General features: G+C 48.4%; 45 protein-coding genes, 1 tRNA gene and 1 pseudogene (1 of these 47 running past the window's edge). 26 read left to right on the top strand and 21 right to left on the bottom strand.

Annotation, left to right across the window (positions count from 1 at the left end; translation table 11 throughout):
• Positions 1-532 precede the first annotated feature (532 nt).
• The 8 genes from ACTTKA_RS01310 to ACTTKA_RS01345 all read left to right on the top strand — a co-directional run bounded on the left by ACTTKA_RS01310 (position 533) and on the right by ACTTKA_RS01345 (position 7040).
• The gene (locus ACTTKA_RS01310; RefSeq protein ID WP_442723677.1) at positions 533-1690 is read left to right on the top strand and encodes an HlyD family secretion protein; all 1158 of its coding nucleotides are present in this window, start codon (positions 533-535) and stop codon (positions 1688-1690) included.
• A 12-nt stretch (positions 1691-1702) separates the two neighbouring features.
• A complete protein-coding gene (locus tag ACTTKA_RS01315) occupies positions 1703-3862 on the top strand; it encodes a peptidase domain-containing ABC transporter (protein WP_442723678.1) in 2160 nt (719 codons plus the stop codon).
• Complete coding sequence (locus tag ACTTKA_RS01320) at positions 3859-5166, top strand: TolC family protein (RefSeq protein WP_442723679.1); 1308 nt, start codon at positions 3859-3861, stop codon at positions 5164-5166. Before ACTTKA_RS01315 ends, ACTTKA_RS01320 begins: the two co-directional genes overlap by 4 nt.
• Before the next feature lie 23 nt (positions 5167-5189).
• A complete protein-coding gene (locus tag ACTTKA_RS01325; RefSeq protein ID WP_442713020.1) occupies positions 5190-5528 on the top strand; it encodes a helix-turn-helix domain-containing protein in 339 nt (112 codons plus the stop codon).
• Between the two features lie 67 nt (positions 5529-5595).
• Positions 5596-5790 carry a class IIb bacteriocin, lactobin A/cerein 7B family gene (locus ACTTKA_RS01330; RefSeq protein WP_442713021.1) on the top strand — a complete coding sequence of 65 codons (195 nt, stop codon included), beginning with the start codon at positions 5596-5598 and terminating at the stop codon, positions 5788-5790.
• A gap of 17 nt (positions 5791-5807) precedes the next feature.
• Positions 5808-5978, top strand: a complete 171-nt coding sequence (locus tag ACTTKA_RS01335; RefSeq protein WP_442713022.1) for a class IIb bacteriocin, lactobin A/cerein 7B family — start codon at positions 5808-5810, stop codon at positions 5976-5978.
• A gap of 596 nt (positions 5979-6574) precedes the next feature.
• Positions 6575-6784, top strand: coding sequence for a carboxypeptidase-like regulatory domain-containing protein (locus ACTTKA_RS01340; protein WP_442713023.1), 210 nt, complete (start codon positions 6575-6577; stop codon positions 6782-6784).
• A gap of 22 nt (positions 6785-6806) precedes the next feature.
• Entirely contained in the window at positions 6807-7040 is a 234-nt protein-coding gene (locus tag ACTTKA_RS01345) for a hypothetical protein (RefSeq protein ID WP_442713024.1), read from the top strand.
• A gap of 168 nt (positions 7041-7208) precedes the next feature.
• On the opposite strand, the gene ACTTKA_RS01350 is transcribed toward ACTTKA_RS01345, so the two are convergent.
• Together ACTTKA_RS01350 and ACTTKA_RS01355 are read right to left on the bottom strand one after the other, a co-directional pair.
• The gene (locus ACTTKA_RS01350) at positions 7209-8411 is read right to left on the bottom strand and encodes an META domain-containing protein (RefSeq protein ID WP_442723680.1); all 1203 of its coding nucleotides are present in this window, start codon (positions 8409-8411) and stop codon (positions 7209-7211) included.
• Between the two features lie 323 nt (positions 8412-8734).
• Positions 8735-11692: a PEP/pyruvate-binding domain-containing protein gene (locus ACTTKA_RS01355; RefSeq protein WP_442723681.1), complete on the bottom strand. Its 2958-nt coding sequence runs from the start codon at positions 11690-11692 to the stop codon at positions 8735-8737.
• 110 nt (positions 11693-11802) lie between these two features.
• Here ACTTKA_RS01355 and gdhA point away from each other — a divergent pair, with 110 nt between their 5' ends.
• On the top strand, positions 11803-13137 hold the full coding sequence (gene gdhA, locus ACTTKA_RS01360; protein ID WP_442723682.1) for an NADP-specific glutamate dehydrogenase: 1335 nt from the start codon (positions 11803-11805) through the stop codon (positions 13135-13137).
• Positions 13138-13178: 41 nt separating this feature from the next.
• On the opposite strand, the gene ruvC is transcribed toward gdhA, so the two are convergent.
• Both ruvC and ACTTKA_RS01370 read right to left on the bottom strand, forming a co-directional pair.
• The gene (gene ruvC / locus ACTTKA_RS01365) at positions 13179-13760 is read right to left on the bottom strand and encodes a crossover junction endodeoxyribonuclease RuvC (protein ID WP_442723683.1); all 582 of its coding nucleotides are present in this window, start codon (positions 13758-13760) and stop codon (positions 13179-13181) included.
• Positions 13757-14071 carry a DUF4286 family protein gene (locus ACTTKA_RS01370; RefSeq protein WP_442723684.1) on the bottom strand — a complete coding sequence of 105 codons (315 nt, stop codon included), beginning with the start codon at positions 14069-14071 and terminating at the stop codon, positions 13757-13759. Before ACTTKA_RS01370 ends, ruvC begins: the two co-directional genes overlap by 4 nt.
• A gap of 73 nt (positions 14072-14144) precedes the next feature.
• Here ACTTKA_RS01370 and ACTTKA_RS01375 point away from each other — a divergent pair.
• Positions 14145-14218, top strand: a tRNA-Ala gene (locus ACTTKA_RS01375).
• 33 nt (positions 14219-14251) lie between these two features.
• Here the strand turns inward: ACTTKA_RS01375 and ACTTKA_RS01380 are convergent.
• Positions 14252-15907: a phospholipase D-like domain-containing protein gene (locus ACTTKA_RS01380; RefSeq protein ID WP_442723685.1), complete on the bottom strand. Its 1656-nt coding sequence runs from the start codon at positions 15905-15907 to the stop codon at positions 14252-14254.
• Between the two features lie 402 nt (positions 15908-16309).
• Here ACTTKA_RS01380 and ACTTKA_RS01385 point away from each other — a divergent pair, with 402 nt between their 5' ends.
• From ACTTKA_RS01385 to ACTTKA_RS01405, 5 genes and pseudogenes are all read left to right on the top strand, one after another.
• Positions 16310-20074, top strand: a complete 3765-nt coding sequence (locus ACTTKA_RS01385) for a hypothetical protein (RefSeq protein ID WP_442723686.1) — start codon at positions 16310-16312, stop codon at positions 20072-20074.
• An 82-nt stretch (positions 20075-20156) separates the two neighbouring features.
• Positions 20157-21065 carry an alpha/beta fold hydrolase gene (locus ACTTKA_RS01390; RefSeq protein ID WP_442723687.1) on the top strand — a complete coding sequence of 303 codons (909 nt, stop codon included), beginning with the start codon at positions 20157-20159 and terminating at the stop codon, positions 21063-21065.
• A 307-nt stretch (positions 21066-21372) separates the two neighbouring features.
• Positions 21373-21808, top strand: a pseudogene (locus tag ACTTKA_RS01395) (transposase); the annotation flags it as partial.
• Positions 21809-22011: 203 nt separating this feature from the next.
• Entirely contained in the window at positions 22012-23652 is a 1641-nt protein-coding gene (locus ACTTKA_RS01400) for a fumarate hydratase (RefSeq protein ID WP_074453040.1), read from the top strand.
• A 92-nt stretch (positions 23653-23744) separates the two neighbouring features.
• A complete protein-coding gene (locus tag ACTTKA_RS01405) occupies positions 23745-24389 on the top strand; it encodes a carbohydrate-binding family 9-like protein (protein ID WP_442723688.1) in 645 nt (214 codons plus the stop codon).
• 10 nt (positions 24390-24399) lie between these two features.
• Here the strand turns inward: ACTTKA_RS01405 and ACTTKA_RS01410 are convergent, their stop codons facing one another.
• The 5 genes from ACTTKA_RS01410 to ACTTKA_RS01430 form a co-directional block, all read right to left on the bottom strand.
• Positions 24400-24984: an FKBP-type peptidyl-prolyl cis-trans isomerase gene (locus tag ACTTKA_RS01410; protein WP_442723689.1), complete on the bottom strand. Its 585-nt coding sequence runs from the start codon at positions 24982-24984 to the stop codon at positions 24400-24402.
• Positions 24985-25017: 33 nt separating this feature from the next.
• A complete protein-coding gene (locus ACTTKA_RS01415) occupies positions 25018-26562 on the bottom strand; it encodes a glycine--tRNA ligase (RefSeq protein WP_442713039.1) in 1545 nt (514 codons plus the stop codon).
• A gap of 80 nt (positions 26563-26642) precedes the next feature.
• Entirely contained in the window at positions 26643-27488 is an 846-nt protein-coding gene (locus ACTTKA_RS01420; RefSeq protein WP_442713040.1) for a hypothetical protein, read from the bottom strand.
• A gap of 133 nt (positions 27489-27621) precedes the next feature.
• Positions 27622-27987, bottom strand: coding sequence for a zeta toxin family protein (locus tag ACTTKA_RS01425; protein ID WP_442723690.1), 366 nt, complete (start codon positions 27985-27987; stop codon positions 27622-27624).
• A 9-nt stretch (positions 27988-27996) separates the two neighbouring features.
• Positions 27997-28182, bottom strand: a complete 186-nt coding sequence (locus ACTTKA_RS01430) for a hypothetical protein (protein ID WP_442723691.1) — start codon at positions 28180-28182, stop codon at positions 27997-27999.
• 554 nt (positions 28183-28736) lie between these two features.
• Between ACTTKA_RS01430 and ACTTKA_RS01435 the strand changes: the two genes are divergently transcribed.
• The 10 genes from ACTTKA_RS01435 to ACTTKA_RS01480 all read left to right on the top strand — a co-directional run bounded on the left by ACTTKA_RS01435 (position 28737) and on the right by ACTTKA_RS01480 (position 43201).
• Positions 28737-29906, top strand: a complete 1170-nt coding sequence (locus ACTTKA_RS01435) for a Gfo/Idh/MocA family protein (protein ID WP_442723692.1) — start codon at positions 28737-28739, stop codon at positions 29904-29906.
• A 34-nt stretch (positions 29907-29940) separates the two neighbouring features.
• Positions 29941-31503, top strand: coding sequence for an SUMF1/EgtB/PvdO family nonheme iron enzyme (locus tag ACTTKA_RS01440; protein WP_442723693.1), 1563 nt, complete (start codon positions 29941-29943; stop codon positions 31501-31503).
• Positions 31504-31541: 38 nt separating this feature from the next.
• Positions 31542-32942 (top strand): Gfo/Idh/MocA family oxidoreductase, encoded by a 1401-nt coding sequence (locus tag ACTTKA_RS01445; RefSeq protein ID WP_442713045.1) that lies wholly within the window; start codon positions 31542-31544, stop codon positions 32940-32942.
• Positions 32939-33877 (top strand): TIM barrel protein, encoded by a 939-nt coding sequence (locus ACTTKA_RS01450; protein WP_442723694.1) that lies wholly within the window; start codon positions 32939-32941, stop codon positions 33875-33877. The genes ACTTKA_RS01445 and ACTTKA_RS01450 overlap by 4 nt, the downstream gene beginning before the upstream one ends.
• 34 nt (positions 33878-33911) lie before the next feature.
• Positions 33912-34790, top strand: a complete 879-nt coding sequence (locus ACTTKA_RS01455) for a LuxR C-terminal-related transcriptional regulator (protein WP_442723695.1) — start codon at positions 33912-33914, stop codon at positions 34788-34790.
• 9 nt (positions 34791-34799) lie between these two features.
• Complete coding sequence (locus ACTTKA_RS01460; RefSeq protein WP_442723696.1) at positions 34800-34979, top strand: hypothetical protein; 180 nt, start codon at positions 34800-34802, stop codon at positions 34977-34979.
• A gap of 830 nt (positions 34980-35809) precedes the next feature.
• Positions 35810-36526, top strand: coding sequence for a DUF6261 family protein (locus ACTTKA_RS01465; protein WP_442713048.1), 717 nt, complete (start codon positions 35810-35812; stop codon positions 36524-36526).
• 97 nt (positions 36527-36623) lie between these two features.
• Positions 36624-39830 (top strand): SusC/RagA family TonB-linked outer membrane protein, encoded by a 3207-nt coding sequence (locus ACTTKA_RS01470; RefSeq protein ID WP_442723697.1) that lies wholly within the window; start codon positions 36624-36626, stop codon positions 39828-39830.
• A gap of 12 nt (positions 39831-39842) precedes the next feature.
• Complete coding sequence (locus tag ACTTKA_RS01475) at positions 39843-41801, top strand: RagB/SusD family nutrient uptake outer membrane protein (protein WP_442723748.1); 1959 nt, start codon at positions 39843-39845, stop codon at positions 41799-41801.
• A gap of 842 nt (positions 41802-42643) precedes the next feature.
• The gene (locus ACTTKA_RS01480; protein ID WP_442723698.1) at positions 42644-43201 is read left to right on the top strand and encodes a hypothetical protein; all 558 of its coding nucleotides are present in this window, start codon (positions 42644-42646) and stop codon (positions 43199-43201) included.
• Positions 43202-43402: 201 nt separating this feature from the next.
• Here ACTTKA_RS01480 and ACTTKA_RS01485 read toward each other — a convergent pair whose 3' ends face one another.
• The 5 genes from ACTTKA_RS01485 to ACTTKA_RS01505 are packed head-to-tail and all read right to left on the bottom strand — an operon-like array spanning position 43403 to position 50948.
• The gene (locus tag ACTTKA_RS01485) at positions 43403-44755 is read right to left on the bottom strand and encodes a glucoamylase family protein (RefSeq protein ID WP_442723699.1); all 1353 of its coding nucleotides are present in this window, start codon (positions 44753-44755) and stop codon (positions 43403-43405) included.
• On the bottom strand, positions 44752-45558 hold the full coding sequence (locus tag ACTTKA_RS01490; RefSeq protein ID WP_442723700.1) for an alpha/beta hydrolase-fold protein: 807 nt from the start codon (positions 45556-45558) through the stop codon (positions 44752-44754). The genes ACTTKA_RS01485 and ACTTKA_RS01490 overlap by 4 nt, the downstream gene beginning before the upstream one ends.
• A gap of 8 nt (positions 45559-45566) precedes the next feature.
• Positions 45567-46358, bottom strand: coding sequence for a LamG domain-containing protein (locus ACTTKA_RS01495; protein WP_442713052.1), 792 nt, complete (start codon positions 46356-46358; stop codon positions 45567-45569).
• Positions 46359-46377: 19 nt separating this feature from the next.
• Positions 46378-47919 carry a RagB/SusD family nutrient uptake outer membrane protein gene (locus ACTTKA_RS01500; protein WP_442723701.1) on the bottom strand — a complete coding sequence of 514 codons (1542 nt, stop codon included), beginning with the start codon at positions 47917-47919 and terminating at the stop codon, positions 46378-46380.
• A gap of 11 nt (positions 47920-47930) precedes the next feature.
• Positions 47931-50948, bottom strand: coding sequence for a SusC/RagA family TonB-linked outer membrane protein (locus tag ACTTKA_RS01505; RefSeq protein ID WP_442723702.1), 3018 nt, complete (start codon positions 50946-50948; stop codon positions 47931-47933).
• 377 nt (positions 50949-51325) lie between these two features.
• On the opposite strand from ACTTKA_RS01505, the gene ACTTKA_RS01510 reads away from it, so the two are divergent.
• Positions 51326-52459: a lactonase family protein gene (locus tag ACTTKA_RS01510; RefSeq protein WP_442723703.1), complete on the top strand. Its 1134-nt coding sequence runs from the start codon at positions 51326-51328 to the stop codon at positions 52457-52459.
• A 74-nt stretch (positions 52460-52533) separates the two neighbouring features.
• Here ACTTKA_RS01510 and ACTTKA_RS01515 read toward each other — a convergent pair whose 3' ends face one another.
• The 6 genes from ACTTKA_RS01515 to ACTTKA_RS01540 all read right to left on the bottom strand — a co-directional run.
• Positions 52534-53922: an alpha/beta hydrolase family protein gene (locus ACTTKA_RS01515; protein ID WP_442723704.1), complete on the bottom strand. Its 1389-nt coding sequence runs from the start codon at positions 53920-53922 to the stop codon at positions 52534-52536.
• Positions 53923-53936: 14 nt separating this feature from the next.
• The gene (locus ACTTKA_RS01520) at positions 53937-54107 is read right to left on the bottom strand and encodes a hypothetical protein (protein WP_442723705.1); all 171 of its coding nucleotides are present in this window, start codon (positions 54105-54107) and stop codon (positions 53937-53939) included.
• Positions 54108-54402: 295 nt separating this feature from the next.
• Positions 54403-54852 (bottom strand): YqaA family protein, encoded by a 450-nt coding sequence (locus ACTTKA_RS01525; protein ID WP_315303053.1) that lies wholly within the window; start codon positions 54850-54852, stop codon positions 54403-54405.
• Positions 54840-55856, bottom strand: coding sequence for a hypothetical protein (locus ACTTKA_RS01530; RefSeq protein ID WP_442713058.1), 1017 nt, complete (start codon positions 55854-55856; stop codon positions 54840-54842). The genes ACTTKA_RS01525 and ACTTKA_RS01530 overlap by 13 nt, the downstream gene beginning before the upstream one ends.
• 12 nt (positions 55857-55868) lie before the next feature.
• Positions 55869-57143: a phosphoribosylamine--glycine ligase gene (purD, locus tag ACTTKA_RS01535; RefSeq protein WP_442723706.1), complete on the bottom strand. Its 1275-nt coding sequence runs from the start codon at positions 57141-57143 to the stop codon at positions 55869-55871.
• 286 nt (positions 57144-57429) lie between these two features.
• Positions 57430-57671, bottom strand: the 3' portion of a protein-coding gene (locus ACTTKA_RS01540; protein ID WP_442723707.1) for a MarC family protein. 424 nt of this gene lie beyond the right edge of the window; 242 of the gene's 666 nt are visible here — the last part of the coding sequence; its start codon lies beyond the right edge, outside the window — the gene reads right to left on this strand; the stop codon is at positions 57430-57432.

The following is a 57671-nucleotide window of genomic DNA, read 5'->3' on the forward strand; positions in this document are numbered from 1 at the left end:
CGGAACCATGCAGAGGCTTTCAAATAAAGAATCATACATAACTAACAGATTATTTATTTAACGACTACAAAAATATACAGAAAGTCCTTTTAATGCGTCAGCCCTGCCCTTGGTATATGGGTGTTGTACGATATCATCCGCAATTTACCCGAGAGTGTTGCCGCTTTTAAAGCCGGCATGGATTTTTGCATGAATATGTTATAATCGGCATATTATAACCGATAAAGACGTATGAATACTTAAAAGGAAGCGGTGTCATAAGAAGGAAAACGGCAGCGTCGCTTGGAGAATAAGGGTGGGGGTTGATGCGTTAATTTGTTCTTTAACGGTTACCCATCGCCTTTAATTTTTCTTATTCTCATAGAATTTAAGAGGATATGCCAAAAGGTAATGCCTTGGTATATTCTCTTTTTGCTTTATCGATATCGGTTATGAGGAGCCTCTGCTTTGTTAACGTAAAAATAACATGATGATAACATAGCTTCAGTTGTTCGCCATATACTTTTGTCGTAAGAATTTAAAGACAGAAGCTATGTTGTTATCGAACGAGTTTATTGAGAATAGTATTGAGACGTATATCTATAAACATACGACGACGTCTCAAAAAATTTACTGGGTCGTATTGGCGGCTGTGACGGTGGCGTTAGTTTCTCTGCCGTTTATTTACGTAGATATATCGGTACAGGGGTTGGGGGTCATCCGGCCTGTTGCGGAGAAGACGGAGATCAAGTCGCCTGTAACGGAATTAGTCGACTCCGTCTACGTCCGTGAGGGCGAACAAGTGAAAAAGGGCGACATCCTTTTGCGATTCCGTACAAACAGTTCGGATTATAAGATAGCCTATCAATCGAACCGCCTGAACGATTATGCCGAACAATTGAGCGATTTGACCTATTTGGCAAGAGGCGCGTGTCCTTCCTCTTTTCAATCGCCTGTACGCAGACAGGAATACCATTATTATATCAAACGAAAAAAAGAATTAGAGACCTCGTTGGATCAGGCGGAAAAAGAATATCTCCGCAACAAATCCCTGTTCGAAAAGAAAGTCATTGCCGAAGAAGAATACGATAAGTATCTCTACCGCTATAAAAGTCAGCAGAACGAGTTGGCCTCACTCATCGAAAATCAAATGAATACATGGCAAGCAAATTTGAATACCCTTCGCAACTCGCATAACGAGATGTATACTTCCCTGAGGCAGGAAATAAAAGATAAGGATATGTATTTCGTCAAGAGTCCTGTTAGCGGAACATTGGATCAGTTCTCCGGGATATATCGCGGCAGCAGCATACGGGCCGGAGAATCCCTCGCCGTGATAAGTCCGGACTCTACACTGTATTTTGAAGTGTATGTGACACCGAGAAATATCGGTTACCTGAGTTTGGGCATGCCGGTGATTGTGCAAGTAGAATCATTCAATTATAACGAATGGGGTACGGTCGGTGGTACGGTCAAAGATATATCATCGGATTTTATGACGGATAAACAAGGTCATTCTTTTTATAAGGTGAAATGCGGGATGGACAGAGACTACCTGCAACTGAAGAACGGACGAACCGGTAAGTTAAAGAAAGGAATGACCGTCAGTGCTCATTTTATGATTACCCGTCGCTCCCTGTTCGACCTGCTTTACCAGAAGATGGATGATTGGGTAAATCCTGCCCGGTATAAACAAGTATCTAACAGTTAAACATAAAAACAAATGAAAAGAGGAATTAAAGTTAAACAGCATGATATAACCGACTGTGGGGCGGCTTGTCTGGCATCCGTTTGTGCTTACCATGGATTACGTTTTCCCGTTTCACGTATCCGGCAGTATGCTTTCACGGATAAAAAAGGAACGAATGTGCTTGGGCTTACTCAAGCTGCGCATAAACTCGGCCTATCGGCCAAGGGGGTCCGTGCGCTTCCGGAGGCCTTGGATATCGTACCCAAACCGGCAATTGCTCATGTTATTGTCAAAGAACAATTACAACATTATGTCGTAGTCTATAAAGTAACGAAGACACACGTTACCTATATGGACCCCGGAGACGGGCGCATGCATCAAAAAACGCGTGAGGAGTTCAATAAAGAATGGACAAAGGTTATGGTTATTATGGAGCCTGAAGAGTCTTTCCGGCGTGGAAACGAGAAGAAGAGCATCATCTCTCAATTCATGGCTTTGCTTGCGCCACATAAAAGCGTCATGCTTCAAGCTCTTTTCGGAGCTCTTGTGTATAGTATATTAGGACTTTCTACAGCGGTCTACGTCGGTAAGATTACAGACTATGTCTTAGTAGATAAGAACTTGAACCTGTTGCATTTGATGGGAATAATCATGATTGCTATCCTTTTATTGAGAACGTTTATCGGTGCGATGAAGAGTATTCTGGCCTTAAAGACCGGTCAACGTATCGATGCCGCATTGATTCTCGGATATTATAAACATCTGTTGACCCTCCCTCAGCAATTTTTCGATACGATGCGCGTAGGCGAAATCATATCGCGAGTGAATGATGCCGTAAAGATTCGCTCTTTTATCAACAATGTCTCGCTCGATCTGGCTGTGAACGTGATGATCCTGTTCTTCACCTCCTGTCTGATGTTTGTGTATTCATGGAAGCTCGCCGTAGTTACCCTCTTGTCAGCCCCTCTGTTCCTGCTTGTGTTCTGGGGATTCAACCGACTGAACCGTAAATACCAGCGCCGCATTATGGAAAGCGCTGCCGATCTTGAATCGCAGTTAGTCGAATCGATTAACTCCATTTCGACCATTAAACGGTTCGGGATAGAAGAATATGCCAATCTGAAGACTGAGACGCGCTTCGTCCATTTGTTGAAAAATACGTTCCGCAGCATCTATGGCTCTATTATGGCACAAGGCGGTATTCAATTTATTTCTACGGGAGTGACGATTGCCGTATTGTGGACAGGCAGCGTACTGGTAATCGATCAGGAGCTGACTCCGGGCGCCCTGATGCTGTTCTATTCATTAGTGGGATATGTGTTGTCTCCGATCTCTTCGCTGATCATGTCGAACCAAACCATACAAGATGCGTTGATAGCGGCAGATCGCTTGTTCCAGATTATGGATTTGGAGAGAGAAAGCGACAATAGTCAGAAAATCACGCTGACACCGGAGATGATCGGCAATATTTCGTTCGAGAATGTAGCCTTTCGTTACGGTTCCCGAAAGAAGGTGTTCGAGTCGTTAAATTTAAAAATAGAAAAAGGAAAGACAACAGCCGTTATCGGTGAAAGCGGCTCCGGTAAAACGACGCTGATTTCACTGATGCAGCATATCTATCCGATACAAGACGGACAGATACGCATCGGAGAGTTCGATATTGCCCAAATTACGAACGAGAGTTTACGCAGGATCGTTGGCACTGTTCCTCAGCAAATCGAATTATTTGCCGGAAGTATTGCCGAAAATATCGCGCTCGGAGATTTGTATCCGGATATGGAACGAATCATCGACTTGGCGGAGCAATTAGGTTTAAAGGAGTTTATTGAAAAATTACCGCAGAATTATATGACGTATATCGGCGAGCATGGGGCATCGCTTTCCGGGGGAGAGCGGCAACGTCTGGCCATTGCACGTGCGTTATACAAAGAACCGGAAATCTTAATATTTGATGAAGCGACTTCTTCGCTCGATTCGGTTTCGGAGAGATTTGTAAAACAGACCTTGAAAAGTCTGGCGACACGAGGAAAGACGATTATTGTGATTGCTCATCGACTGAGCACCGTCAGAGATGCCGATGCGATCGTTGTGCTGGATGAGGGTCGAGTCGTTCAGCATGGTGTGCATGAGCAATTGATACATGAGGACGGTATTTACCGAAAGTTGTGGAACGAGCAATACGGCATGGTATGAAAAGCATGGTTTTTCTTGTATTGTGCCTGTTGTCAGGGAATTTGCTGTATGGGCAAGCTCCGTACACATTAGGAGAATGCATACAACAAGCTCTGCATGCCAATGTGGATATCAAACGCCAACAGGTAAAGTTGGACAAGCAGGCCATTCGGGTCGAGACGGAAAAGTACAGCCGGTTGCCGGACCTGAATTTGAACGGAACACAGCAATTTGATTTCGGGCGCTCGCTGAACCGTGATAATACGTATACGGATGTCAACTCACAAACAAGTTCATTTTCTTTGACCACAGAAGTGGGGCTGTTCTCCGGATTTAAAACGATGCATTCGATCGCACGGCAAAAGTTAGAATTAAAAATAAATCGAGAATTATTAGAGAAAGTACGGAATGATATTACGTTGCAAGTTACCATCTGCTATTATCAGATTCTGCTCGATAAGGAGATTGCAGCGATAGCCGACGAACAGATCATATTGACGCGCGAACAGGAAGAAATGACACGGGTGCTGGCTACACATGGTAAAGTAGCGGAATCACAAGTGTTGACTGTCAAGGCACAGTTGGCAAATGACGAATTAGCATCGGTCAAAGCAGCGAATACACTTCGCCTCTCCATGATCAATTTGCTTCAGTTACTTGAGCTGCGCGATACCGCCGGTTTCGACATCGTGCCTGTTGCACTCGATACACTCATGCCTTTGGCCGTATCTCCGGATGAAATCTTTGCCGTATCGGAACAGATTATGCCCGAGATCAAAAGCGCCCGTACAGCTGTTGAGAGCAGCCAAAGCGCTATTCGCATAGCCAAAGCCGGTTATTATCCGTCCTTAGCATTGGCCGCAAAAATAAGCAGCGGATATTATCATAATAATGACAATAATCCGCCATTAGACATACAGTTTAAAAACAATATGCAGCAAACGGTATACCTCACGCTCCGTATTCCGCTATTTAACCGGATGACGACCAGGAATGCCTTACGCACAGCGCAAAAAGAGCAGGAAGATAGTCGTCTTGCCGCAGACAACGCGTTGAAAACACTGTATAAGGAAATACAAAAGACGTGGTACGATGCTCTCTCCGCACACGAGCGCTACGAGTCGACCCGCCACTCCGTCGCGGCCAACAGTGAGGCTTTACGCTATGCAAAAGAAAAATATCAAGCGGGAAAGAGTACCGTATACGAATATAACGAAGCAAAAATGAAACTGGCGAATAGCCGCTCCGAACAGGCACAAGCCAGATATGAATTTGCCTTGCGGAAAAAAATATTGGATTTTTATGCCGGCCAAGCCATCAGATAGAAACAATGAAAAAAAGAATGATTATGCAATTATTTGAAACCATCGACAGAGCCAGACGCATGCACGGTCTGATACAGCGCGAGGCAACGGGAGACCCACAGCAATTTGCCGAGCGCCTGCATCTTTGTCGCCGACAGTTTTTCAATGTGTTGGACGAACTGAGGGATTTAGGTGCAGAGATACGATATGACAGAATACGGTGTACGTATTTTTATGCTAATGACTTTGATCTGCAGATCGTAATCAAATGCTGCCCCCTTGACGAAAAAGAGCAGAGGCGGATTTCCGGAGGATTTTTTATCAAAAAAATACCGAGTGCAATTTTATTGCACCGAAGCGATATACTTTTGTGTTGTGATTAAACGAATGGTACACAATTCGTGAGATTGCAAAAAAAACTTTATTTTCTAAATTTAAAACTTTAAAACAATGAAAAATTCAGAATTGACTACTTACGGAGTAGTAGAGCTTAATGCTCAAGAGATGGAAGAAGTGAATGGAGGCAGTTTGTTGATTGCCTGGGGGGCTCAATTATTTTTTCAAGAAAAAGCAGCCAGAATGTTGGCAAATTGTATTATTGGTGCATATGAGGCCGGATATGATGCTGGTAGAAACGCAAGATAAGGATAATAACAGAGATTATGGAAAAAATGAAGCAAAATGTTCTATTTCATCCGTTAGATGAAGAGGAAATGTCCTCCATAGAAGGAGGTATCGTGATAGCTATAGTGGCAGCAGCGGCGACAGTTTTTGGTGCAGCATGTGCGGGAGCTTACTATCTAGGATACTATCATGGGAAACGTGCAAAATAACAAAATGTATGGAGATAGTTAAGAAAAAATACCCGAGACATTATTTTGTAAAAATATTAGCGGCTATTACCTCGATCTTTTTGGCATATTTAATTTACAGAGCGATTTTCATAACGAAGCAAACTGACCTATTGCCAATCTATGTGTTATTTCAAGTCTTTTGTTTAATCCCTTTCTGGGTATTTAAGAGAAGAAAAAGGAATAGTAACAATTGTGATAACGTCAAATAAGCTTTCTGTATAATTCAGATGCTCTGATTAGGATATAAAAAAGCAATTGGATCTGCTGAAGAAAACAGGTTGCATTTTGTAAAAAATTAAAAAAATGCGGTGGCAGTTTTAGGGTCATAGGATATCTTAGCTAAGAGATAGAGAGTCTGGTAAATTATCAGATTCTCTTCTCTACTATAAAACATATCAAACCAAATTGTTTGCTGTTTTGGAATGAAGAGACTTTCTCTATATTAACAAATCCAGTAACAAAACAATGTATTAAGTTAAGATGTTCTTTCTCAATAGAATTTCACTACAAATCGTGTTTTACTTTCTACCATTCTTCCCAAACGATTACGGGCTGTTCTTTGGGCGCTTTTTCTCGTGCCGACGCTGCTGTGCGGTCAACCTCGTTCGGTCATTACGGGGAGCGTCGCAGATGAGCATAACCGGCCATTGCCGAATGTGAACCTTTTCTTCAAAAAGGCGAAAAGAGGAACCGTTACGAACTCCGACGGGCAATTCCGGCTCCGGCTGCCAGAAACAGGCGATACGCTGACCGCATCGTGTACGAAACGCAGGCCATACCCATAACATAGCGCAAGATAGGTATACTTTGTCCATTCGATTAGTTCCCGCCGATGTACCACTGAACGAAGTCATCGTTACGAATCTTTCGGCTCGCGAGCTGTTGCAAAAAGCTATTGAGAAAATCCCGCAAAACTATCCGCAAACCGAATTTCTGACAAACATATTTTATCGTGCCGAGATGAATGACTCGGCAACCGACTCGCTGTTGTATGCCGAAGAAGCAGCCATAGAGCAGATAAATCATACCGGCGAAAGATGAAGGATCGGACGTTTTTAGTTAAAAATTGCAATTTCAATTTCGGCAAAGGACGCCGACGTATAAGCGGTATAGGACTTTTTGACTATGTAAAAGTGTTGAACGATCAGCAAGATGTTAGTCACAAAAATCAGTTGACTTACGGACCTTTCAGCAGTTATGCGCTGTTTTTCATAAATTCGAGCATTTGTAAAGTAAATAGTACCGTTTATTGTCGTAGAAAAATTTCAACTCATTCTCTTCCCATGTGTACGATTCGAGTGTTCTTATGATACGATAGAATAACGCAGCATCACCGTTATGGCTATCTCCAATTTCTGTCTCTATATTAAAAAAAGGAGGTGATGTAAGATTTACTGCCATAATATTCAATACTGACCCACCTTTTGCTTTTGTCTCGGAAATAAATTTAAACCAATAGCAGCCTTTCGGTGCAAGGGGAGTGATTTTCCCGGTCTTTGCATCTACTATTCCGGCCAGCTCCCACCGGGTGCCGGTGAATTGCACTGTTCTCTTAAACCGTAAATAATTCTTGCCACCGTTATAATATAACTTGAGCTTTTGGGAGACTATTTCGAAGCGATGAATCTTATTGACTGCCTCTACATATTTTCCACCATCAAAGAGTTCGTTCTTTTTAGTCCCTCCAAAACGAATCTTTATATTCTGTTCGTTTATCACATATTCTCCCATCATTTCATTTGTAGAGCTTTTCCCTGTCAACATTCCATTCCGAAGGAAGATAAGCGTATAGCAGACTGTACAATCTTTTGGATCGGCTTCTCGAAACGCATTGGTTTCCGTATCGCCAAAACCTTCCAACTTCCATGAGCCGATCAGCTCCGAAGGGATAACCGGCAATGTCTCATTCTTCTTCCGATAAAAAAGCAGCTGGTTCTGACTGTTATCGTAATACAGTTTTAACAGATCGCCCATAAAATCGATACGAGAAATGTCATGCATAGCACTCACATATTTCTTCCCTTCAGGTTGTTCATTTGCGGATGTCCCCTCCCATTTGACAATACGCAACGTCTCATCCACCTTATATCTGCCTCTGACCTCGTTTGCCGAAGTATATCCTGAAAATGTTCCGTCTTTCAGAAACGTAATGGTATAACACTTCGCACAATCTTTGGATGCTATCTCTTCGAACGCATTATCTGTCGTGCGCACAAAACCTGCCAGTTTCCAAGAGCCGATCAATGCTGTCGGTATCACCGGATCTTCTTCCGACTGATTCGCATTGGGTTGACCTTGTTGTTGCAGGTTTGTATCATCGTCCGAAGCAATTTCTCCCGCTTTCTCACACCCCATCATCCCTACCATTATCAAAAGCAGGGCACCTATCCATAAAATGATTTTTGCTTTCATATTTTTTTTCGGTTTTAGAATTTGATCTTCGCTTTCCGTATTCCGGATATCTCTTTTACGCTGTGCCTCCGGTGCGGTTTGCGAGGCGCATCGGCTTGTCGGGTGGAGTGTAGGCTGTTATTTCCATAGCTTTGTGTTTTTTATGAGATACTGCAAAGATATAAACGGTTTTTGATAATAGGCAAATATTTTGCCTGTTTTTTTATGTCCAGAAAACAGGGAGAAATGTTTAGGTGTTGTGTAAACAATGATAGTCCATTTTTATTTCCAAGTACCTTCTGTCTGATAATGAAAAAAACATCGTGAGTCGGAAACAATGAGATTTAAATCGGTTTCATCACGACGCCTAACCCTTGGCGGCCGTCTATTTTGATCGTTATCGGATGCTCGAAATGTACAAGCCGCAGATACTCCGTCTCCCGTAAAGCCGGTTGCGCATTCAGAAACGCTTCATCGAACGTACCTCCGCCAAACGAAGGATGAATCGTAAAATAGCCTGCACCGCACGACGTCAAGTTCTGGAAAAAGTGCGTCCCCTGACTCGGGTCAATCCGGTAATGATCCAAACTATACTCCACAATCACGCGTGCATGACTGATATGCGGCCATTTTACCGGAACACCGAGCCACGGGTCATGACTACCCCATCGACCGGGACCGACCAACACATAGTAACAACCTCTACCGGAAAATTCACGATTGATCGCCTCGATTTCTGCTGCAATCGTTTGCGTCCGGGACGAATCGAAAGATGCGGTCTTAACGTACAGCACATCGTGTACATCATTCGAGATGCCGTGTCCCAGTGAGTTGGGCGACCAGAGAATCGTATCGTTCGGATCCACGCGCTTCAGATCTTCGTCAATCATTTCTTTTTGATCGACGATCGGGCGGATTTGCAGCAGATAAAACGATGCACGATCGCGTTTTTGCGGATGAATATTGACCGCAAATTCAATCTCGACCGGACGTCCCATTTCTTTCTGACCGATCTGAAGTAAAGTGTCAAGCGTTTTAGCCAGCGGGAACATGTCATGTTGCAGAATATTCGCAAACGACAAGATTTTCCGTCCTCCGGGGTAATAACCATCACGAATAATATGATCATGAGGTTCGTATGTCGAGGAAATAAACTTTAATGCCCCATCTTCATCGGCATCTTTAACTCCGAGACGCATCAAATTGAACGAGTCGTCGACCGAAAAACGGGTTGGCATATTCTTCATATCCAATGCCAGAAAATGGGTCTGCGTCTCCTTCAAGGCAAATTCGGTCGTACTCATCTGCAAGATATTGCGAGGATGACGAGGTGAAAAACGCAGCGTAACGCCACCGTCGACAATGTATTTACCCAATCCCAAAGCAATGTTGGCAATACCGTCTTCGGCCTTCTCCTTGCCAATGGGATAAAAGTTCAGGGAACGTGCCACTCCGCTGATCAGCGGATAGAGACGGTCGTTAAACCGTACACCGACAACCTCCTGAAGCACGACGGCCATTTTTTCCTGATCGATCAAGTTGCTTGTAGCCGTCATATAAGCCTTACTGTCGCGATAAAACACAGACGCATAAACCCCTTTGACAGCATCGCTCACCGCCCGCAGCATCTCGTTTTTATTGTCCATATTAGGCACCATATACGTCGAATAGACACCTGCGAACGGCTGGTAATGGGCATCTTCGAGCAAACTCGACGAACGAACCGCGATCGGGCGCTTCACCACTTCGAAGAAGGCCATCAGATCGTCGACCAGCCTCTTTGGAAGCTCGGCCTCCAAGAAACGGCTGAGCATCTCCTCGTCGCTGATATCACTCAATGCCAGTGGATACAGACAGTTCGTTTCCATAAACTCATCGAAAATATCGGTACAGAGAACGACCGTTTTAGGGATGTTGACCGGAAAGTTCTCCTGATCCAGCATCGGATAGCGTTTGATCATCGCACCGATAAAAGCCAGTCCGCGCCCTTTACCTCCCAGTGATCCTTCACCGATGCGTGCAAAGTTACTGTACTCGTCAAACCGTTCTTTCTGATAAACAGCGACGACACCGGAATTCTTCATCTGCCGATACTGTACGATGACATCGAAAATAAGCTGCCGGGCATCGTTCAAGTCCGTGCACATGGTCACATCAATATGTTTCAGCAGCTCTGCCGGCGGGAACATCGCGCGCGAATAGAAAAAGCGTGAAAAGTGATTGCGCGAGAGATGATATCGAAGCGAGTGTTCCGGAATATTGAAAATCTGATGCTGTAATCCTTTCAGGTCTTTGATACGCATAATCTCCTCTTTCGTTTCGGGTTCCAGAATGACGAAATCACCAAAACCGAAACGTCGCATAATCTTTTCGCGCAGATCCTGCGGATAGCTCTTGGAGTTCTTATCGATAAATGAAGCGCCCAGCTTTCGGGCATATTCGCGATTGCTCGACTCGGACGACTCCATGATAATCGGCGTCACCGGCCCTGTTTCACGCACATATTGCCCGAAACGATATCCTGCCAGCGCATCTTTCTTTCCTTCACGGGTAAAGTTCATGTCGGAGACGATACCGAGAATATGTTCGCGATACCGGTCATATATAGCGATCGCTTCTTCGTATGTACGTGCCAGCTTGATTTTTGGTCTTCCGCGCATCCGAAGCGTCCGCTGATGATCATTGAGTGCTTCTTTGGCAAATTCCTGACTTTGTTCCAATACGAATTTGTAAAGATGCGGCAGTGCCGAAGAATAGAAACGTATGGAGTCTTCGACCAGCAGGATGATCTGTACCCCTACACTGGCCGTATCGTCCGGCACATTCATTTTATCTTCAATCAGTTTGATGATAGCCAGAAGCAGATCCGAATTACCCAGCCAGCTAAAGACGTAATCGATAACGCTTAAATCTTCATTCGCCACACGCCTTGTCACTTCTTTCGAAAAAGGCGTTAAGACCACAATCGGAATGGATGGAAACTGTTGCTTAATCTCTTTCGGTGCTCCGAAGATATCGGCTTCCATCATATTCGGCATGAAAATGATCAGTTCGAATGTCCGATTGGCCAGCTCCCGCAACGCCTCTTCTTCGGTCGAAACCTGTGTGAACCGAGGTGGATAACGCAGGCTTAGCGACATGTATTCATTAAAAATCTGCTCGTCTACCCGCCCGTCATCTTCGAGCATAAACGTATCGTATTCCGTTGCAATCAGCAGTACATTATATATACGCTTATTCATCAGGTTTGCAAACGAAACATCCTTGAATGCAACTTTTTGAAAGTCCTTTATTTTACTCATACAATCAGGTTTCCCTGCGTGTTGCAGGATAGCCCGCCAAAATTAAAGAAAAATATTTGGTATACCGTAAAAACTCCTTACATTTGTGGACTTTTAAAAATAAAAAAAACATGAAGACCGAAGAAATCTTATTATCATTGGAAGCCAAGCATCCCGGAGAGAAGGAATACTTGCAGGCTGTCAAAGAAGTGCTTATTTCGATTGAAGATGTTTACAACCAACATCCGGAATTTGAGAAAGCAAAAATCATCGAACGGTTAGTAGAACCCGACCGTATTTTTACATTCCGTGTGCCCTGGGTCGACGATCAGGGCGAAGTACATGTCAACCTCGGTTACCGTGTGCAGTTTAATAATGCGATCGGCCCGTATAAAGGCGGACTGCGTTTTCATCCGTCAGTAAACCTCTCGATCCTGAAATTCCTCGGTTTCGAGCAGACATTCAAAAACGCTTTGACCACCCTTCCCATGGGAGGTGGAAAAGGGGGTGCGGATTTTGCTTTCCGCGGACGCAGTGATGCCGAAGTAATGCGTTTCTGCCAGGCATTTATGCTGGAGCTTTGGCGTAACATCGGCCCGGATACGGATGTTCCGGCAGGTGACATTGGCGTAGGTGCACGCGAAGTAGGCTACCTCTATGGCATGTACAAAAAATTAGCTCGTGAGAATACGGGAACGATGACCGGTAAGGGCATGGAATTCGGAGGATCGATCCTGCGTCCTGAAGCTACCGGTTTCGGCGGACTTTATTTCGTACATCAAATGTTGCGTGAGCACGGACACGATATTCAAGGCAAAACAGTCGCGATTTCCGGTTTCGGTAACGTAGCTTGGGGCGCTGCCACAAAAGCAACGGAGTTGGGTGCAAAAGTTGTGACGATCTCCGGCCCTGACGGCTATATCTACGATCCGGCAGGTATCTCCGGTAAGAAAATCGATTATATGCTCGAGTTGCGTGCTTCCGGAAATGACATCGTTGCTCCTTATGCCGACCAATTTAAGGAAGCGACGTTCTTTGCAGGCAAACGTCCGTGGGAGCAGAAGGTTGATGTTGCATTGCCGTGTGCTACACAGAACGAGTTGGGTGCTGAAGACGCACGCGCCCTGATCGACAACGATACGCTTTGCGTGGCCGAGATTTCGAACATGGGTTGTACGGCCGAAGCAGTCGATCTGTTCCTGCATAACAACCGTCTGTTTGCTCCGGGTAAAGCGGTGAATGCAGGTGGTGTGGCTACATCGGGGCTGGAAATGACCCAGAATGCCATGCATATCTCCTGGCCGGCATCGGAAGTAGACGAAAAACTGCATCAGATCATGAGCAGCATCCACGAACAGTGCGTGCTCCACGGTCGCGAAGGCAAATATATCAACTACGTGAAAGGAGCAAATATTGCAGGGTTTATGAAAGTAGCTCGCGCGATGATGGCGCAAGGCGTGGTATAACAGTTACATCCGGCGATTGCGGCGGAAAAGGACACAACCGTTTATTTTCCCCGCACCTTGCCGGGATTTTTAGCAATGAAATCTTTCCAACCGGTGTATGCTTTTTCGGGCATGGGCCGGTTGGTTTGCAAATAGTGACAATAGGCTGCGGCCAGCCCATCCGTCGCATCAAGTTGCGGAAGCATACATTCGTCGGGAATACGGAGGATATGCTGCAACATGCCGGCCACCTGCTCTTTCGCCGCCTGTCCGTTACCGGTGATGGCCATCTTAATCTTCAACGGCGCATACTCGAATATCGGCACGTCACGATTTAACGCTGCGGCAATGGCAGTTCCCTGTGCACGCCCCAGCTTCAACATACTTTGTATATTCTTCCCGAAAAAAGGCGCTTCGATCGCCATCTCGTCAGGATGATATTGGTCGATCAGCGAAATGACACGTTCATAAATGCGGCGCAGACGTACATAGTGATCTTCATAACGGTCTAACTTCAACACGCCCATCGTTTCGAGGGCTGCTTTTCGCCCATTGATGGAAAGTACGCCATATCCCATAACGATCGTCCCCGGGTCAATCCCGAGAATAATCCGTTCTAAAGTCGTCGTTCCCGCTCCTTTCATATCAAATCAAGTTCTTCGAGTACAGTCGAGAATCCCGCCATCTCATGTTCGAATCGGGCGACAAGCTCCTGATGTAACGCTGCCCCCTCGTCACACATCCAGGCTTGTAACGTCTTTTCATCGCTTACTCCGAACTGCACCGACACACTGACTCCTTCCGCACCTTCCACCTCATGAACGACTCGCTGCAAACGCGGCGATTGGAGTTGACCGCTGCGCGTTGCCGCCGGGATGTAAACCGTCCGTAAATAAGCAAGCCCTTCTTCATATTTTCTGTGTGAGAGATGAAATGTCGTATAAAAAACAAGCATAGTCCGTAAATTTCCCGTCAAAGGTAGCGCTATTGTTGAAAAAAACGTTACCTTTGCCGTGAAATAATTCGAGGGGGTATTAGCTCATCTGGCTAGAGCGCGACACTGGCAGTGTCGAGGTGAGCGGTTCGAGTCCGCTATACTCCACCTCTTGGGGGAAGAAACATATTCTTCCTTTTTTTATTCGCTGACCTGAGCGAAATATTTTCTCCGTGCTCCCCGTGCATTGTCCCGGAAATAGTCTTTCCACCAGTCGTCGGTTCTCAGGTATTTCGGTTTTTCGAGAGGGTCGCGCCATTGCAGCGATTCGCGGAACGAGTAGTGGCTGAACAGCCTCATGTATTCGCCCAGATAGATGTCGGCCACCCTCCGGTTGCCGCGAACGATCACCATATTCTCGTCGTTGTTCTTCGTGGAGGCGACACTGAAATTGGCCGAACCGGTAACCACGATGGGGTTTCTGCCCAGCGGATCGATGAGCATGAACTTGTTGTGGATGTATTTCACGTTGGAGTTCAATCCCGTGAGCCGCTCCCGGAGCCATCCGTCGAAACAATTCGTACGGATCGTATTGCCGATGGCGAACACATTTTCTTTCTTACGCCGGATCGCTTCGATCTCCTTCTTCTCTCTTTCGAATTTCTCCCGGTCTTTCCCGGCCATGCACGCTTTCTCCATAAGTGCATACCGCAATGGCGTGCGCGCGGCCTGATACACCTTCTTGAACTCTTCGTTCATCCCGAAAGCGAACGTCATAAACAACGCATGCCTGGCCGACCGTGCCATACCGGCATAATTCTCCAGTACCTCCAGGCCGGTGCGCGGGCTGAAGACCACCGTTTCCTCCTCCCGGAGCGGCAAAGCGAACGTCGGCGTGATCTCTTCCACCCGTTTCTTCATCGGCCCATTCTCGGGATCGCTTTGCAACGCCTCCCAATAGCGTGCGTACCGCTCGGCAATGGCGGGATTGTTGACGACATGCGCCACGTTGGAATGTCCGAAAATACCTCCTTCCGAAAAATTCATCCCGCCTGTCCATACCGACACCGGACGGCCTCTTTCGAGCTTCAGGATGAATTTATTGTGCGAGATGCAGGATTTGCCGTTGAGGCGGGGCGTGCAACAGGAGGTAAGCCCTGTCTCGCGGATGGCCGCTTCATTGATCAGGCGCGGATACTCCTTCCGCCCGTCGTAAACAATCCGCACATCCACTCCCCGCTCCATCGCTTTCCCGATCACTTCGAGAAAAGGCCGGTAATGAAACTCGTAGGCCGCAATCTGCAGGCTGTGCTCCGGCCCGCACGACTCCACAAAACCCACCAGCGCTTCGTAGGCCCCACGCGAGAGCCATTCGAACGCCCGGTTGTCCGGCACATCCTTCGGCGACACATCGCCGAATCGCCGCACATATTCCTGCGAGGCGGCCGACCCTCTGTTGAAAAAGACATTGTGCCCCACGTCCTCCTCTTTCTCGGTACGTATTGCCACCTGCACGGTGGCATAGACCGTTAAATTGGCCGGCGTCCCCTTCAGGGCAGACACCTCGTAGGTGTAAGCATACCCCGGCTTGGCCGAATAGTCGGCCCACTGGAAACTCTGAATGGGAAACTTGTGCGTGGAATACTGCGTGCCGGGTTTGAGCTTCGGGTCGGTCTCCTCAAAAACTTTCGACGCTTTCAGATAATACCTCTCGCCCTCGGTATGGTCTTCCCGCAAAACCGAAAAGCCAAGCAACCCCTCGCACTCCTCTTCGGGCAAATGAATGCCCAGCAAAACCACATGGCTTCCGGATACGGCATGTACCTTCAGCCCTCCTTTTTTTCTTTGTGCTCTCATAAGAATCTTTTTTATCTGGTGATTTTCTTCAAAATATCGTATTCAGCCTTTTTCGCTGTAAAGGTATAAAAAAATAAATGATCTGACCTTCGTTTAATCTGAATTTTTAAAGGCAAAAAAAATAGGTAAAAATCAACAGCAATTCTTCCGACATATCTCAATCATTTTTCAAGTTATCCGGTTTATAATCATGTGTTTCGGTAGTAAGGGGGGCGATCTATCTTACAACAGATTTATGCTTTGTATATTTAGATTATACAGCTAAAATATGTAGAATAATATTGAACGCATAGTTTTTTTTGAAAAATATTTTTTTCTCTCATAATTTAAATCTAATTTTGTGGTGAATTCATAATGTCTCCGATTTGCAAATCAGTTAAACTCTTTATATTAATTAAGGACATGAAAACAAAATTACTTGGAATCCTTGCTCTCTGCCTGGGGGTAGTTTACGCTGCACAAGCGCAGTTTCGCATTGGAACGACGGACTACTCGACATTGAGTGCGGCCGTGGCTGCCGTTCCCACAACGGGAATTCCCACTACCATCGAAGCCACAACGAATCACAGCATGACAACGGCTGTAACCGTAAACAGCGGCCAGCACATCGTATTGAAAAGCGCGGGAGGGATCTTTACACTCAAACGTAGCGCCGCTCTTCTCACGCATTTGATCACCGTGCAAAATGATGCTACTTTCATCATGGAAAGCATTATACTTGACGGAGGTGCTATATGGGATCAGCAAGCACTGACAGTACACGCCGATACGACGCGGACAAACAGCGGCCTTATGGCCGACAATCCACTCATTCTTGTAAATGCGGGCGCTACGCTAACACTTAACGATGGTGCGGTATTACAGAATAATCACAACACCGGTTCGGGAGATTGTGCCGGTATCCGAAACTCCGGAATATTAACACTCAACAACGGATCACTTATTCGATTATGCTCTTATTATCCCTCCGGAGCAGCTTCCGGAACTGTGGCCGGAGCCATCTGTAGCACAGGCCCCAACTCGGTGGTTACGATGAACGGCCATTCCACCATTGCGGGATGTATGTCAAAAGTTGATGATAACGATGCAGGCGGTATTTTCAGCGGACACGGTTCACATGTTGTGATGAATGGTAATGCCTCCATCTATGGTTGTTACAGCAAGAATGTCGGTGGGGGAATCACGCAGCGCGAAAACAAAGTGACGATGAACGAAAGCGCTTCAATCCATCACTGCGCATCGAGAAGTGGAGGTGGAATGATGGCGTACACACAAGCTACCGTCGAGATGAACGGAAACTCAACTGTGCACGATAACGAAGCGACTACCGCTGGAGGAGGTGTATGCTTGACGAGCAATAGCGCCAGTGGTGGAATCAGTTCTACGCTTCGCATGAAAGACAATACAAGTATTTACAATAACCGGTCGAAAAGGTCTGCCGGAGGAGTCTTAAATAAATCGGGTTGGATTTATCTGCAAGAAAATGCTGCCATCCGTAACAATCAGGCCGAAATGACCGGTGGAGGTATCGCCCTGTCGGGTACATCGACCGCTCAGGCATTACTATACATGGACGGTGGACGTATCAACCATAATGCTGCGAAAACGACACAAGGCGGTATTGCCATGGCTTCACACGCGACGGTACATATCCGTTCCGGCGAAATTGGCTATAATACGTCTGTAAAAGGAGGTGGGGGAATTCATGCTTCCGGATTGACCGATACCATCCGTATCTCCGGAGGACGGATCGCCCACAATAAGGCACCGATTGCAGCCGGCGTCGGTGTCAATAATCAAACTGTGCTTTATATGACCGGTGGCGAAATCACCGGTAATCAGGCAACTCAAAAAGGCGGAGGACTCTTTATCGGCTCGCACGCAACAAATACCCCGGAGGTAAACATTCTTGGACGTGCAGCGATACATAACAATAAAGCGCCTGTGGGTAACGGCATATTCATGGCAGCCGACAAGAACGGTGGAACGGCTTCTGTCTTTAATCTCAGTGGTACAGCGCACATAATAGATGAAATCTTTTTAGAAAAGGATACATTAAATCCTGCTCCGAACGGAGACCCGCTACGCAATAAATTTATTACGCTCGTCAGTGAACCGGAACGGATATTCAGGATCAATACCGACACACAACATGACGCTCCTTACGGACGAATTGTCGTCGTGCCCGGAACGGCAACCATAGACGGAAAGACCTATACACTGGCCGACGCATCTTCTTATGCCGACAAATTCACGCACTCTATCAAATCCGTTGTCAGAGGACTTTCTTCTACTCCTACAGCACAGAAGCTCATTCTCGGATGCTACGACCCGGATATGATTACAATTCTCCGTACTCCTTTGGGCAAGCTGGCCAAGATCAATGTACCACAGACTTTTTCCGTTAAAAATGCTTCATCGTCCATCTCTGGATATACGTGGACATTCGCCGAAGGAGTACCGGCCTCATCAACGGCTGCTGCTCCGAGCGTCACTTGGGCAACCATCGGCCAAAAACAGATCGAATTGAAAATCTTTGAAAAGGGAATCAGTTATGCTCCGGGTGACACGATGCGGTGCGAAATGACTGCGAAAAGAACAATCGCCGTACAAGGAAAAACAATCGACTTTTTCGTGAATAAGCGATCAACATCCGGACTACAGACCGGCCTTTCATGGAAAGATGCCTTCCTGAATCTGGATACGGCTCTGGCAGTTGCCGGCAAGGGTGACCGAATATGGGTGGCTGAAGGCGTTTATACACCTGCGGGCGGATCGTATGTGATGGCTTATGACAGTGTCGAAGTCTACGGAGGCTTTGCTGGTACAGAGTCGGCGATTGAGGAGCGTAATTTTGTGAATCATCCGACAACATTACAAGGAAAAGACTCTTCTGTTATCCGGATCAATGGAAACCGCTCTTATCCCGAAGGAGGATGTGGAGTCAGTCGCGGTGCACGCTGGGACGGTTTCATTATCACCGGAGGTATGGCTAAACAAGGTGCCGGTATCTTTAACGACAACGGGTCACCGACCATTGTCAATTGTGCCATCCGTGGCAATGCGGCCACACACGAAGGTGGCGGTGTATATACCCTGTCACGCGGAACATGTGCAACAGGAAGTCCGTTATTTATGAATACCGAGATCAGCGGTAACACAGCTCGGCGAGGTGCCGGACTCTATAACGAAGGCGGGAAAACGGGATTACTGAATGTAACGATCTCCGGAAATCATGCGACAGAATCCGGTGCTGGTATGTATAACGCTCAAACCTCCGGTGTTCAGGTAATAAATACGATCATTCATGACAATCGTACGACGGCAGAGCAGATGTTACCCAATATTGTGAATATGGGTGTTGGCACTGAATACCGCTTCTGTTTAATCGAAGGAGCAGATATTTCGAATGCCTGGAACTTATTGGGAACAGATGCCGAGAAAAACATTTCCGGTGAACCGTATTTTGTTAAATCCGGATTTAACAAGAACGGCTCGATGGTTACAGGTAACTACCGCCTGAGAGACGCACGGAGTGTGGTTTACGATGCAGGCTGGAATTCACCGGTTATCAAAGCGGGGTTATCGAAAGATTTGGCAGGACATGACCGTATATACGATAGCCGGGTGGATATCGGAGCATACGAATTTATTCCGAGTGGAATGCCTCCTATTCAATTAAGTCATGGCATTATCATAAATGAATACGAGCATGCGAAAACAAAACCCGGGAAAGGTATTCATTCGGTAAACTCAAAACAAGATTTTACGATGACGATTACACCGGACGAAGGATATACTCTTGACGAGTTGGAAATCACGACAGGTTCCAAATGGCAGGACAAAGAAGGCGGAATGAAGAAAACAAAGAACCCTGACGGTAGCATGACCGTTGTGTTCCGCTATGTAACGGAGCCTCTGAATGTCCAACTCTCCGGTGTCAAGCCTACGGCAAACCAGTTGATCCAGGAATATGCGGCTGTATGGGCAGGCAAAGATTGTGTGCATATTCGGACAGATCGACCTGTCATGGTACAGATCTACACCGTAATGGGAACACTCTCTCACCGTCAGCAACTTTTGGCGGGCGAGATCACACTCCCGCTTCCGAGAGGATTATATATCGTTAAGATTGATCAGATGGTACAGAAAGTCGTTGTTAAATAAAACCGACAAATAAAGATGCTGTGTCACGGAAAAGACGTCCATACCTTGTCTTTCCGTGACACAGTTTATATTAGAATCTGTAATGAGAAAAAACAACACAGAAGTATATAAATCAGCTGAAGGCAGACGGTTGCTTCACGATTTATATCGTAAACATTTGCTGGCATTGGACGTTCCCTTGTCGGAACAGATGGTGGAAACAAGTTTTGGCGATACGCATGTCATGTATTACGGTTCTCCGGCCGGCATGCCCGTCTTGTGTTTCGGAGGAGCATGGGTCACGAACCCGTTGGCGATGCGCCCTTTTATCGAAGGATTGGATTTAGAACACATACGTATGGTTGTGCCGGATGTGCCCGGAGGTATAGGGTTTAGTGCCGAGCGACAACTTGACGCATCGAAAGGCGAATACGGACAGTGGGCTTTTCAAGTGATGGATACACTGGGGATTCGGGAATGTCCGGTATTAGGCTACTCATTCGGAGCCAATATCGTATTACAACTTTGTAAGGAGGCCGTGCTGTGTATCCGGCGTCTTCTCCTCGTTCAGCCGGCCGGCTTTACAAAAGGAGCTTCGTCAAAAATTGAGAAACTCATACGTATGGCAGACAAGGAAGAAAAACAACTAACGGAGGAGATGTTAAAAAGAAACCTGGCACCGGTACTTTCGTTCGAACACGACGATCTGATCGAAATGACTAAAATGCTCTTTCTGCACGCAAAGGTTGCCAAAGGGGATTGGAAAGAGCTCCGGAAGAAAGATTTACATAAGTTTCGTGCGCCAGTAGGTCTGGTTGCCGATAAATCCGATTATTTATTTCCGGGCGAAGAAGTCATGAAACGCGCCCGTAAAATCATCCCATTCCTTGAAATGTCGAACTTAACCCACCTCGACGGCCATTGCGGGCTGTTTAAAAACAGTGAACATACACGTGAAGTCATGGCTTCCATAAATGACTTTCTGCTACGCGACATAACGGATGCTCATTGAATTTCGAAAATCCTCATTTCTTATCCTACATCAATATACAGCACATCCGATTACCGTAGTTCTGCGCCGTAATCAAATAACATATTCTATGGAGAAATGCAAATTATTGTGCTGAGAATTTCCGGTTCTGTATGAAATATTGTGGGTAATCAAACTTTAGTTTCCCACAAGTGAAATAAGTCATTTTTATAAAGTTACGAGGATTTCTATATCCTTTTGCTCTTTTTTTGCTAATTGTATCCCACGTGAGTTCGATGTAAGAAAAGGGTCAAAAAAGTTGGAACATAAAATTACAGAAATTTATTTCATTAACGATAAAGGCGATATCTTGAATTTTATACTTACTCCCGGAAACGTAGACGACAGAGAACCGCTCAAATCCATGGACTTTCAGAGGGCGCATCTTCGGAAAACTTTTTGAGGATAAAGGCTACATTTCCAAAGATCTGTTCAAACAACTTTTTATTAACGGCGTACATCCGGTAACCAAGATAAAGAAGAACATGAAGAACGCTCTGATGCTTATGCACGATAAAATCATGCTTCGAAAACGCGCTCTTATTGAAACTGTTAATGACGATCTGAAAAACATCTGCCAGATAGAACACACACGGCATCGAAGTTTTGACAACTTCATTACAAATATGTTATCTGGTTTGGTAGCTTACTCTTTCTTTGAGAAGAAAGCATCCATAAACCTCTATCAAGAGCTTATGGATGACTCAAGATGGATGACCGCTTAGATCGAACTCACGTTAAACACATGTTTGACGCCGTTGTTGTACAACAACGAGGTTTTTCGTCTGGTAAATCATCGGTAACGACGGCAAGATCCAACGGCTGAAAATATCGCGGCTAACCGTTTTCCATTCTCAATCTTATATGTATCTTTGTGGGCAGGAAATTTATTGATGTCGATTTAACGTAAAAATCAGAGCATAAAATTATGGCAACAACACCTGAATTCAAGTATCAGCCGCCGTTCCCGCTGGGGAAAGACACGACGGAGTATTATCTGCTGACGAAAGACCATATCTCGGTCAGCGAGTTTGAAGGACATCCAATCCTCAAGATCGAGCCGGAAGCATTGACCCTTTTGGCTAATCAGGCATTCCGCGACGTCTCGTTTCTGTTGCGGCGCGAACACAACGAGCAGGTCGCAAAAATCTTAACCGATCCCGAGGCGAGCGATAACGACAAGTTCGTTGCCCTGACCTTCCTGCGCAACGCCGAGGTGTCGTGTAAGGGACAACTCCCGCTTTGTCAGGATACGGGAACAGCCATCATCCACGGCGAGAAAGGACAGCAGGTATGGACAGGCTTTTGCGACGAGGAAGCGCTCTCGAAAGGCGTGTTCAAGACGTATACGGAAGAAAACCTCCGCTACTCGCAGAATGCTCCCCTGACCATGTACGACGAGGTGAATACGAAGTGCAACCTGCCCGCGCAAATCGATATCGAAGCCACCGAAGGGATGGAATATCATTTCCTCTGTGTCACCAAAGGAGGAGGCTCGGCGAATAAGACCTACCTGTATCAGGAAACGAAAGCCTTGCTGAACCCGGACACGCTCGTACCTTTCCTCGTCGAAAAGATGAAGACGCTCGGTACGGCCGCCTGCCCGCCTTACCATATCGCGTTCGTCATCGGCGGAACATCGGCCGAAAAGAACCTTCTGACCGTTAAACTCGCTTCGACGCATTACTACGACAACCTCCCGACAACGGGCAACGAAGGCGGCCGCGCCTTCCGCGACATCGAATTAGAGAAGAAGGTGCTCGAAGAATCCTGTAAAATAGGTCTTGGCGCACAGTTCGGCGGGAAATATTTCGCTCACGATATTCGCATCATCCGCTTGCCGCGTCACGGCGCGTCATGTCCCGTGGGAATGGGGGTTTCGTGCTCGGCCGACCGCAACATCAAGGCTAAGATCAATCAAGACGGTATCTGGATCGAGAAACTCGACGATCATCCCGGACGTCTTATCCCCGAGTCGCTGCGTCAAGCCGGCGAAGGCAACGCGGTAAAGATCGACCTGAACCGGCCGATGGCGGAAATCCTCGAACAGCTCGATAAATACCCCGTTTCGACACGCCTGTCGCTTTCCGGCACCATCATTGTCGGGCGAGATATTGCGCACGCCAAGCTCAAAGAGCGCATCGACAAGGGAGAAGGGCTGCCGCAGTATATCAAAGATCACCCGATCTACTACGCCGGACCGGCGAAGACGCCCAAAGGCATGTCGTCCGGCTCATTCGGCCCGACGACGGCCGGACGTATGGACTCATACGTCGATCTCTTCCAGTCTCACGGCGGAAGCATGGTGATGATCGCCAAAGGAAACCGCAGTCAGCAGGTGACCGACGCCTGCAAGAAATACGGCGGCTTCTACCTCGGCAGCATCGGCGGACCGGCGGCGGTACTCGCGCTCGAAAGTATCAAGAAGGTCGAATGCCTCGAATATCCCGAACTCGGCATGGAAGCAATCTGGAGAATCGAAGTCGAAGATTTCCCGGCGTTTATTCTGGTCGACAATAAAGGCAACGATTTCTTCAAACAACTGAAACCGTCTTGCGCCTGCAAATAACAAGCATTTAATGGGAGAGGGAGTGAGCCGGCGTTAGCGCGTCATTCCCTCTTTTTTCATGTCATACACACATCTTACGAAACTACATCCTGATGATGAAAACATTGAACGTACCGTATTGCCCCGAATTGGACGGCATGGATTTGAAGAGCGTAACGGCTGCGATGGAAACTGTCGCCTTACGCCAAAGCCTCGACACGATCAATTGGCCCGAATTTCCGTATAAACCGATTGTGGCGTTCGATATCGCACGTGGCGACAAAGAATTATATCTCCATTATTTCGTGCACGGACGATCGCTTCGGGCTGTAGCCGGTCGGGACGGACAGTACGTACACCCCGACAGTTGCGTCGAGTTTTTTATGCGTCGTAATGACGACTTGTTCTATACGAATTTTGAATTTAACTGTATCGGCACGTGTCTGGCGGCACGCGGAGCAGGACGCCATGACCGCACCCCGCTCACCGATGACGAATACCGGAAAATACGCCGTTATACAACCGTAAACCGGGAGACTTTTGAAGAAAAGAAAGGTGTTTATACGTGGGAAGTGACGGTCGCTATTCCATTTGAATTGATGGGGCTTGACGCCGCCCATCTGCCCGAAAGCATACGGGGTAACTTCTACAAATGTGCGGACAGTACGGAAAACCCGCATTACGTCACTTGGAGTCCGATAGAGCTGCCGTCACCGGACTATCACTGTCCCGAGCACTTTGGTGAGTTGCGCTTTTAAAGCGCAACTACTACTGTATGACTTCCACGACTTCGATTTCGAAGACTAATGTCGAATAAGCGGGAATAAGATGGAGTGGAGTGGAACCAATGGTCAAGGTCGACGCTTTACTTTTTCCTCCGCCTAACTGGTAGGGTACCCATATTTCCCATTTATCACCTTCTTTCATCTTCTGCAATGCGGCCTGTATCCCTTTAAACGAAACAGTGGCACCATTTTTCGAGAGGAGTTCGGATACCTTTAGCGTTGCCGGTATGCCGTCTTCCGCAAGCCATTTCTGAAACATCATGCCGTTGGTGATGCCATGTTCCTTCGAGTCAACCACAAACCACCCTTTCGAATACACCTTCACGGTGCTGGTGTAAAAGATGGGCTTCGTGCCGGTCCCTTTCCTGAGAACTTTGTAGTATATACTTCCTTCGTTACCGGGCGACTTGAACTCGGTGTATGCCGGATTATTTTTGATGGCATTGAACGCCTGCTCATTGGCGAGCTTCCATGCCTGACCGGCCTCATCATCGTCCTTTTTGTCGCAGCTTACCGCGGCGAACAGCACCGCAAATAGTGTGATCAGACAGAAAACGTTTTTCTTCATTTTTCGTGTATGTGTATCCGTTAGTCTCTGTGATTACTTCAAACCTTCGAGCAGACTGCGCATGCTGACCTTGTCCGAAATGATTTCGTGCAATTTGGCGATCGGCACCCGCTCTTGCTGCATCGTGTCGCGGAAACGGATCGTTACCGTATCGTCTTTCATTGTGTCGTAGTCGATCGTGATGCAGTATGGCGTACCGATCGCGTCCTGACGACGGTAACGCTTGCCGATGGAATCTTTCTCGTCGTACTGGCAGCGGAAATCGAAGCGCAGCATGTGTAGAATTTCTTCGGCTTTTTCCGACAGTCCGTCCTTACGTACCAGTGGCAGTACAGCCAATTTGACGGGTGCGAGTGCGGGCGGTAACTTCAGAACAACGCGCGACTCTCCGCCCTCCAGCGTCTCTTCCTGATAAGCTCCCGCCATGATGCTCAGGAATAACCGATCGACCCCGATGGAGGTTTCGATCACGTAAGGCGTATAACTTTGGTTCAGTTCGGCATCGAAATATTGAATTTTCTTTCCGGAGAATTTCTCGTGTTGCGACAAGTCGAAATCGGTACGGCTGTGAATTCCTTCCACCTCTTTAAATCCGAACGGCATTTCAAATTCGACGTCGGTAGCGGCATTGGCATAATGCGCCAGTTTATCGTGATCGTGGAAGCGGTATTTATGATCGCCCATACCGAGGTTACGATGCCATTTCATACGCATTTCTTTCCACTGTTCGAACCATTTCAACTCTTCGCCCGGACGAACGAAGAACTGCATCTCCATCTGTTCAAACTCGCGCATGCGGAAGATGAACTGCCGCGCCACGATCTCGTTACGGAACGCTTTCCCGATCTGTGCAATGCCGAACGGTATTTTCATCCGTCCCGTTTTCTGAACGTTGAGGTAGTTGACAAAGATACCCTGAGCCGTTTCGGGGCGGAGGTAGACTCTCATCGCACCGTCGGCCGTCGAGCCCATCTCAGTGGCGAACATCAGATTGAACTGCCGCACTTCCGTCCAGTTGCGGGTTCCCGACACCGGACATACGATTTCGCAGTCGAGGATAATCTGCCGCAGCTCGGAGAGGTCGTTGGCGTTCATTGCGTCGGCAAAGCGTGTATGTACCGCATCGCGTCTGGCTTGGTTTTCGAGCACACGCGGGTTCGTAGAACGGAACTGTTGCTCGTCGAACGCTTCACCGAATCGCTTGGCAGCCTTTTCAACTTCCTTGTTGATCTTTTCATCGAGCTTCGCGAGATAATCTTCGATCAGCACATCGGCGCGATAACGCTTTTTGCTGTCCTTATTATCGATCAGCGGATCGTTAAACGCATCGACATGTCCGGAAGCCTTCCAAATGGTCGGGTGCATAAAGATGGCAGAGTCGATCCCTACGATATTCTCATGGAGCAACACCATGCTGTCCCACCAGTATTTTTTGAGGTTGTTTTTCAGTTCTACGCCGTACTGACCGTAATCATATACAGCTCCTAATCCGTCGTAGATATCCGACGAAGGGAATACGAACCCGTACTCTTTGCAATGCGAAATCAGTTTCTTAAATACATCTTCCTGTTGTGCCATAACACCTGTTTTATACCATTTTTCTAAGGGGAGACAAAGGTAAAGATTTATTGAGAATGGGCAACCGGCACGCGGCTTTTTTAATTCTTTTTCAGCATTTCGCCGCTGCCGAGTTTCTGATCGATGTACGTGATTTTCTTCATCGATTTTTCTTTCTCCCGACGCATCTTTTCAAGGTCGCTCAGAATGATAGCCAGCTCGAACGTTGCACGGATGGCTTTCTTGTCATCGTTGCTCAGCATGAGAGAGAAAGGCTTGCCTCCGGTATATTCGGCCTTGACACGCGCCTTGTCATCAAGTCCGCAAATAAACTTGACTGCGTCGATACCGTTTTCAGCTTTATATGTGACGATTTCAGTCGTATTGCCCAAATCTTTGAAACGGTAATTCACGCCACCATCGTAAGGGACGGAAGCCGTCTCGGCGTAAGCCCCGTCGGGTGTACAGAACTTCAGCCCGGTATGATTGAGAGGAGCCCGTCCGAAGAAAACGCTGGCCAGATAGATTTCGCCTTTTTCATCGACCCCGCAACGGATATAGCTGCGCTCCACATTGCGCTCAACGGTCTTTTGCTTCCATACATAATGCCCCACGTCCTCGTATACCGTATCTTTTTCGAGTACAAAATTTTTCTTCATCGCTTCGGCTTCTTCGGCACGAATTGGTATCATGCTGTCGCAAAAAGCGATGTTGCGCTCACTCTCGCCGCGCTCGACGAGGCGCATTAGCGTTAATGACTCTTTTAGCACAGTCACTTCCTCCGGATAACGCATCCGGAGCGTATCGATCGCATTCTTGGCCGCAGCGAATTGCCGCTCTTCATACAGCACCCGGGCACGTTCCAGATCTGCTCTTGCTTCTTTTTCCCTCCCGCATGCGGAGAGCAAAAGCATCCATCCGCAAAGGAAGATTGTATACTGTTTCATTATCAGGTTTTTATTATTTGTTTGTCATTTTATGAATGATTCTGCCCACTCCGGCAAATCGTTTGTGTATTTTTTTAGTAAAACTCCGTCTACTGTTCGATATAACAATTTGGGAGGTTTATTTTCTACATTATCATATACGTAAACCCTGTCTACAATTGCTATCGCTGCTGCCGCATTGATTAATGATTTTTGATATGGGGACTTCATGCCCTCCTGTTAAATAACGTTTTGCAACACGCCGAACATTGATTGTCGGATCTTGAGTGCAGATATAAAAGAAACACTTGTACCGAATATCTGTTGCATCTTGTGCCGCTTTTATGATAGATTCGTGCGAATTCCAATCCCCATAAATTTCTTGTGCAATATTATCAGGATTGATATATAAACTTCCTTCCGACCATTCATTCTTTAATAATTGGTTCGTTGTCGATGTTTTACCTGCTCCATTAGGACCGGCAACAATGCAAAGAACCGGCTTCTTCAATTCGGTCATATTGCTTTTTTAATGAGTTATTTCTCGTTTTAATTTGGTCACTTGCCGAGATACGTCTTTCATCCGCGACTCCAACACAGCATTTACCTTACGAGATTCCTCTTGAATCGCTTTACCCACTTCTGCCATCAATTTGTCGAGCAACTCGTCTGTCGGTTTCTCTTTTGAGTTTAAACGATATGTTCTGAGTGTCATAATTCAGCTTCCTTTCGTCACAAACTATAAACAATTTTTTTTACATCAACGGACTGCCTACTTTTCGATAAACAATTGTGCCCAATAGAAGGTTCTGTTGTTTCGATAACAACCTACTCCGATATGTGTAAATCGTGCGTCCATACCGAATATTATCGCTATGCCCGGGCACGTTCAATATCTGCCCTTGCTTCTTTTTCCATCCCACATGCGGAGAACAAAAGCATCCATCCGCAAAGGAACAATATATTCTTCTTCATCTTTTTTGTTCGATAATATAAGACACAAAGGTAATGCTTCTTTCCTGAATATAGATGATAGTCCGATCCCATGCTTTGGGCGAGACGCTGTTTTCGACCCGCGCAAGTAAACCGAATCAATGCGTACGACAAAAGGAAAGTCTCTTATTATTCGACTTCTTTCCATTGATAGGAGACTGTTGATGAGAGGGGGGCAATCCTCATTACGAACATTAATTTGGCGAATTATCGGAAATGAATTATCTTTAGCGGCTCAATCGGTTATTTTTTCTGATTGAAGACATCAATTTGCGCATGAGAAACAGAAAGCTACGCATGGGAATGATCGGAGGTGGGATCAATGCATTCATTGGCTCCATCCATCGTTGTGCCGCTCTTATGGACAACGAGATCGAACTGGTTTGCGGATGCTTCAGTCGCAATGAAGAGACTTCACGCCAATCAGGCCGTTCTCTTTACTTACCGGATAACCGTGTATATGGGAACTATCGCGAAATGATCATGCAGGAGGCTCTGCTTCCCGAAGGAGAACGGATGGACTTCGTCGCAATCGTCACCCCCAACAAGGATCATTACGAACCGGCTGTGATGTCGCTCGACGCAGGTTTTGATGTTGTACTTGACAAGCCGATGACGTTTTCGCTTGAAGAAGCCCGATCTTTACAACAGAAGGTCAAAGAAACCGGACGCCTTCTTGCATTGACACACACATACTCGGGTTATCCCGCCGTTAAGGAAGCCAAAGCTCGGATCGCACGGGGAGATTTAGGTAAGATACGGCGTGTCTATGTGGAATATATTCAGGGTTGGCTGACTGACCGCGTTGAACTCTTGGGTAATAATAATGCCGTCTGGCGAACCGATCCGCTGCAATCGGGCAAGGCCGGATGTATTGGCGACATCGGTACACATGCGTGGCATCTGAGTGAATATATCACCGGCCTACGCGTGACCGAACTGTGTGCCGAACTGAAAACATTCGCGACAGGACGGCAGCTCGACGATGACGGTGCCGCTCTCCTGCATTATGACAACGGGGCTACGGGTGTTCTTATCGCTACGCAGATTGCTGCGGGTGAAGAGAATAACATCACCGTGCGCGTCTACGGCGAGAAAGGAGGCCTTGAATGGCGTCAGATGGAGCCGAATACGCTATATGCGAAATGGTCGGATCGACCAACGGAAGAAATACGTGTCGGGAACGGCTTTTCCGGACTTAGTGATGTTGCCCGTTGGAATACCCGGACGCCGGGCGGGCATCCCGAAGGATATATCGAAGCATTTGCCAACATTTACCGTAATTTTGCGCGTACCCTCCGTGCACGTGCAGCCGGAGAAACACCGCGGAAAAAATGGTTGGATTTCCCGACCGTCGATGATGGACTGCGCGGTATGCAGTTCATCGAAACAATGGTCGCTTCAGCACATAACAACGATGGCAAATGGCAGCCATGGATCGATTAACAACAAAACAAATATAACGAACGACTGAAATAATATGAGAACAAGCTACCGATCGAGAAGAGACGAAAAAAAGAAGAAAAAGAAATGGCCTCTGTTTCTGTTCGGCTTTATCGTCGGCATGGCCTTTTTTATGTCGCTTTATGAAGTATCCGTCTACTATTCGACGGACGAGGCGTGCATGAGTTGCCACGTCCATCCGCATGCGGAAGAAGCATGGAAATTATCGTCGCACGTAAACAACAGCAGCGGTGTCACCGTTCATTGTGTCGACTGTCACCTGCCTCCGAAGAATCAGACATGGAATCATTATTCGGCCAAGATACGACTTGGAATGCGCGACGTGTGGGGCTACCTGACAAAAGATACATTCGATTGGGAAATGAAGTCGCAGCTCGAACATGCCGTGAAATATATCCCGAACGAATCGTGTAAGGAGTGTCATAAGAATCTGTTTCCCGCGGGGATTACCGATGCAGGGATCACCGCACATCTTTACTATGAAGAAAACGAGAAAAAACTGAATTTGCAATGCATCAGTTGTCACCTCGATGCCGGACATTATAACCCGAACTACAAGCACGGACAGATGACCGGTATTCCGGGAGCTTCCGCCGCAGCATCCGGGCCACTTTTCGACTCGGCAACCGTCGTGACTTCTTTTGCCGATTTTACCGAACAAATTCCGGGCACTCCCGTATCGTTCAAAATGATCGCCGTTCCGGGCGGAACATTCAAGATGGGTAGCCCCGATAAGGAAGACTTCCGCCGAGAAGATGAGATGCCGGTACGAAACGTAACAGTCAGTCCGTTCTTTATGGCCGAGGTAGAAGTGACATGGGATCAATATTGGGCATTCTACGCGGCTACGCTCAGCGAAGGACGTACCCCGCCCGAAACGATTTACGCCAATAATACCCGCGCTGACATCGATGTGGACGGTGTTTCCGGTCCTACGCCGCCTTTCGGATTTCCGGATCAGGGATGGGGAGGAGGCACGCGACCGGCCATTACGATGACGCACTACGCCGCCGAGACGTTCTGCCAGTGGCTCTCCCTCAAGACCGGTAAGAAATATCGTCTGCCGACCGAGGCCGAATGGGAATATGCGGCTCGCGGAGGAACGGAAACACCTTATTTCTTCGCAGGAAGACCGAAAGATTATTCCGATGAAGGTTTCATCCGCAAGTTTATCAGCGCGAAGACCGAACCCATCGGAGCATTTGTCATTTACGGTAAAAACGCGAAGAACAAAACACAGGAGCCCGGTAAAGTCAAAGCGAACCCGTTCGGGCTGAAAAATATGCTCGGCAATGTGATGGAATATTGTGCCGACAAATACGATCCGCAGGCGTATGCCAAAGGAGGCTCGACTGTTACCAATCCGTTGGTGACCGAAGGCGAAGAATGGGTCGTACGTGGTGGCAACTATACGAGCGATGCCGCCGATGTGCGCTGTGCGGCCCGCAGTCATACGCACCACGACGACTGGCTGAAGACCGACCCGCAGCAGCCGAAGAGTATTTGGTGGTATTCCGACATCCGGGGTATCGGCTTCCGCGTGGTTTGCGAGCCTGACCCGTCGCTGAAAGCAAAATAATCAGGAACTAAAAACAGTATATCTAATTCAAAATTGTCATGACAAAAAAAAGCAGTATCAGTAGAAGATCATTCCTCAAAAGCACCGCTCTTGCAGGAGCAGCCGGAATGGTCGGTACGGGGGGGACTGCCACCCTGCTTACCTCGTGTGGAGGAGGCGCAAGCAGTAACGAGAATGCGAATGCAGCCAACAAACCGCTGAAAGAACCGGGAACGTATTATGTACCCGAGTTGCCCGATATGGCGGCCGACGGTAAAGAGTTAAAAGCCGGTATCATCGGTTGTGGAGGGCGCGGCAGTGGCGCAGCGATGAACTTCCTCGCAGCAGCGAATGGCGTATCGATTGTGGCATTGGGCGACACGTTTCAGGATCGGGTAGACGGTCTGGCTCAGAAACTGAAAGACGAAAAGAATATCGACATCCCCGCCGATAAGCGCTTCGTCGGGTTGGATGCGTACAAGCAGGTTATCGACAGCGACGTAGACGTGGTTATCGTTGCCACGCCGCCCAACTTCCGCCCCATTCATTTCCAGTATGCCGTAGAAAAAGGCAAACATTGCTTTCTTGAGAAGCCGATCTGTGTCGACGCGGTAGGCTACCGCACCATCATGGCTACGGCCAAGCAGGCACAGGCCAAGAACCTGTGCGTAATCACCGGTACGCAGCGCCACCATCAGCGCAGTTATATCGCATCGTACCAGCAGATCATGAATGGTGCGATCGGCGAGATTACGGGCGGAACGGTTTATTGGAATCAAAGCATGTTGTGGTACCGGGAGCGTCAGGCCGGATGGAGCGACTGCGAATGGATGATCCGCGACTGGGTGAACTGGAAATGGCTCTCCGGCGATCATATCGTGGAACAGCACGTACACAACATCGATGTGTTTACATGGTTCTCGGGGCTGAAACCGGTGAAAGCCGTAGGCTTCGGCTCGCGTCAGCGCCGGATCACGGGCGACCAGTACGATAACTTCAGCATCGACTTCACGATGGAGAACGGGATTCATCTGCACAGTATGTGTCGCCAGATAGACGGTTGCGCGAACAACGTCAGCGAATTTATTCAGGGAACGAAAGGTTCGTGGAACAGCGCCGACATGGAGATCAAGGACCTGGCCGGCAATGTGATTTGGAAATACGACGTTGAAGCCGAAAAGGCTTCGTTCAAACAGAACGATCCTTATACGCTGGAGCATGTGAACTGGATCAATACCATTCGCGCCGGCAAATCGATCGATCAGGCTTCGGAAACCGCCGTATCGAACATGGCCGCCATCATGGGACGCGAATCGGCTTATACGGGCGAAGAAACGACCTGGGAAGCCATGACGGCTGCAGCGCTCGACTATACGCCGGCCGACCTGAATCTGGGTAAAATGGATATGAAACCGTTCGTAGTTCCCGTACCCGGTAAACCGTTAGAGAAAAAGTCATGAGTATCGACAGACGAAACTTTCTGAAAGCTTCGCTGGGCAGTGCGGCGCTGGCAACAATGGCCGCCTGCTCGGGAGGCTCGACGACAGGCGCAGAAACGAAAACCTGCTGCAAGGACGAAGGCGACACGAAGAAAGACGTGAAGCTGAACCTCTCGTTTCAAGAGGGTACGTTGGGTGATTTGGAGCTGACGGCCAAGCTCGACGTGATGGAGAAACTCGGTGTAACCGGCCTCGAAGTGGGAGGCAGAGGATTGGCCGCGCGGAAGGACGAGCTGAAGAAAGCGCTCGAAGGACGTAACATTAAAATCAGCGCGATATGCGCCGGATTCGAAGGCTTTATGCTTTCGGAAGAAGAAGCCGTGCGTAACCTCTGTCGTGATACGATGCGCGAAATCATTGCCGCCGCGGGCGAGCTGGGCTCGACCGGTGTCATCATCGTGCCGGCGTTCAACGCGCAACAGCCCGCCATGCCGCATACACAGGAGACACGCGATTTCCTTTGCCGGTGGTTCGACGAACTCGGCACGTTTGCCGCCGAGCACCGGACGACGGTCATCTTCGAACCGCTGAACCGCAAGGAAGCGTTCTACCTCCGTCAGGTAGCCGACGCGGCGTCCATCTGTCGCGACATCAACAACCCCGGCGTGCGTTGCATGGGCGATTTCTGGCACATGACATGGGAAGAAACGTCCGATATGGGCGCTTTCCTTTCGGCCGGATCGCTGCTTCAGCACGTACATATGGCCAGCCGCAAGCGTCGCCTGATGCCGGGCGAAGACGGAGAGGCCGACCGCTACGTCGACGGTTTTCGCGCGCTCAAGATGCTCGGCTACGATAAGTACGTGAGCTTTGAATGCGGCTGTCAGAACGACGATCGCGTAGCCACGGCTACGGCCGCCGTCGAGCTGCTCCGCAAGCAGTGGGACGAGGCGTAAGGAACACCTATATATAAATGTATAGCGGAAGCGGATGCCGTTAGTATATGCAAATATGAGAATGAGCGAGGTGGTGAGCGAACACCTCTCGCTCATTCCGGTGATCAACCGCTTCGGCATACGGCTGGGGGTGGGTGATGAGACGGTCATGGCGCTTTGCGAAGCAAACGATATCGATACGGACTTTTTCCTCACCATCGTCAATACGTTTATCAACGAAGATTATTTTCCCGAGAAAAAACTGCAAAACTTCCACCTCACGCAGATTATCGACTATCTGAAGCAAACGAACCGGTATTATCTGCAATACCAGTTGCCCAACATCGACCGGCACTTGCAGATTTTTATTCATACGTCGGGGGGGAGCAATGCTTCGCTGCAACTGCTGGGCAATATCTTCGCTTCGTTCAGAGAGAAACTGTGCGGACGCATTCAAACCGACGAGAAAGAATGGTTTCCCCAACTCCTTTCGCTCGGCGAAAAAGAGCAGAACCGGAGAAATACACGGTCGAAACGATCGGTCGATACCGACGAATCGATCGAAGCCATGATGGACGATATGCGGAACATCATAATCAAGCATCTGACCGGAGTGTACGACGAGAACCTGTGTTATGCCGTTCTGTTCGCCATCGACGCACTGGGGCGCGACATCCGGCAGCACAACCGCATTCGCAACCGCATCCTGCTCCCGATGGTCGACGATAACAGCCATCTCTCGAACCGTGAGAAGGAAGTGCTCAGACTCATCGTCAGCGGATATACGAACAAAGAAATTGCCGCACGGCTCTTTGTCAGCCTCAATACCATCCTGACTCATCGCAAAAACATCACGGCCAAGCTCGGCATCAAAACCATTCCGGGACTTACGTTCTATGCCATCACCCATAAAATCATCACCGAAATCAAATAAACGCATCTCATGGCACGCCGAAAAATCACGAACACACAAGCCGTCTGCATCATCCTGCTGTGGGGTTTTCTGGTATATATCTTGTTGACATCGACTAAGACGATCGACTTTATGACCCTTTTTTCCATTGTCGCCTCAGGTATTATCGTTTTTGTCCCGCTCTACAAAAACCGGAAACGACCGAGCTGATCGGCCTCAAACCGGCATCGGGGAGGCGGGCGTCTGAGAAAATATTCCGCGTCTCCCACGGCAGGCAACCTCTTTAAGCATGGGGCATACTCCATATATACAAAGAAAAAGTGTTATATAACATATAATGCTGCGGGATGCATTAAAAAAAATTATCCTACCTTTGCGGCCGCAACACACTAAGAAGAGAATGAATTTCGATACATTTGGCTTGCAGCAACCAGCTATCAGAAAGAATATTTTCGATACTGAAGCAAACAACGGCAATGTCTTAATGAAAATTAATAAGGACAGGATGTGTTTAACATATCGTTGCCCTTTTTGTTCGTTCCTCTTTATACAGTTTGTTTTTTTGTGTGATGTTTTCATAATCTTTTTATATGGTATCCGGTCGGCGGCCGGTCTACCAACTTTGTTATTTAATCGAGTTAAATTGCCGTGTCATGCTGTGCGGATGAGGAGAACGTTCCTCTCCGCCGGACATGATCATGCGACACAAGAGAGTCTTCCGTTGCGCCGAAACATTTCCGTAGACTCTACGATGATCTCCCGTCGTGCCGGGCGATTACCGTACACCGTATTATCCTTTCCCGTTGCGCCGAGATATCTCCGTAGGCTCTACGATGATTTCCCGTTGCGCCGAAACATCTCCGTAGACTCTACGATGATCTCCCGTTGTGCCGGGAGATTACCGTACACTATATTATCCTTTCCCGTTGCGCCGGGCGATGACCGTAGGATGTATGATCCTTTCCCGTCGTCGCGCGGAGAAAACGTGTGCCGTTCTGTTTATGATCATTCTATTATTCAATATCTAAAATCGCAATCTTATGTTACGTGTTAATTACAGTGAATTGTCGACTAAAGTGTTGGGAAACTTGTCGAACCGTACAATCGAGGTGGTCTCACCTGCGTATCAGAGCGGAGTGCTTCAACATCATCCGCTGGTAGAAATATTGAAGGCGAAGAATAATGCCTATCAGGAAATCGTGATCAAAAATACGTACAGCGGGCTGGGCGATCCGGTAGCGGAGGCTGATTTGCGGCGCGATAAGCTGTATCGCAGTCTTCGGCGGATGCTTCAGGGAATGGTTGGATTTACCGATACTCCCAAAGGCAAGGCGGCTGAAGCGTTGCTGACGGTTTTTGAAGAAACCGGCAATATTTACGGCCTTTCGTATGCCGATGAAAATATCGTGATGCAGACTTTGATTAAACGTCTCGACGAACCGATTAATTTAGGGCATCTCTCTACCGTGTCGGCCAAAGATGAATACGATGCCCTGAAGCAGGCGCAAGCGGCCTTCGAGACTATCAGCGCCGAACAGACGGATGCCAACTCGGCATTGCGGCAGAAATCTTCGGCCTCCGGTGCACGCCGTGAGCTGCATCTGGCTTTGCGCGATTTGTTCTCGCTTATCTCGGCGATGAAGAACCTGCCGGAGTGGAGCGATTTATATCACGACCTCGACGAGTTGATTAAAGAAGCCCGCCAAAGCAATCGGAAACCTTCGAAAAAAGAACCTGAACCTCCCGTCGCTCCTTAACATGGGCGGTCGGAAGAAATGAACGAGTATTTCGATGATTTTTCAATAATTGAAATGGATTATATATAACCTGTTGTATAACTAATTATTAAGTGATATGAAAAGAAAAAAACTTTTTGGAGCGAGAAGCTTGCTTACACTTATTTTGTGTATCTCGGCGCTTTCGCTCTCGGCGCAAACGATTACGGTGCGAGGCACTGTGACCGATGCAAACGATGAGCCGCTGACTGGAGCGACTGTCGTCGTCAAAGGAGATCCGTCGAAAGGTGCAATAACCGATTTGGACGGGAAGTACACACTGGAGAGCGTACCGTCGAAAGGGACGCTTACATTCTCTTTCGTGGGAATGAAAACACTTGATGTGGAAATTAACGGCCGCACGGTGATTGATGTCTCAATGAAAGACGACTCCGAAATGCTGGATGAGATAGTTGTGGTAGGTTTCGGTACCCAGAAAAAGGAGAATCTGACGGGAGCCGTAGCCACGGTCGACGAGAAAGTCCTGAAAGGACGTCCGGTAACTACCGTTACGCAGGCGCTTCAAGGAGCTGTGGCCGGTATGAATGTCTCGGTAGGCAACAGCGGTGGAGAGTTAGGCGGATCATTAGGTATTAATATCCGTGGTGCCGGAACGATCGGTAACACCAGCTCGTCGCCTCTTATCCTGATCGATGGTTTGGAGCGGAATATCAACTCGCTCAATCCGCAGGATATCGAGAGCATCTCCGTCCTGAAAGACGCAGCATCGGCTTCGATCTACGGATCACGTGCTGCCTTCGGGGTAATCTTGATCAAGACCAAGTCCGGCAAATCGGGCAAAGTCAGTGTGACGTACAACAACAACTTCCGTTGGAGCAGTCCGTTGCTTCAGCCGAAAATGCTCGATTCCGAACGCTTTGCCGAATATTTTAACGAAGCCGCAAAGAACGGAGGACAGGCAGCACCGTTTAGCGATGAAACGTTACAGAAAATCCGTGACTACAAAGCCGGTAAAATTCCTTACGAAACGGAATGGAACGAATCCGGAAAAAGTTGGAAAGGATATACAAATGGCTTTTCCAATAACAATTGGTACGATATTTTCTATCGCGATAATGTGCCTTCTCAAGAGCATAACATCAGTTCAAGTGGCGGTACGGAAGCCGTGAACTTCTACTTCTCTGCCAACTGGCTTGGACAGGACGGTTTGATGAAATTCAACCCTGATAAACGCGATCGTTATTCGGTCGACGCAACAGTGAATGCACAGCTACACAAGATGCTTAAACTGAAATATTCGGGTAAGTTCTCACGTGTGGATTACGGTCGCTCGTCGTACGATCACGGCCTGTTCTACCATAACATCGCCCGTCGCTGGCCTACCTTGCCACTCAAAGACCCGAACGGCAATTATGTGTACGGAAACGAAGTGGCACACTTGAACAACGGACGGAGAGAAGAACAAACAGACGAATTTATCCAGCAGCTGGCACTTATCTTTACACCGATCGAAGGATGGAACACTCACGTGGAATTGAACTATAAAACCGGTACAACGTTTACACATGTCGAGGTGTTGCCGATTTATTCGTACGACAAAAACGGTGTGGCCAACGCCGCCGCCCTGCAATTCGGTTCGTTCTGGTCGGGCGGACAGTCACGCATCAGCGAATACGGACATAAATGGAATTTCTTTAACCCCAATATTTATACCGAATATGTAAAATCGATTAATGATACACATAACTTTAAGGTAATGGCAGGGTTCCAGTCCGAACTGAACAAAGGACGAGGTTTGGGCGCATGGAGAGAACAGGTTTATACGCCCGACGTGCCGGCCATCGACGCCACATACGGCGATAACGACGGTGTAAACGGATACTTCAATCATTGGGCAACTGCCGGTTTCTTCGGACGTCTCAACTACGATTACATGGGAAAATACCTTGTAGAATTGAACGGACGCTATGACGGATCGAGCCGCTTCCTGCGGGACAAGCGCTGGAACTTCTTCCCCTCCTTCTCGCTCGGATGGAACATGGCTAAAGAATCATTCTGGACAGATTCACCGCTGGGAGAATACGTGTCTACCTTGAAACTCCGTGGTTCATACGGTGAATTGGGTAACCAGAATATCGTAGACCAGTATCAAAACCCGCTTTACTACCCCTTCTATTTGAATATGCCGGTAGGGGTAGCCGATGGAAACTGGCTTGTGAATGGCAAAAAAACGAATCGCGCATGGGCGCCGGGACTGGTAAGTGGATTGTTGACGTGGGAACGTGTCAATTCATGGAACATCGGAGCAGATGTCAACGCTTTTAACAACCGTCTAAACATTGTCTTCGATTATTTCCAGCGTAGAACATACGATATGGTCGGTCCGGCTCCTCAACTACCCAACACACTGGGAACCGAAGTGCCTAAAATGAATAATACCGATATGAAATCGAGAGGTTTTGAGCTTGAAGTAAGTTGGCGTGACCGTATCGGTGAACTTTCGTACGGAGTGAAAGCCACTCTAGCCGACAGCCGTCAGTTCATTACACGCTATCCGAACGAAAATGGGTTGTTGAATCAATATTATGCAGGACAGGAATTGAACGAAATCTGGGGATATACGACAGTCGGTATCGCTAAGACAGATGCCGAAATGGCCGAACATATCAAAAAGAATAAACCTACGTGGGGTAGCGACTGGGCTGGTGGAGATATCATGTATAAGGACCTGAACGGGGACGGTGAAATCAGCAAAGGCGGTAACAAATTGAGCGATCATGGCGATTTGAGCGTTATTGGTAACAGCACGCCGCGGTATAACTTCGGTATCGATATTGATATGCAATGGAGAGGATTCGATTTCAGAGTATTCTTCCAAGGCGTGGGTAAACGGGATATTGCCGTAGGTGGTCCTTACTTTACCGGAGGAAACGGAAATATGTGGCAGAATGCCGGTTTCGAAGAACATCTCGACTTCTACCGTCCGGCTGATACGAAGAGCTTCTTCGGCCCGAACGAAGACGCGTATTATCCGCGTCCGAGCTTCGATAAAGGAGGGAAGAACTTTGAGACACAAACACGCTGGCTTCAGAACGGAGCATATATGCGTTTGAAAAACCTGCAAGTAGGCTATACCGTACCGTCGGTTTATACGCAGAAAATAGGAGTGAGCAACTTCCGTGTGTATGTATCCGGTGAAAACCTGGTGACGTTTACGAAAATGACGAAAATATTCGATCCGGAGACCTTTATGGGCGGATGGGGTAACGGAAAAATTTACCCGCTCTCACGCGTCTGGTCTTGCGGTTTAAGTGTAACTTTCTAACAAAAAAACATGATGAAAAAGAAATCTTATTTATTGTATATTGTCCTGATAGCGGCAGGAGCATTAAGCGTCTCCTGTAATGACTTTTTGGATAGAGCACCCTTGTCGCAGGTTACGCCCGAAGTCTTTTTCAAATCCGAGGCTGATCTCGAATCGTATAGTATTGCTCATTATAGTTTCCCGTCGCATAGCGGATGGAATGCCGGAACATTTGTTGATGACAATCACACGGATAATCAGGCCGGAGTACATGCCAATAGTTTGTGGCTGCCCGGCGAATGGCGTGTAGCAGCATCCGGAGGGGGATGGGACTTTAGTGAAATTCGTGAACTGAACTATTTTTTAGAAGCCGTTCTTCCCAATTGGAAAGCAAAAAAGATTACCGGTAATGAAGAAAATATCAAACACTATATTGGTGAGGTATATTTTCTCCGTGCTTACGATTATTTCGGGAAATTACAAACGTTCGGCGACTATCCGATTATCCGTCGGACATTCCCCGATCAGAAAGAGTTGTTGGTAGAAGCATCTAAACGTCGTCCCAGCCATGAGGTGGCACGATTTATCCTGTCCGATCTCGATTCGGCCATTATGCTGATGAAATCCAGTCCGGTTGCGAATAAAAACAGACTGAGCAAGGAAGCGGCACAACTCTTTAAATCGAGAGTAGCGCTCTACGAGGGGACATGGTTGAAGCATCACAAAGGGACGGCGCAAGTACCCGGTGGTACGGGTTGGCCGGGAGCAGGGAAAGTCGATAACTTCTCGATCGATATCGATGGCGAAATTGCATTCTTCTTAGGTCAGGCAATGGAAGCTGCTAAAGCGGTAGCCGAAAGCGTGAAATTAGTTGAAAGCAACGGAATATTGACCGGCGTTGCCGCACTTGAAAATCCGTACTTTAAAATGTTCGGCGATCTGGATATGTCGGGATACAGCGAAGTGCTGCTTTGGCGCGACTATGATGCACAATTTGTCGGACATCATACGATGCACTACCTCAATGGCGGAGCGGCCTCGGGATATACCCGAAACTTTGTGGAATCGTTCCTGATGGAAAACGGTCTGCCGATCTACGCCGCTGGATCAGGATATAAAGGCGACGAAGATCTTGCCGATGTACTCACAAATCGTGATCATCGTCTGAGACTCTTTACCGCAGCTCCCGGAGATACGCTCGTCAAAGACAAGGGTGATGCATTGGTGGCATCTTATCCTGAAATTCTGGACTTACCGGAGCGTAGAGCCGTGACTGGGTATAATATCAAAAAAGGAGTATACGGTTTCGAATCAAAATTCCTGAAAGGTGAAAACCCGACAACGACGGGGTGCATCATTTTCCGTGCCACCGAAGCCTATCTGAACTATATCGAAGCGGCTTATGAAAAAGACGGAGCTTTGGATCAGACGGCATCAACCTATTGGAAACAATTACGCCGCAGAGCCGGATTACCCGAAGATTACAATGTGACCATCTCAGCTACTGATTTGGCACAAGAACAAGATTGGGGAAAATATTCGGCCGGTAAGCTCGTCGATAAAACGCTTTACAACATCCGCCGCGAACGCAGATGCGAATTAATGGCCGAAGGTATGCGTCTGGATGACCTGCGCCGCTGGAGAGCACTCGATCAGGTAAAGAATTATCAGGTCGAAGGGTTTAAACTCTGGGGAACGATGCAAGACAAATATGTCGATAAGGACAACAACAAATCAAAGCTGATTACGCTTCCAAGCGATAAACCGAACGTGTCGCGCAAGGAGAACAGCTTGTATCTGCGTCCGTATCAGATCGTAGAAGCCAATAATAAATTTTACAACGGCTACAATTGGACTGCAGCACATTATTTGTCACCGATTGCGTTTGAGCATTTCGTGTTGACAAGCCCCGATGGAAAGGCAGAGAACTCCGTGATTTATCAGAATCCGGGATGGCCTCTCCAGGCAGGAGGAAAACCGACTGGCTTCTAAACCACTTTTATAGATATTAAAATAGAGGGTGCGTCTCTTTGACGCATCCTCTATTTTAATGCGTGGCTCGGTATAGTATATTGTCCATAAAGTTGATGCCTGTATATCTCCCAAAGGCATAAAGTTAGAGGTCATCTCTCTGTCGCTAAGTGAAGTATTACGGGTTCTGTACAACTTTTAGAAACCCGACGGAAGTGAATGATTTTGAACTTCCACATCAAAATTCTCGCTAACCTCATCGAACATGCAAAACAGTTCGGTCATTTTATCTTTGACAATCCTATAAGCGGCCTCTTTAACTCATTCTTCCCTAAGAATAAAAAAACGCATGATTACCAACTTTTATCCCAAATTACGCGATACCCTGTTCGGCGTTTACCATTAATAATGGATGTGCGAATGTACGACAATGGTTACGTCAGGCTTACAGCCCTCCCAACGGGGATATTGCTTTTTCCCCAACGCTTCGCATTGGGCTGAATTATCTCGCCCTTTCAGGGCTGTTTTTCAATTGTTAATTGTCAATGGTTATTTGCCGGGTACATGATTCGGAGTGTACCGCGCATAACCATTAACCATTGTCCGAAAGGGCTGAAAGCCTGAATTATTTCAGCCCCATCCCGCAAGGGTGGGGTATCGACATCCGCACCTTGTTCGAAGGGCTGAAGGCCTGAATTAAATTCATTCTTATTTCTTCTATTGCGTAATCCGGGTTTATAAGAATTTTTATCCCGAACTCACATAAAAAATGTACCTTTGCGAAAAAATTCTAAGAGGGAATTCATGAGAAAGGCACGACAGAAATGAGATAATAGATAAATCAACACTTAAAAAAAGAAAACATGGAAACAGAAAAAAAAGATTATCCGGTGAACCTCTATGCGTATTATGAGGCAAACAGTGACATTGAAAAAAGAACAAACGGGACGAAAAAGATCGTCTACTATGTATTGGCAGCCATCTGTTTGTTGCTAATCATCTTCCCTTCCATTCTTCCGCTTTCCTCTTCCCTGATTCGTGTGATTGGTGTAATCGGGTTGCTATATTTTGGGTTTGCAGCTTATTTCGGAGGCGAAGCATACTACAACAAGCAGAGTGGTGGCAAGATTGTAAAAAGCGCTGTGAAGAAATTCGATTCTTCGGCTGTGAGCGAAGAAGCACTTTTGCAGATGTTCGAGGCCGGTGATTTCAAAGGTCTTGCTGATGCGGCGGAAGCGAACAATCAGCCCCTGCAACTCTATATTCATGAAGATGTGGCAGGAAAAGTCTTTTATTTGCAGCTGATGAAATATTTTTCTTCTTCCGATTTCAGAGGGATGAGTGAAGTTAAGGAAGTACGTGAGCCCGAATATTCCGAAGTGTATTCGACCATCAAAAGTATCCGAACCACAACCTCCTAAGTGACCTGATTCATTGTATATCGCCTGATGTTGTGATCTTAAGGATGGCATCGTAAATCATAAAAAAAGAGAAAGGAAAGGATAGCACTTTTCCTTTTTCTTTTTTTATTGCTGTCGGGTAAAAATAAATCAAATATGTTACTTCCTTTTATCCACCGTTATTACAGGTATTTTCTCCTTATAGCGGCTCGCTCTTCGATTTCAAACAGCAACTTCAAAGCCTAACTTCTTCAGTCCTTCGCGTATTTCGGGGGCGTTCATAAATAAACGCCAGAGCAGCCTCGTACGATGATTTTCGATCATCGGAGCAATGGTCAGCTGATCGATAGCCAAATAGCGTTTCGGATACCAGCCGTGACCGATGCTGAAGGCATCGTAAAAGCCATACACTCCCCAGATACTGTCTCCAAGAGTAAAATAGAAATGACGCAGAGCCTTCATCGATTCGTCGGGGGTATAGGGGAAGCTCGACAGCGCCGCCGTAGGGGTGATGACACCCGGATCGTTCTGCATCGGCCTGTGCGCCGTGTAGCCATTGACCGTGTAGCTGGCCGTCAGTCCCCAGCAGTTCTCGCCGTATCCTTTATGCCCTTGCGGGTTCTGCACGCAGTAGGCATAGTTGACCAGCGCCTGATTACGGTTTACCTCGCCATAATCGGCATATCGGTCTTTCAGCCCTGTCGGGTTCAAGCCGATGTAAGAATAATGTGCCCAGAAGAGAGGCCCTCCGTAGCCTTCGGCACCGTTATGTTTGACCCGCAACGGTAGCCCGTAAGCAACGGACTCGCTGCGAATACCTCCGCCGCGTGCCCATCCGTTGTGGTAAGCCGAAGCCGGAATGGGATGTGTGGGCGACGAAGCCGCAAGAATATATGTGATCAGGCATTCGTTATACCCTTCGAGCGGGAAGTTCATCTGCCATTCGTGTGTGGGACTCCAGTGCCAGTACAGCACATCCTTACCGTTCAGATACCAGTCCCACTCCATCGCATGCCAAAGTGTATCGATCTTCTGCGCCAATGCACGTTCCGACGCATTCCCTTCCTTGAAATATTCACGCACGCACAGGAGGCCCTGCATCAGAAAAGCGCTTTCGACAAGGTCGCCCCCGTCATCTTTCGAGCTGAACGGCTTTACTTTTCCGGTCTTTCCGTAGATCCAGTGCGGCCAGACACCGTGAAACCGGTCGGCACGCGCCAGATAATCGACGATACGGTGAAGCCGTCCGACACACGTATCGCGCGGGATAAATCCCCGCTCAACGGCGACTAACAGCCCTGCCAGGCCGAAGCCGCTACCGCCCGTAGTCACGACGTCGGCATCGTTTTGCGGATAAACGCCGTCTATATGGATGCGTTCGGGAGCCAAGCCCGATGTCGGCTCGGCTCCGTCCCACATATAATTCAAGTGCGTTCGCTGAATATAATCGAGGAACGCGTCGTCGTCGGCAAATGTCAGCAGACGTTGCTCGGCCGGGAGTGTCTCTTTCTCCGATTTTTTATCGCATCCGACTGTCAGGCAGAGGCACAGGAAAGCTGCGGCTATTGCTCTCATAAGCCTCCTCCGTCCGGTTTGCGCTGTCCGAACAGCCACGAGAGGTAATCGGGCTGGCTGAACGCCGGGTACCAACTGCCGTGATCAACGCCGGGAAACTCAATGTATTCCGCCTCGATGCCAGCCTTCTTTAACGCCAGATAAGCCTCGCGCGAAAACTCTACCGGCACGACCGAATCGGAATCTCCGTGGTAGATACGGAATTTTGTCGATGTCACAAGTTTCTCCAGTCGCCCGGTATGTATGCCTCCGCAGATGGGGATCGCGGCAGCAAAGAGATCAGGGTAACGGCAGACAAGATCGAACGTACCCATGCCGCCCATCGACAGCCCCATCACATACACGCGACGGGGATCGACAGGGTATTCGGCCATCGTCCGGTCAAGCAACTCCTTCACCAATGCGAGCGGTCGTGAGATTTCAGTGTCAATCGGAAAAGGATTGCCGTCTTTGAAACCGTCGGGACGTAGCGGCGTAGGCCAGTAGCGATCTTCCGGACATTGCGGGAACAATACGAAGGCGGGGTATTGTGTTCGGTTAACGGGATTGGTAAAAAGCATGCCTCCGTGAAACAGTTGTTTCTCATTGTCCGAGCCGCGTTCGCCCGCTCCATGCAGAAAGAGCACTAACGGATACGTTTTACCTTCGGCTACGTTTTCAGGTTTCAGACTGCGATAAAGCAGCGAGTCGCCGCTCTTCGATACATACACGTCGCTCTCATACTGAGGGAATTTCTTCTGAGCGGAAATCCACTGCATGCTGCAAACACAGCCTAACAGCAAGATGCAGATTCGTTGTTTCATAGTGTGCGTTATTTATTCATTAACTGTTTGATTTCGGAAGCACTCAATGCTTTGTTGTAGATACGCAGCTCGTCGATCAGGCTGTGATCGGAGAGGTGGTTCCACTCGTTGAAGCGCGGTGACCCCGAACCGATAGACATCAGATCGCAGCCGTCCCAGCTGATGCGGGTCAGGTTTGTGGCGGCCACCTCTTCACCGTCAAGGTAAAGGAAAGCCTTCCCTTCGGTCAGCACCAGCGCAACGTATTTCCATGCGTTCGTCTCCGGATCAAGGTCGGCCTTAGCGCCACCGTCTAACCAGCTATCGGCCGTTCCGTTGCCCACATTGGCCTTGATGCGCTGCTTCGCACCCGCTTTTTCGCGGAAGATACGGAAGCCGGCTTTGCGGTTATTTTGTTTGTCGGAAGGTTTACCTTCCGTCTTGGGAGCAAGCACGAGCAGACCGGCACGGTCGGGCACAGGATTGAGCTTGTACCAGAACGCAAACGTCATCGACGATCCTAACGGCGCGGCCAGATTGGCCACGTCAAACGTAAGATAGCTGTCTTTGGCCCCTGTATATGCTTTACCTTTTTTTCCGTCGGTCAGTGAGGGTGTTCCTGTCGGTAAAGCCTCAGAAAGACTTTGGTATTCTTCAAAATCCTTGTCGAACGACAGGTAGAAGATTTGTCCGTCGGCGCCGAGCGGCGGAGGTGTCGGCTGCTGCGGATAGTCGAACGGCGGGTCTTGCCCCAAGTCCTGAAAACATGACGTTAGCAACAAGCCGGCCAACGCGATTCCCATATACATTGTCTTTTTCATAAGGTCTTGTTTTAATCGGTTAGTAATTCGGATTCTGTTTGAGTACGCCATTCGACTTGTCGACTTCCGTCTGCGGCAAAGGCAGTAATGCGTGCTTGTCCTGATAATTCGTTTTGCCGGCCGCATGCAACACTTCGCGGGCGATGCCCCAGCGCACAAGGTCGTAGAAACGGTCGAACTCCATGCCCAGCTCCACCCGGCGTTCGTGACGGATGGCTTTGCGCATCTCGGCCGGATCGGTTGTCGTTACTTTCGGCAGAACAGCAGCATTGCTTCCCCGGGCACGAGCGCGTACCATTTCGAGGTATTCCATCGCTTCGCCTGTTTTGCCCGTCTCATTGGCCGCTTCGGCCGCCATAAGTACGACGTCGGCATAGCGAATCAGGCGGATGTTGTACCAATGGCCACTCTTTGTGTAAGTGGCACGCAGCGTCGGATCGGTGTATGCTTTCTTATTATAGTATTTATTGACGACGGAAGCATTGGCAACAGGCCGCTCGCCCCACGGTTTGTTTGGCTCAATCGTATTCGCGTCTTCGCCTGTCTTGACGAAGTAGAGCAACGTCTCGTCCTTGCGCGGATCGCCTTTTTCAAACGCATCAGCCAACAACTGAGTCGGCGTATGCCAACCCCAGCCGAGATTCCATTCGCCGGCGCCACGCACGCCCTGCACCTGTGCAAACTGGCTACCGATGTCGTTCGAACCCGGTTGTGATGGAGTCGCCGTACATTGCAGCTCAAAGACGGATTCGCTGCTGTTCTCACCCGATTCACGGAAGATCTTGTCGTATGGCGTATTCAGGTTATACAGGCCGGACTTGATTACTTCCGTGGATGCCGCATACATATTCGTCCAATCATTGCGTTGCATGTAGGTCCTTGCATGCAGTGACCGTGCGGCGCCCCAGGTCAGACGACCGGTGTATACGGCCGGCCACGTCTTGGGCAGATGCGCTTCGGCGGCGGTCAGGTCCGCGTCGATCAAAGTGTAGATATCTGCCGCGGGAGACTTCGGAATATTCGCTTCTTCGGCCTTGTTCACTTTGAAATCAATTTTGGGCACGTCGCCGAACGCACGCACCAGATTGAAGAAAGCGAAGGCACGGAAGAAATGCGCTTCCGACTTGTTGATGCGGTCACCATCCGACAGGGAACCTTTTTCCTTCTCGCTCTGCTCGATGTCGGCAATGACTTTATTGGCTAAGATAATCAGCTCGTAGTTCCCGGTCCAGTAGCCGGCAATCAGTCCGTTTGTTGCAATGTATTCAAAGTCGTCGAACATCTTGCCGTGTGCCGCGCCGTCGGAGGCCGTACTGCCTTTTTCGGCATCTTCGGAACGGAAGCAATGCACTGCCAGTGCCGTTGTTCCGCTTGTTACGCTAAACCCGCGCATCTTGGCGTACAAGGTAAAGACATCGGACTGAAATGATCCGCCACCGCTTTCATCACCCTGTATCCACTCTCCCTGCGGACGCTGATCTAACAGGTCGGTGCATCCGCCCGTCAGCATCGCAAGGCCTGTTGCGAGTATTCCTATGATATTTCTGATAGAATGATTCATAATCGATGTATTTAGAAAGTTAAGTTAAATCCGAAAGTATAAATCACCGGCATGGGATACGTTCCTCTGTCGATACCCGATTCCAAGGCCGAGCCTTTCATCTCGGGCGTGTATCCCGTGTTACGCCGCCATGTTTTCAGGTTCTGAATATTCGCGTACAGTCGCAGCGACTTCAGATGCAGCTTGCTCAACAGTGCCGGATGGAGTTTGTATCCGAACTGAACGTTACGTATGCGGAAGAAACTGCCGTCTTCGATAAAATAGTTTGAATTTAGCAGATTCAATGCCCGCGACGGGTTCAGAATCGGCTCCCAGTTGGACGTACCTTCACCGTGCCAGCGGTTCATCCGCGAGGTAAGGTAGTTTAACTGAGCATACGTCGGGTCATCCCAGGTCCGGTAGATTTCGTTGCCATAGACTCCCATCATGTCGACACCCAGATCGAAGTTTCGATATTCGAGGTTGACGTTGAAACCGTAGGTAAGGTCGGGTGTCGGATTACCGATCATCGTACGGTCGTCCTGCGTGATCACGCCATCGCCGTTCACATCCTTAAACTTCAGGTCGCCGGGTGCCGGACTGCCGACTTTATTCGGGTAGTAACGCTTCACGTCTTCTTTGTTCTGGTACACGCCGATAACCTGATAACCGTAGAAGTGTGCCACAGGATACCCTTCCATAGAACGCGAGATGCCTTTCGGTCCTTCAAAGATGGCATCCTCGGGGCCACGTCCGAGCGAAAGCACCTGATTGTCGATTGTCGTCAGGTTACCTGATACGGTGTATTTCAGCCCACTTTCCCCGATCTTATCCGACCACGAAGCCGAAAGCTCCACGCCCCGGTTACGGATCTCTCCGAGATTTTCGAGCGAATTTTTCGCCCCCGAGAAACCCGACAACAAAACAATGATATCTTTCGTTACCTTGTTATAATACACCGGCTCAATACGAAGCCGATTCCCGAAGAAAGCAATCTCGAGACCGGCCTCCCATGCGTGCGTTTTCTCCCACGACAGATTACGGGGCAGATACTTCAACGAGTAGCCCGCGATGATGTTGTCGCCGAAAACAGCGCTGCCCGAGTTCTCCAGTCGAGGATACGTAGGATAATGGAAACCTCCGGTATTCTGGCTTCCCAACACTCCCCACGAGCCTTTCAGCTTCAGGTAATCGATCATCGACTGATTTTTCATGAACGCCTCTTCCGAAACGACCCAGCCTGCACCGAGCGAATAGAAGTTCTCCCACGTGTTGCCTACCGAACGGAACACCGAAGCGCCGTCGCGACGGTACGACACGTTGAGCAAATACCTATTCTGATAGCTGTATAACGCCCGAAGCAGGTACGACATGGTGAAACGGCGGTGTTGTGCACCTCCGTTCGACGAAGCTTTCGCATCGATCGAGGAAATCCACCATTTATCCTTGTCATTATCGGGAATCGAAAAGATGATATCGTTAAGATGTTGTTCTCTTGCGCCTTCCAGTAGCGAATATTCGGTATAATTTGTGGTTAATCCGGCCATCGCCGTCAAGCTGTGTCCGCCCGACGACAAGTCGTAAGTCAGAATATAGTCGCTCTGTGCGACGGTACGTGTCGATTTATTTTGCGATACCGATTCGCGGTCGGTCAGATTCTCTTTGCCTGCAACATCGGGATTGTACACATAAATAATCGGACTGAATCTCCGCACTTCCCCTACGGCATAATCCAACGAGAAGGTAGTTTTAAATTTCAGATTTTTCAGAAGATCCACCTCGCCGTAGATATTTCCGGCCACCCGGTTGTTTACGCCGACCGCATGTCCGGCTCGCGTTTCCACGTCGATCATCGGGTTCCACACCTGTGCCCGCTGAAAATCAGGGAGCGTATGCAGCAGGCCGGTTTTCTCATGATAGACCGGAGCAATCGGTGCGGCCCGGATGGCTCCCGATACGCCTTTGGCATCGGACGGCCATGTACGCGAACCGTTTACCTGAAATCCGAAGCGCAAAAAATCAGTCACCTGATAATCGCTGTTCAGGTTAGCCGTTACCTTCGAGTACTTTTCATGCAGAATATTGCCTTCCTCCGATGTGTAGCCGAGACCTAAGTAGAAACGGTTCTTCTCGCTGGCGCCCGTGATGCTCACATTGTGGTTCGTCATAAAACCCTGCCGGAAGATCACATCCTGCCAGTCGGTATCGGCATTCCATTTCGCATAGTCGTATGCGCCCAGTCCCTGATTGACTCGCTGTTCATCATATAGTTCGCGGAACTGAGCGGCATTGGTCATCGACATCCGGTCGGCGACGTTTCTGAATCCGAACGATGAGTTGATGTTCACAACCGTCTGCCCGGATTTGGCGCGTTTCGTATTCACGATAATCACCCCGTTGGCGCCGCGAACACCAAAAATCGCGAGTGATGAAGGGTCTTTCAATACTTCCATCGACTCGATATCGGCAGGGTTCAAATAGTTGATGTTGTCAGAAAACAGTCCATCCACAACATACAACGGCGCATATCCGTTGATCGAGTTTGTACCGCGGATACGAATTTCCGGATCCTGTCCGGCCTGTCCGGCATTGACCACCTGCACTCCCGCAAGTTTCCCCTGTATGGAAGCCAATGGGTTCGTCGACGGACGATCGGCAAACTCGGCGGCTTTGATACTGACGATCGACCCGGTAAGGTCACGCTTCTTGGCGCTTCCGTAACCGATAACCACAACTTCGTCCAATACCTGCTGATCTTCCGACATCTTCACATCGATACGTGAGTGTCCGTTGACGGCCTGCTCCACCGTCGTCATACCGATATAACTGAAGACCAACGTTGCCTGAGCCGGAACGTCGGATAACGTGTACGAACCGTCGATCCCGGTCACGGTCCCGGCCGTCGTACCTTTTACCAGAATACTGACACCAATGGCGGGCTCGCCGGTGGCTTGCTCCGTTACCACACCCGAGACGGTTATGTGTTGCTGGGCAAAAAGCCATAACGGTATCAGCAGAAAACTAAAAATAAGTAGCGATTTACATTTCATGGGTATTCTTTTTTAATGTTACTGCAAAAATCGGATTTTTTCACAAAAAAACCGATAATCCTCCTACTACCCAAAAAACGACCTGCTGCAACGTTACGCCATGCTATAAAACATATCCCATAACCCTACGGCTTCATTACGGCAAAGGTTGCTATAGTCTTTTATTCCAGTTCAATTAATCGTTCCATACAAAGTGTTAGCTGGTGGAACTCCACATTCCCTTCATGACTTTTTCTTCCTCTCGGATACGTATGGCGAGGAAACAGCTGTAAACCGGAAGTCCGATCATAAATACCATCGTAGAGTGCAGAAAAATATATGCATGACTATACAAGAAACGACACGTTTTATCGTTTGAATAAAAAACAAAAAATCTGATGAGATTCTTTACCCTCTTATTGATGTGTCCGTTGATCGTTGCTTGCTCCGGGAAAAAGAATGATACGAAGCAACCGATCCCCGAAGAAAGTCTTTATTTGTTCGTCGGGACGTATACCTCCCCCGGAGAAAGTAGAGGAATTTATGTGTATCGTTTCGATGAGGCTACCGGAACAGCCGACTCTGTTACCATGACAGAAGTCTCGAATCCCTCGTTTCTGACTCTGAACGCAGACCTGACACGAATCTATGCCGTAAGTGAGAACGGCATTGACGACAGCTACGTACACGCTTTTTCTTTCGACTCCACAGAAGGCAGGCTTACGCTTCTCAACTCGCAGAAAACAGGCGGAAGCTCACCTTGCTATATCGAGCTCGATCCGATGGGACAGCGGGTCGTAACCGCTAATTACGGCGGAGGAAGTATTTCCGTCTTTCCCACTCATATGGACGGAAGCTTGCAACCTCTCACACAACTGCTTTCTTTCAAGGGCGAAGGACTCGATCCGGAGCGTCAGAAACAGCCCCACCTGCATTCGGTACGTTTTTCGCCCGACGGCCGTTATTTGTTTGCGTCGGACTTGGGTACGGATCATCTTTATCGATACGAGATAACTCCCGACTCGATACCGTTCGATAAAAACTCGGTAAAAGTAATCCAAACCCCTCCCGGGACTGGTCCGCGCCACTTCGATTTCCATCCCAATGGGCAATATCTGTATCTACTTGGAGAATTGTCGGGACAGGTGGTCGTATATCATGATCATAACGGAGCTATGGAAGTGAAGCAAGGGATCGTAGCCGACAGTATTGGAGCACGTGGGAGCGCTCACATCAAAATATCGCCCGATGGACAGTACCTCTATGCTTCGAACCGATTAGAGGGAGACGGTATCGCCATCTTTGCCGTTTCTTCGACAGATGGAACGCTTACGAAGGCAGGTTACCAGCCTACCGGAAAGCATCCGCGCCATTTCGCGCTTACTCCGGACGGACGGTATCTGCTCGTAGCCTGTCGTGATGAACACAAGATACAAGTTTTCCGACGTAATCCGGAAAATGGCCTGTTAACCGATACACGGCAAGATATTCTCGTGCATCGGCCGGTGTGTCTCCGATTCGGAGCAAGATAGCTTGCGCTGGGGCCATTCCGTATTCTAAAAAAGAGCCTGTAGAAAGCGAACAGATCGCCTTCTACAAGCTCTTTTTACTTCCGCTCCTTGATCCACGAGACGATGATTTCGAGTGCCGGAGGGGCAAACGTTTGTTCGATTGTAGCATATTCGTTGAGGGCTCCCGTCGTACACTCTTGGAAAAGATGATTCAACCCCGGGAGTTCGCGGACGGTGACATCGGTATTTCCTCCCTCCTCCAACGCTTTCCGGATAGCCGATAAATTGGATTGCGCGGCAACTTGCGTATCTTTCGTGCCATTGAGTGCCAGCACGGGACAGGTTACTTTTCGGAGCGTTGGGGCAGGATCATAGCGCAGAACGTATTGCATCCACGGAGAGAGCATCTGTTTTACTTGGGATTGGATATACACATCCTGCTCTTCCGGGGAAGAGCTCGGCAGAACGGCTTGTACGGATTGCCTTATACAGGCAGTCAGACTGTCTAACAGATGCTCCCGATCGCTGCATGTAAGAATCAAGTCACATACCTTTGCCATAAGGTCATTGCCTATCTTACGTGCACTGTCCGGTACACCCGATGCTTTAGCCATATCTTCGACCTGTGTTTTCACTAATTCATGGCCGGGCACACCTACCCCGGCAAGCATCACGATAAACGACACGCGTTTGTTCCTCGCTGCTACCATCGGAGCGATGACGCCTCCTTCGCTGTGGCCGATCAGCCCTATCCGGAGAGAATCTACCTCATGGCGAGTCCTCAAGTATTCGACGGCCGCTTCGGCATCGTTGGAAAAATCAGACGAGGTAGCCGTAGAGAAACGGCCGCCGGACTGTGCCGTGCCGCGGTCGTCATACCGCAGCACGCCGATACCGTTTCGGGTCAGGTAATCGGCTATCACCAGAAAGGGTTTATGTCCCATCAACTCTTCGTCACGGTTCTGGGGGCCGCTGCCCGAGATCAGGACGACAACGGGATACTTCCCTTCCTTCGCAGGAAGCGTTAACGTACCGGCCAGCGTGATGTTATCGGTCGGGTTAACGAACGTGACCTCTTCGGTATGATACGGAAATGGTGGACGAGGCTCTTGCGGGCGCTTGGACACAACTCCCGACGTATCGTTACGAACCATATCAAGCGGCATCTTCATCCCCACCTGCGAGAAGGTGCCTTTCAGCGTATCGTTTGCCAATACGGCATCATAAGAAGCTCCCAGGCTTCGCATAACGATGCGCAACGCAGGAGGGTTGAATGTGACCGTGTCGCACGGAATGCCTTTCGCGCCTTGATCGGGACTGTCGAGCGTAGCAGAAAGTCCCTGCTCGCTTTGCTGAATGTGAAACACGAGGCGCAGTTTGATACCGCTCACGGACATACTTCCGCTCCATGGTCCGGTAATCTCCTGTGCTGAGAGCGTGCCCGTCAAGAGCATCGCTACAAGACATAACATCATTTTTTTCATAGCAAAAAGTGTATTCATATTTTGGATATCATTTCGGAAATAATCAGTCCGACCATAAAGCCGGCAACCCGTTCTTCGTCCCGTCTTGCGCCGAAGACTTTCACGATATTCAGTAATGCAACATCGCGCGGTAAGGCTTTTACGTTGAGAGGCGTCCGGAAGCCCGGACAGAAAACAGGCAACATGATTTGTTCTTCTTTTCGATTCGCTTTGCAAAAATAATGCTGTTTTTGAATAAAATGCCTGAATTATCGGGTAATATTTATTCTTCAATCCATCTTCTTGTTTGAAAAAGGTTCTCTGAAATAATCTTTTGTCATCCAACTCATCCATTGACGATAGGGGTTCTACATTTTATCTGTGTCATAAGCTCCGGACTTTATCCCATGTGATATTTTGTCGACTTGAACAAAGAAATGCCTGACAGCCTGTTATACACAACCTGCCAACAAGGCTTTTCAGCCGAAAGACAGCAGAGATTCAGACGACTCCCTGTACTTTATATACCAGCTCCATCCATACCCAATAGCGGGTGGCTTTGCCGAGCAGCATCCAGAAAGCGACCCACCATACGTTGGCACGTAGAAAACCCAGTGCCACGGCAATAAAATCGCCGATACCGGGTACGAAGACGAAAAAAGCCGTCCATGAGCCTCTCCCGCTGATCCAATGCTGCACTTTAAGCAGCTTGTCGATGTTGAGCCGGAGGTATCTCTTGATCCATTCAACTTTCCCGACTTTCCCGATCCAATAACATGTCATTCCGCCCAGAAAATTACCTGTTGTCGCCGCAATCATACAGGGCAGATACGATGCGCCGCCCAGCAGTGCTCCCGTGAGCACGACCTCGGAACTGAAAGGAAGGACAGTGGCAGCCAGAAAAGAGGCAATGAAAACACCGATGTATCCGTAATCGATCAGAAAGTCCATAAACGAACGAGCAGCAAGAGTACGAGGAAGATGACAATCAGGATGTAGAACAAGTATGTCAACAGGTTGCGTCGGTCGGAGAAGAAATAGGCTATCAGCATGGATGAGGGCACATAGAAGAGGCATAAAAAATCGACCGAATAGTGTTCGTACAGGCCGAGCGGTATTAATGAATAGAATGCAAAGACCAGCAGAAAGGAAAGAAATTGCCGCGTACGTATGGTATGCACGAATTCGTGCAGTAAGATATAGATATACGTAATAATCGTCAGGCAAACGACACATATCGAACTGAGCCATTCGATTCGCAGAGGGTTACTCAGAAAGAACGGATGGATGGTCGTCAATTGCTCCTTCAGTACAATGAAGATGGTGTAATCATGCTTCCAGATACACCAGACAAATGCGAAACCGAATGTGGTAAGGATACCCAGCACGGAAGTGAGCAGGTTTTGAGGTGTCAGTGAATGCAGACGGTACATCCCGAACCAAAAAAGCGGCACCATCCAGAGCAGATGCGGCCAGATCAGACTGCCCAGACTCAGGAACACGGACAAGTTGAAAGCGCGTCCTGTCTGTTCGGGTTTTTGGTATGAACTGAACAGTTCGGCCAACGCTCCGAGCAGGAAGAAAAGAGCAAGAGAGGCCGGACGAAGGGGGAAAATATCCGGATTGGTGCTGACAAAGAGCAGGAAAAAGAGAAAAGGCAACAGCGTCTTTCCTCGGACGATGACGAACGAAAAATTGATTCGCTGTATAATAAAAGCAAGTAAACAGATCAGCAAGCATCCGATCAGGTAGGTAAAACGTTTGTCGGGCAATATGGCACAGACCGCTTCCCACACCGGCGAGGCGCCCGTATCACAAACGACCGGATAGCCCGCCGAGTATTGATATCCTACCGTCCAACATACCAGACAGACCAGTACGGTAAGGATGAGGTTGGGCAGGCTTGACAGATTGATCCGTTTTCTGCGCCGAAACACTTCGGATTCTCGTCCCATATCCGGTGATGTTTACAGATCGAAGCCGATATCGCGGCGGTAATACTTCCTTTCGAAATCAATGGCCTCCGCTCCGGCGTATGATTTCTTCAAGGCCTCTTCTTTCGTGATCCCGTATGAGCTGATGGCAACGACACGTCCGCCCGATGTAACAATGGATCCGTCTTTCCGGGTCGTTCCGGCATGAAACACGATACGGTCGGGTGTACGGATTGTATCAAGTCCGGTGATGATTTTACCTTTTTCATAATCTTCGGGATATCCGCCGCTGACAAGCATCACGGTAACAGCTGCACGCTCATCTTCGATCAGTTCGCATGTGGACAGGGTACCTTGGGCTACTCCTTCGAGCAGTTCGACAAGGTCGTTCTTGATACGCAGCATCACCACTTCCGTTTCGGGATCGCCCATACGACAGTTGTATTCGATCACCATCGGCTCACCTTTGACCTTAATCAGTCCGAGGAAGATAAACCCTTTGTAGTCGATGCTTTCAGCGCGCAGCCCATCGACTGTAGGGCGGATGATACGCTCCTCTACCTTTTGCATAAAAGCAGCGTCGGCGAACGGGACAGGTGATACGGCCCCCATACCGCCGGTGTTCAAGCCGGTATTTCCTTCGCCGATCCGTTTGTAATCTTTCGCCACGGGAAGGATTTTGTAATCGTTGCCATCGGTCAGGACAAACACCGAGCATTCGATACCGTCGAGAAACTCCTCGATAACGACCGTGCGGCTCGCCTCGCCGAACATACCCTGCAACATCTGGCGCAATTCTTTCCGTGCGTCGTCGAGCGAATCGATGATCAGCACACCCTTACCGGCCGCCAGCCCGTCGGCTTTCAGCACGTAAGGAGGAGATAAGGTTTCGAGAAAGGCCTCGCCGGCTACCAGCTCGTCGGCGGTAAAGCTGCGGTAGCGTGCGGTAGGAATGCCATGCCGCATCATAAAGGCCTTGGCGAAGTCTTTACTCCCTTCCAGTTGTGCTCCTTCACGACTCGGGCCAATGACCGGGATGGGAGCCAGTTCATCATCATCGCGGAAATAGTCATAGATTCCTGCCACCAGCGGATCCTCCGGCCCCACAACGACCATATCGACGTGATTCGCCAACACAAACGTTTTGATGCCTGCAAAATCATTCGCACGCAACTCCACGTTCGTTCCGACAGAAGCAGTCCCTGCGTTGCCGGGGGCAATATAAAGTTGTCTGACTTTCGGGCTTTGAGCCATTTTCCATGCCAGTGCATGCTCGCGTCCTCCCGAACCTAAAAGCAATATATTCATCGTTCTTCTTGTTTATTCGTCTATCTATTCTCTCTTGCCCCAATGTCCCTTCTTCTTGCACAAAGCCATCGGAAGGCTGTCAACGGGCTGATTTTCGCAGTGGCATCTTGCATACCGCCAATATTTCCCGCAAAGATATGGAATTATTGTTGTCTTGTAAAAGTATTTATCGGATCAAAAATAAACGGAGGCGGCAAAATGAAAGCCCCTTTTTCGGCAAGGAAGGGGCTTTGTGATAAAAATGAAGGCGGAGATCGTTGCGCACATCTTCATAATGGAGGCCACATCATTCCGTCAGGGGCAGAGGCATCGTTCCTTCCTTTAAGATATCGACGAGAATCGGTTGGGCCCCGCTCACGAAGCATTCGACGGCAATCACCATCAGAATCAATCCCATCAGACGCATCATGACGTTGTTTCCTGTTTCTCCGAGCACTTTAACAAGACGGGTCGAGGCGCTGAGCATGAAAAAAGCGAAGAGATAGATGAGCGCCACGATGCCGATTAACACGCCTTTCATCTCGATGG

Source organism: Tannerella sp. (assembly GCF_052170195.1).
GTDB lineage: Bacteria > Bacteroidota > Bacteroidia > Bacteroidales > Tannerellaceae > Tannerella.

Coding starts and splice junctions, on each gene's coding strand:
- ACTTKA_RS01310 (WP_442723677.1), top strand. CDS start 533: ATGTTGTTATCGAACGAGTTTATTGAGAATAGTATTGAGACGTATATC.
- ACTTKA_RS01315 (WP_442723678.1), top strand. CDS start 1,703: ATGAAAAGAGGAATTAAAGTTAAACAGCATGATATAACCGACTGTGGG.
- ACTTKA_RS01320 (WP_442723679.1), top strand. CDS start 3,859: ATGAAAAGCATGGTTTTTCTTGTATTGTGCCTGTTGTCAGGGAATTTG.
- ACTTKA_RS01325 (WP_442713020.1), top strand. CDS start 5,190: ATGCAATTATTTGAAACCATCGACAGAGCCAGACGCATGCACGGTCTG.
- ACTTKA_RS01330 (WP_442713021.1), top strand. CDS start 5,596: ATGAAAAATTCAGAATTGACTACTTACGGAGTAGTAGAGCTTAATGCT.
- ACTTKA_RS01335 (WP_442713022.1), top strand. CDS start 5,808: ATGGAAAAAATGAAGCAAAATGTTCTATTTCATCCGTTAGATGAAGAG.
- ACTTKA_RS01350 (WP_442723680.1), bottom strand. CDS start 8,411: ATGAAAGCAAAAATCATTTTATGGATAGGTGCCCTGCTTTTGATAATG.
- ACTTKA_RS01355 (WP_442723681.1), bottom strand. CDS start 11,692: ATGAGTAAAATAAAGGACTTTCAAAAAGTTGCATTCAAGGATGTTTCG.
- gdhA (WP_442723682.1), top strand. CDS start 11,803: ATGAAGACCGAAGAAATCTTATTATCATTGGAAGCCAAGCATCCCGGA.
- ruvC (WP_442723683.1), bottom strand. CDS start 13,760: ATGAAAGGAGCGGGAACGACGACTTTAGAACGGATTATTCTCGGGATT.
- ACTTKA_RS01370 (WP_442723684.1), bottom strand. CDS start 14,071: ATGCTTGTTTTTTATACGACATTTCATCTCTCACACAGAAAATATGAA.
- ACTTKA_RS01380 (WP_442723685.1), bottom strand. CDS start 15,907: ATGAGAGCACAAAGAAAAAAAGGAGGGCTGAAGGTACATGCCGTATCC.
- ACTTKA_RS01385 (WP_442723686.1), top strand. CDS start 16,310: ATGAAAACAAAATTACTTGGAATCCTTGCTCTCTGCCTGGGGGTAGTT.
- ACTTKA_RS01390 (WP_442723687.1), top strand. CDS start 20,157: ATGAGAAAAAACAACACAGAAGTATATAAATCAGCTGAAGGCAGACGG.
- ACTTKA_RS01400 (WP_074453040.1), top strand. CDS start 22,012: ATGGCAACAACACCTGAATTCAAGTATCAGCCGCCGTTCCCGCTGGGG.
- ACTTKA_RS01405 (WP_442723688.1), top strand. CDS start 23,745: ATGATGAAAACATTGAACGTACCGTATTGCCCCGAATTGGACGGCATG.
- ACTTKA_RS01410 (WP_442723689.1), bottom strand. CDS start 24,984: ATGAAGAAAAACGTTTTCTGTCTGATCACACTATTTGCGGTGCTGTTC.
- ACTTKA_RS01415 (WP_442713039.1), bottom strand. CDS start 26,562: ATGGCACAACAGGAAGATGTATTTAAGAAACTGATTTCGCATTGCAAA.
- ACTTKA_RS01420 (WP_442713040.1), bottom strand. CDS start 27,488: ATGAAACAGTATACAATCTTCCTTTGCGGATGGATGCTTTTGCTCTCC.
- ACTTKA_RS01425 (WP_442723690.1), bottom strand. CDS start 27,987: ATGACCGAATTGAAGAAGCCGGTTCTTTGCATTGTTGCCGGTCCTAAT.
- ACTTKA_RS01430 (WP_442723691.1), bottom strand. CDS start 28,182: ATGACACTCAGAACATATCGTTTAAACTCAAAAGAGAAACCGACAGAC.
- ACTTKA_RS01435 (WP_442723692.1), top strand. CDS start 28,737: ATGAGAAACAGAAAGCTACGCATGGGAATGATCGGAGGTGGGATCAAT.
- ACTTKA_RS01440 (WP_442723693.1), top strand. CDS start 29,941: ATGAGAACAAGCTACCGATCGAGAAGAGACGAAAAAAAGAAGAAAAAG.
- ACTTKA_RS01445 (WP_442713045.1), top strand. CDS start 31,542: ATGACAAAAAAAAGCAGTATCAGTAGAAGATCATTCCTCAAAAGCACC.
- ACTTKA_RS01450 (WP_442723694.1), top strand. CDS start 32,939: ATGAGTATCGACAGACGAAACTTTCTGAAAGCTTCGCTGGGCAGTGCG.
- ACTTKA_RS01455 (WP_442723695.1), top strand. CDS start 33,912: ATGCCGTTAGTATATGCAAATATGAGAATGAGCGAGGTGGTGAGCGAA.
- ACTTKA_RS01460 (WP_442723696.1), top strand. CDS start 34,800: ATGGCACGCCGAAAAATCACGAACACACAAGCCGTCTGCATCATCCTG.
- ACTTKA_RS01465 (WP_442713048.1), top strand. CDS start 35,810: ATGTTACGTGTTAATTACAGTGAATTGTCGACTAAAGTGTTGGGAAAC.
- ACTTKA_RS01470 (WP_442723697.1), top strand. CDS start 36,624: ATGAAAAGAAAAAAACTTTTTGGAGCGAGAAGCTTGCTTACACTTATT.
- ACTTKA_RS01475 (WP_442723748.1), top strand. CDS start 39,843: ATGAAAAAGAAATCTTATTTATTGTATATTGTCCTGATAGCGGCAGGA.
- ACTTKA_RS01480 (WP_442723698.1), top strand. CDS start 42,644: ATGGAAACAGAAAAAAAAGATTATCCGGTGAACCTCTATGCGTATTAT.
- ACTTKA_RS01485 (WP_442723699.1), bottom strand. CDS start 44,755: ATGAGAGCAATAGCCGCAGCTTTCCTGTGCCTCTGCCTGACAGTCGGA.
- ACTTKA_RS01490 (WP_442723700.1), bottom strand. CDS start 45,558: ATGAAACAACGAATCTGCATCTTGCTGTTAGGCTGTGTTTGCAGCATG.
- ACTTKA_RS01495 (WP_442713052.1), bottom strand. CDS start 46,358: ATGAAAAAGACAATGTATATGGGAATCGCGTTGGCCGGCTTGTTGCTA.
- ACTTKA_RS01500 (WP_442723701.1), bottom strand. CDS start 47,919: ATGAATCATTCTATCAGAAATATCATAGGAATACTCGCAACAGGCCTT.
- ACTTKA_RS01505 (WP_442723702.1), bottom strand. CDS start 50,948: ATGAAATGTAAATCGCTACTTATTTTTAGTTTTCTGCTGATACCGTTA.
- ACTTKA_RS01510 (WP_442723703.1), top strand. CDS start 51,326: ATGAGATTCTTTACCCTCTTATTGATGTGTCCGTTGATCGTTGCTTGC.
- ACTTKA_RS01515 (WP_442723704.1), bottom strand. CDS start 53,922: ATGAAAAAAATGATGTTATGTCTTGTAGCGATGCTCTTGACGGGCACG.
- ACTTKA_RS01520 (WP_442723705.1), bottom strand. CDS start 54,107: ATGTTGCCTGTTTTCTGTCCGGGCTTCCGGACGCCTCTCAACGTAAAA.
- ACTTKA_RS01525 (WP_315303053.1), bottom strand. CDS start 54,852: ATGGACTTTCTGATCGATTACGGATACATCGGTGTTTTCATTGCCTCT.
- ACTTKA_RS01530 (WP_442713058.1), bottom strand. CDS start 55,856: ATGGGACGAGAATCCGAAGTGTTTCGGCGCAGAAAACGGATCAATCTG.
- purD (WP_442723706.1), bottom strand. CDS start 57,143: ATGAATATATTGCTTTTAGGTTCGGGAGGACGCGAGCATGCACTGGCA.